Annotated in this window: 51 protein-coding genes (1 of these 51 only partly in view); 14 read left to right on the forward strand and 37 right to left on the reverse strand. The window is 39.4% G+C overall.

All coding sequences use genetic code 11. From position 1 onward, the window contains the following. Positions 1–499: 499 nt before the first annotated feature. Complete coding sequence (gene pbpG, locus CTN07_RS07080; protein ID WP_036765011.1) at positions 500–1402, forward strand: D-alanyl-D-alanine endopeptidase; 903 nt, start codon at positions 500–502, stop codon at positions 1400–1402. Positions 1403–1442: 40 nt separating this feature from the next. Here the strand turns inward: pbpG and CTN07_RS07085 are convergent, their stop codons facing one another. The 4 genes from CTN07_RS07085 to CTN07_RS07100 all read right to left on the reverse strand — a co-directional run bounded on the left by CTN07_RS07085 (position 1443) and on the right by CTN07_RS07100 (position 4494). After that, positions 1443–2438, reverse strand: coding sequence for an alpha/beta hydrolase (locus CTN07_RS07085; RefSeq protein WP_005299527.1), 996 nt, complete (start codon positions 2436–2438; stop codon positions 1443–1445). Positions 2439–2714: 276 nt separating this feature from the next. Then, entirely contained in the window at positions 2715–3071 is a 357-nt protein-coding gene (locus CTN07_RS07090; protein WP_005299529.1) for a phasin family protein, read from the reverse strand. Positions 3072–3111: 40 nt separating this feature from the next. Continuing rightward, positions 3112–3750: a phasin-related domain-containing protein gene (locus tag CTN07_RS07095; RefSeq protein ID WP_005299530.1), complete on the reverse strand. Its 639-nt coding sequence runs from the start codon at positions 3748–3750 to the stop codon at positions 3112–3114. 162 nt (positions 3751–3912) lie between these two features. Further along, on the reverse strand, positions 3913–4494 hold the full coding sequence (locus CTN07_RS07100) for a histidine phosphatase family protein (RefSeq protein ID WP_005299533.1): 582 nt from the start codon (positions 4492–4494) through the stop codon (positions 3913–3915). 195 nt (positions 4495–4689) lie between these two features. On the opposite strand from CTN07_RS07100, the gene CTN07_RS07105 reads away from it, so the two are divergent. Further along, positions 4690–4890 carry a hypothetical protein gene (locus tag CTN07_RS07105; protein ID WP_050787760.1) on the forward strand — a complete coding sequence of 67 codons (201 nt, stop codon included), beginning with the start codon at positions 4690–4692 and terminating at the stop codon, positions 4888–4890. A gap of 57 nt (positions 4891–4947) precedes the next feature. Here CTN07_RS07105 and CTN07_RS07110 read toward each other — a convergent pair whose 3' ends face one another. The 19 genes from CTN07_RS07110 to CTN07_RS07200 all read right to left on the reverse strand — a co-directional run bounded on the left by CTN07_RS07110 (position 4948) and on the right by CTN07_RS07200 (position 30557). Then, the gene (locus CTN07_RS07110; RefSeq protein WP_036763926.1) at positions 4948–5232 is read right to left on the reverse strand and encodes a type VI secretion system PAAR protein; all 285 of its coding nucleotides are present in this window, start codon (positions 5230–5232) and stop codon (positions 4948–4950) included. A gap of 47 nt (positions 5233–5279) precedes the next feature. Then, a complete protein-coding gene (locus CTN07_RS07115; RefSeq protein WP_050787761.1) occupies positions 5280–6707 on the reverse strand; it encodes a type VI secretion system ImpA family N-terminal domain-containing protein in 1428 nt (475 codons plus the stop codon). 47 nt (positions 6708–6754) lie between these two features. Next, positions 6755–10300 (reverse strand): type VI secretion system membrane subunit TssM, encoded by a 3546-nt coding sequence (gene tssM / locus CTN07_RS07120; protein ID WP_005299538.1) that lies wholly within the window; start codon positions 10298–10300, stop codon positions 6755–6757. Positions 10301–10323: 23 nt separating this feature from the next. Then, entirely contained in the window at positions 10324–11772 is a 1449-nt protein-coding gene (gene tssA / locus CTN07_RS07125) for a type VI secretion system protein TssA (RefSeq protein ID WP_005299540.1), read from the reverse strand. A 9-nt stretch (positions 11773–11781) separates the two neighbouring features. Continuing rightward, on the reverse strand, positions 11782–12444 hold the full coding sequence (vasI, locus tag CTN07_RS07130) for a type VI secretion system-associated protein VasI (protein ID WP_005299542.1): 663 nt from the start codon (positions 12442–12444) through the stop codon (positions 11782–11784). Between the two features lie 5 nt (positions 12445–12449). Then, a complete protein-coding gene (locus CTN07_RS07135; RefSeq protein ID WP_005299543.1) occupies positions 12450–13952 on the reverse strand; it encodes a sigma-54 interaction domain-containing protein in 1503 nt (500 codons plus the stop codon). Between the two features lie 5 nt (positions 13953–13957). Next, positions 13958–16564: a type VI secretion system ATPase TssH gene (gene tssH / locus CTN07_RS07140; protein WP_005299546.1), complete on the reverse strand. Its 2607-nt coding sequence runs from the start codon at positions 16562–16564 to the stop codon at positions 13958–13960. A gap of 9 nt (positions 16565–16573) precedes the next feature. After that, a complete protein-coding gene (icmH, locus tag CTN07_RS07145; RefSeq protein WP_005299548.1) occupies positions 16574–17374 on the reverse strand; it encodes a type IVB secretion system protein IcmH/DotU in 801 nt (266 codons plus the stop codon). Between the two features lie 5 nt (positions 17375–17379). Beyond that, the gene (gene tssK, locus CTN07_RS07150; protein ID WP_005299550.1) at positions 17380–18714 is read right to left on the reverse strand and encodes a type VI secretion system baseplate subunit TssK; all 1335 of its coding nucleotides are present in this window, start codon (positions 18712–18714) and stop codon (positions 17380–17382) included. Next, complete coding sequence (gene tssJ / locus CTN07_RS07155; RefSeq protein WP_036765024.1) at positions 18714–19151, reverse strand: type VI secretion system lipoprotein TssJ; 438 nt, start codon at positions 19149–19151, stop codon at positions 18714–18716. Before tssJ ends, tssK begins: the two co-directional genes overlap by 1 nt. A 46-nt stretch (positions 19152–19197) precedes the next feature. Then, positions 19198–20667 carry a type VI secretion system-associated FHA domain protein TagH gene (tagH, locus tag CTN07_RS07160; protein WP_005299551.1) on the reverse strand — a complete coding sequence of 490 codons (1470 nt, stop codon included), beginning with the start codon at positions 20665–20667 and terminating at the stop codon, positions 19198–19200. 12 nt (positions 20668–20679) lie between these two features. Continuing rightward, the gene (gene tssG / locus CTN07_RS07165) at positions 20680–21687 is read right to left on the reverse strand and encodes a type VI secretion system baseplate subunit TssG (protein WP_005299553.1); all 1008 of its coding nucleotides are present in this window, start codon (positions 21685–21687) and stop codon (positions 20680–20682) included. After that, positions 21651–23417 carry a type VI secretion system baseplate subunit TssF gene (gene tssF, locus CTN07_RS07170; RefSeq protein ID WP_005299555.1) on the reverse strand — a complete coding sequence of 589 codons (1767 nt, stop codon included), beginning with the start codon at positions 23415–23417 and terminating at the stop codon, positions 21651–21653. Before tssF ends, tssG begins: the two co-directional genes overlap by 37 nt. A gap of 2 nt (positions 23418–23419) precedes the next feature. Beyond that, positions 23420–23857, reverse strand: coding sequence for a type VI secretion system baseplate subunit TssE (tssE, locus tag CTN07_RS07175; protein WP_036763928.1), 438 nt, complete (start codon positions 23855–23857; stop codon positions 23420–23422). Positions 23858–23861: 4 nt separating this feature from the next. Continuing rightward, the gene (gene tssC / locus CTN07_RS07180; protein WP_036763932.1) at positions 23862–25340 is read right to left on the reverse strand and encodes a type VI secretion system contractile sheath large subunit; all 1479 of its coding nucleotides are present in this window, start codon (positions 25338–25340) and stop codon (positions 23862–23864) included. 53 nt (positions 25341–25393) lie between these two features. Beyond that, on the reverse strand, positions 25394–25891 hold the full coding sequence (gene tssB, locus CTN07_RS07185) for a type VI secretion system contractile sheath small subunit (RefSeq protein WP_005299559.1): 498 nt from the start codon (positions 25889–25891) through the stop codon (positions 25394–25396). Positions 25892–26594: 703 nt separating this feature from the next. Further along, the gene (locus CTN07_RS07190; protein ID WP_036763933.1) at positions 26595–26870 is read right to left on the reverse strand and encodes a polyhydroxyalkanoic acid system family protein; all 276 of its coding nucleotides are present in this window, start codon (positions 26868–26870) and stop codon (positions 26595–26597) included. Between the two features lie 161 nt (positions 26871–27031). Continuing rightward, positions 27032–29077 carry a sensor histidine kinase gene (locus tag CTN07_RS07195; RefSeq protein WP_005299561.1) on the reverse strand — a complete coding sequence of 682 codons (2046 nt, stop codon included), beginning with the start codon at positions 29075–29077 and terminating at the stop codon, positions 27032–27034. Position 29078: 1 nt separating this feature from the next. Further along, positions 29079–30557 (reverse strand): sigma-54-dependent transcriptional regulator, encoded by a 1479-nt coding sequence (locus tag CTN07_RS07200; protein ID WP_005299563.1) that lies wholly within the window; start codon positions 30555–30557, stop codon positions 29079–29081. 342 nt (positions 30558–30899) lie between these two features. Between CTN07_RS07200 and CTN07_RS07205 the strand changes: the two genes are divergently transcribed. From CTN07_RS07205 to CTN07_RS07230, 6 genes are all read left to right on the forward strand, one after another. Next, entirely contained in the window at positions 30900–31673 is a 774-nt protein-coding gene (locus CTN07_RS07205; RefSeq protein ID WP_249030813.1) for an ABC transporter substrate-binding protein, read from the forward strand. Between the two features lie 85 nt (positions 31674–31758). Further along, the gene (locus CTN07_RS07210; protein WP_005299568.1) at positions 31759–32460 is read left to right on the forward strand and encodes an ABC transporter permease; all 702 of its coding nucleotides are present in this window, start codon (positions 31759–31761) and stop codon (positions 32458–32460) included. A gap of 19 nt (positions 32461–32479) precedes the next feature. Continuing rightward, a complete protein-coding gene (locus CTN07_RS07215) occupies positions 32480–33184 on the forward strand; it encodes an ATP-binding cassette domain-containing protein (RefSeq protein WP_036765025.1) in 705 nt (234 codons plus the stop codon). After that, a complete protein-coding gene (gene mobA, locus CTN07_RS07220) occupies positions 33171–33764 on the forward strand; it encodes a molybdenum cofactor guanylyltransferase MobA (RefSeq protein ID WP_005299571.1) in 594 nt (197 codons plus the stop codon). The genes CTN07_RS07215 and mobA overlap by 14 nt, the downstream gene beginning before the upstream one ends. Beyond that, entirely contained in the window at positions 33751–35535 is a 1785-nt protein-coding gene (locus CTN07_RS07225; RefSeq protein ID WP_005299573.1) for a bifunctional molybdopterin-guanine dinucleotide biosynthesis adaptor protein MobB/molybdopterin molybdotransferase MoeA, read from the forward strand. Before mobA ends, CTN07_RS07225 begins: the two co-directional genes overlap by 14 nt. An 881-nt stretch (positions 35536–36416) precedes the next feature. Further along, positions 36417–37136 (forward strand): DUF3581 domain-containing protein, encoded by a 720-nt coding sequence (locus CTN07_RS07230; protein WP_005299574.1) that lies wholly within the window; start codon positions 36417–36419, stop codon positions 37134–37136. 65 nt (positions 37137–37201) lie between these two features. Here CTN07_RS07230 and CTN07_RS07235 read toward each other — a convergent pair whose 3' ends face one another. The 3 genes from CTN07_RS07235 to nagE all read right to left on the reverse strand — a co-directional run bounded on the left by CTN07_RS07235 (position 37202) and on the right by nagE (position 40700). Continuing rightward, a complete protein-coding gene (locus tag CTN07_RS07235; RefSeq protein WP_036763936.1) occupies positions 37202–38512 on the reverse strand; it encodes a sensor histidine kinase in 1311 nt (436 codons plus the stop codon). Further along, positions 38493–39170, reverse strand: coding sequence for a winged helix-turn-helix domain-containing protein (locus tag CTN07_RS07240; protein ID WP_005299578.1), 678 nt, complete (start codon positions 39168–39170; stop codon positions 38493–38495). The genes CTN07_RS07235 and CTN07_RS07240 overlap by 20 nt, the downstream gene beginning before the upstream one ends. A gap of 162 nt (positions 39171–39332) precedes the next feature. After that, complete coding sequence (gene nagE, locus CTN07_RS07245; protein ID WP_036763939.1) at positions 39333–40700, reverse strand: N-acetylglucosamine-specific PTS transporter subunit IIBC; 1368 nt, start codon at positions 40698–40700, stop codon at positions 39333–39335. 395 nt (positions 40701–41095) lie between these two features. On the opposite strand from nagE, the gene CTN07_RS07250 reads away from it, so the two are divergent. Next, positions 41096–41809, forward strand: coding sequence for a phosphatase PAP2 family protein (locus CTN07_RS07250; protein WP_005299581.1), 714 nt, complete (start codon positions 41096–41098; stop codon positions 41807–41809). A 95-nt stretch (positions 41810–41904) separates the two neighbouring features. Here CTN07_RS07250 and CTN07_RS07255 read toward each other — a convergent pair whose 3' ends face one another. Beyond that, positions 41905–42258, reverse strand: coding sequence for a helix-turn-helix domain-containing protein (locus tag CTN07_RS07255; RefSeq protein ID WP_036763941.1), 354 nt, complete (start codon positions 42256–42258; stop codon positions 41905–41907). 726 nt (positions 42259–42984) lie between these two features. On the opposite strand from CTN07_RS07255, the gene CTN07_RS07265 reads away from it, so the two are divergent. After that, positions 42985–43431 (forward strand): DUF411 domain-containing protein, encoded by a 447-nt coding sequence (locus CTN07_RS07265; protein ID WP_005299584.1) that lies wholly within the window; start codon positions 42985–42987, stop codon positions 43429–43431. A 121-nt stretch (positions 43432–43552) separates the two neighbouring features. Here CTN07_RS07265 and CTN07_RS07270 read toward each other — a convergent pair whose 3' ends face one another. Continuing rightward, the gene (locus CTN07_RS07270; protein WP_005299585.1) at positions 43553–44536 is read right to left on the reverse strand and encodes a hypothetical protein; all 984 of its coding nucleotides are present in this window, start codon (positions 44534–44536) and stop codon (positions 43553–43555) included. A 154-nt stretch (positions 44537–44690) separates the two neighbouring features. Between CTN07_RS07270 and CTN07_RS07275 the strand changes: the two genes are divergently transcribed. Together CTN07_RS07275 and CTN07_RS07280 are read left to right on the forward strand one after the other, a co-directional pair. Continuing rightward, positions 44691–45389: a DUF2786 domain-containing protein gene (locus CTN07_RS07275; RefSeq protein WP_005299587.1), complete on the forward strand. Its 699-nt coding sequence runs from the start codon at positions 44691–44693 to the stop codon at positions 45387–45389. A gap of 291 nt (positions 45390–45680) precedes the next feature. Next, complete coding sequence (locus CTN07_RS07280) at positions 45681–46985, forward strand: inosine/guanosine kinase (RefSeq protein WP_005299590.1); 1305 nt, start codon at positions 45681–45683, stop codon at positions 46983–46985. Positions 46986–47160: 175 nt separating this feature from the next. On the opposite strand, the gene CTN07_RS07285 is transcribed toward CTN07_RS07280, so the two are convergent. From CTN07_RS07285 to rsuA, 8 genes are all read right to left on the reverse strand, one after another. After that, on the reverse strand, positions 47161–47706 hold the full coding sequence (locus CTN07_RS07285) for a MepB family protein (protein WP_005299592.1): 546 nt from the start codon (positions 47704–47706) through the stop codon (positions 47161–47163). 110 nt (positions 47707–47816) lie between these two features. Then, on the reverse strand, positions 47817–48314 hold the full coding sequence (locus CTN07_RS07290; RefSeq protein WP_036763945.1) for a DUF6392 family protein: 498 nt from the start codon (positions 48312–48314) through the stop codon (positions 47817–47819). Between the two features lie 104 nt (positions 48315–48418). Then, entirely contained in the window at positions 48419–48964 is a 546-nt protein-coding gene (locus CTN07_RS07295) for a hypothetical protein (protein WP_005299594.1), read from the reverse strand. Between the two features lie 20 nt (positions 48965–48984). Next, entirely contained in the window at positions 48985–49473 is a 489-nt protein-coding gene (locus tag CTN07_RS07300) for a DUF6392 family protein (protein ID WP_050787762.1), read from the reverse strand. After that, entirely contained in the window at positions 49470–50942 is a 1473-nt protein-coding gene (locus CTN07_RS07305; protein ID WP_005299596.1) for an S-type pyocin domain-containing protein, read from the reverse strand. Before CTN07_RS07305 ends, CTN07_RS07300 begins: the two co-directional genes overlap by 4 nt. A 341-nt stretch (positions 50943–51283) precedes the next feature. Continuing rightward, positions 51284–51931 (reverse strand): DUF2913 family protein, encoded by a 648-nt coding sequence (locus CTN07_RS07310; RefSeq protein ID WP_005299597.1) that lies wholly within the window; start codon positions 51929–51931, stop codon positions 51284–51286. An 8-nt stretch (positions 51932–51939) separates the two neighbouring features. Further along, on the reverse strand, positions 51940–53130 hold the full coding sequence (locus CTN07_RS07315) for a Bcr/CflA family multidrug efflux MFS transporter (protein WP_005299598.1): 1191 nt from the start codon (positions 53128–53130) through the stop codon (positions 51940–51942). A gap of 230 nt (positions 53131–53360) precedes the next feature. Then, entirely contained in the window at positions 53361–54059 is a 699-nt protein-coding gene (rsuA, locus tag CTN07_RS07320; RefSeq protein WP_005299599.1) for a 16S rRNA pseudouridine(516) synthase RsuA, read from the reverse strand. 376 nt (positions 54060–54435) lie between these two features. Here rsuA and CTN07_RS07325 point away from each other — a divergent pair, with 376 nt between their 5' ends. Then, on the forward strand, positions 54436–54930 hold the full coding sequence (locus CTN07_RS07325) for a GNAT family N-acetyltransferase (RefSeq protein ID WP_036763948.1): 495 nt from the start codon (positions 54436–54438) through the stop codon (positions 54928–54930). Between the two features lie 83 nt (positions 54931–55013). Here CTN07_RS07325 and CTN07_RS07330 read toward each other — a convergent pair whose 3' ends face one another. Further along, positions 55014–55511: a hypothetical protein gene (locus tag CTN07_RS07330; RefSeq protein WP_036763950.1), complete on the reverse strand. Its 498-nt coding sequence runs from the start codon at positions 55509–55511 to the stop codon at positions 55014–55016. A gap of 452 nt (positions 55512–55963) precedes the next feature. Here CTN07_RS07330 and radD point away from each other — a divergent pair, with 452 nt between their 5' ends. Further along, a protein-coding gene (radD, locus tag CTN07_RS07335; RefSeq protein ID WP_036763952.1) for a DNA repair helicase RadD crosses the window boundary here: on the forward strand, positions 55964–57671 show its 5' portion. The gene runs 35 nt beyond the window's last position; the window shows 1708 of its 1743 coding nt (coding positions 1–1708); its start codon is at positions 55964–55966; the stop codon falls past the right edge of the window.

Consider the following 57671-nt stretch of genomic DNA (forward strand, 5'->3'; position numbering starts at 1 on the left):
AAAATATGAATATAGGCTGTATTGCCCATATATCTAATGCATGATGTATGCCAAATTATGCAATTTATTATATTGCTGATTTATAAGGAAATTAGTTAATGATAGTTCTATTACTTACATCCACTGGGCAAGATCTTGCTCAACAGCGGGCAAGATCTTGCCCAGCGAGCAAAAAGTTGCCCAGGAAAATGCAGATTTTTACAATTTGATTACAAAAAGGATATTCATCACTTTATCTCAAAGTCATCGTAAAGCATTTGAAAGAAAATTTGTTTATTACAGCAATAAGCACCCTTATTTATACTGTTTATAACCACATACATTAACCGCAATTAAATGGTGTTTAATTTATCGATGCAATCAAGTGATTAATTTTAAGGCTAAATATTTTGCTTTTTACATAAACTTGACTTGCTTATTTTGCTAAGAAAAAGAAACAATGCACGCTCATAAATTTGTACTATATTTTATCTTCAATTATTTGTATCAAGGAGCCGTTGTGCGCAGAGCTATCGCCCTAGCCGTTGCACTTGTCAGTTTCAGTTTCTCTGCCACTGCAAGCATTAATACCAGCAAGTTAAAAGCAGATAATCTTCACACTGCCTCAGTCAGTACTTACGTGATGGATTTAAGCGCTGGTCGCACGCTTTATAAAAAAAATTCCAATCTAGTGATGCCTATTGCTTCAATTACTAAGTTAATGACAGCAATGGTAACGCTAGATGCAAAACTGCCTCTTAATGAGAAAATCACGTTTAATAAAGCGGATAAAGAGCGCATGTATAACAACTACACTCGTGTACGTTTAGGTTCAACTCTGAGCCGAGGTGAAACCATTCACATTGCTTTGATGTCGTCAGAGAACTTAGCGGCGGCAGCATTAGCGGGTCACTACCCTGGTGGCTCAAAGGCATTCGTTAAAGCGATGAACGCTAAGGCTAAAGCTCTTGGTATGACACACACTCGTTTTGTCGATAGCTCAGGTCTTGATCCTCGTAACGTATCTACAGCATCAGACGTATCAAAACTGGTTCGCGCGGCTTATAAGTACCCACAGATCCGTAAATACAGTACGACACCTGTACATACCGCTTATTTTGGTAAACCAAATTATAAATTGGGTTACACCAATACCAACGCTCTCGCTCGCGGCAAAAAGTGGACGGTAAACCTAACAAAAACGGGTCATCTAAAAGTGGCTGGTCACTGTTTAGCAATGGTAACAACCATTCAAGGTCGTAAATACTTGATGGTTATGCTTGATACTCAAGGTAAGCTAACCCCAGTTGGTGATGCAGGACGCATTAAGAAATGGCTAGAGACAGGCCATAGTGGTGATATTTCAGCATCAGCTAAAGCATATCAAACACAAAAATATAAACAGCTAACTCATAAAGCTTAATGATTTGCTGTTCTCAATACTAAATTCTAAGGCGCACCACTTAACCGGTGCGCTTTTTTTTATTTTGGGCATTAACACGGGAAGATTTTATATTGTCGCTTTCATCGCCACATTGATTGCTAAGTTTTGCTTTTTGATAACAGTCTTCAATAAAAGCACTGATCACCTGAACGGCTTGTTCCGCTTCTGATAATTGATTAAATAATGGGTAAACATGAGGTACGCCTTTTACCACATCTAATGTTACCTTCCCCCCAGCCTGTTCGATTTTTTCTGCTAATCGAATTGAGTCGTCCATTAAAATTTCTTCTGTCCCAACCGTAATATAAATAGGTGGAAGATCGTGCAACTCAGCGTAAAACGGAGATACTTCAGGATTACATGGGTTCTGAGTTCCAATATAATTATTTCGCATTAGCAATAAGCTACTCAGATCAAAAAAAGGATCATCTTTACTCTTAGTAAAAGCCGATTCCCCAGTTACTGCCATATCAGAAACAGGTGATAACAGAGCCGCCCCTGCTGGCATCACTAGACCTTCATTACGAATCTTAACTAAGGTTGTGAGTGCTAAATTGCCACCAGCCGAATCACCTGCAATAAAAATATGATCGGGGAGATAACCGTTGATAAGGAGTTGGTTATAAACAGCAAAAGCTTCGTTAACCGCCTGGGGATATGGGTACTCAGGAGATAGACTGTAATTGACCATCAACCCTCGCGACTGACTGCCTCGTGCAATTCGACCTAGAAAAGAGGTATGGGTTTTTGGACTGGTAAAGCAGAATCCTCCACCATGAAAATACAGTAAGATACGATTACCGCGGCTGGTTGACATATCAACCCAATCGCAAGACACATCGGCAAATTTTGTTGGTGATATCGTGAGTGATTTTGGCGAACTGAATAATGCACCATAAGAATCAATACTGGCGATCAGTTCCCGCATTTCTTGTGTGGTTTCGCAACGAGCCATTCGTTGTCGCATAATACGGAATAATAGCTTATTGAAGGCTCTTGTACGCCAATTATCCATAATAAACACCTCTCACTGAACTTCACTGCAATAAATGAACCAGCTTGCGTTTAACCTGCCAATATTAAACCAGTATCCAGTTAACTTTATCTATATACTCAAGTGACTTCAAGATGCGATGTTACTTGGGTATATAACAAACAAAAAAGGGATACGTGTTGTACCATTACACGTATCCCAAAGATGGATTTTCATCCATGCTACAAAATAGGGATCATCACTTCTGGCTAATGATTCTCCCTTGCTACAAACTAGGGGACATTAACGCAACAGTACTTAGGCTTCGGTAAGCTTCTCTACTGCTTGTGTTAGCTTGTCAATTTTCTCATCCATACGAGTCAGTTTTTCACGGTCTACGCCACTTAGACGATAGAAGATATCATTCATGCCCGCTTCCATTTCATCTGTCGCTTTCTCTGCGTTTTTACTGATGCAAACTTTAGCTTGAGTTTCAACTTCTTTACCGCGCTCAACTAACTCGTCAAATGCTTGATTTGTTTTTTCATTAAGCTGCTGCGCTTCTTCTAGGCTGCGGCTATATAAACCAAGACCTGCAAGCCAAATATTGCGAGCAACACCTTCACCACTTTCAACCACACTTTTTGCGGCTTTCATTACAGTTTTATCGATCATAATGGTATCTCCCTTTACGAATTAATCGCTATGAAATGGCTTAAGATTTCACAGGCTCTTGGGGTTTATTCTGTTCAGTTTGAGTGACTGCATTCTTCACTTCAGTAACCGTATTTGTCGCGACAACTTCCACTTTTTTAGCAAGCTCTGCTGCTTTTTCTGTCACAGGTTCAACCTTAGGAACGGGTTTGGCTGCAACAACTTCGGTTTTTTCTGTTTTACGACGAGCAATCCCAGCTTTGCGTCCACGAGTTGCAGGTTTCGCACTGGCTTCAGCTTTTGCTTTTCGTCCGGCACGTTTTGGCGCAACTTCTTTTTCTTTCTTAGCCACTAAAGCTTCAATCGATGCAGTAAGTTGATCAATCTTGTCATCCACTTGATCTAAACGATCGTTATCTAAACCAATCAATTTTTGCACGACTTTGTGAACACGCTCTTCCAGTACAACCGATGTTTGACTTTTTGCGGTATGCACACGCTCTTTAGTATGAGACTCAACAGCTTTGCCACGCTCAATCAATTCATCAAATAGGGTTTTACCTTTATCCGATAGCTGATTCACTTCTTCAGAGCTTTTAGCATAGGCGCCAAGACCTGCCAGCCAAATGTTGTGCACCATAGTGTCACGAACGCCCGCTTTATCTTTTTTATCTGGGGTACTTTTAGTAAAAATGGCCATCGTTAAGCCCTCCTTATTCTTATAACAACTCGTACTTGTTATTCATAATATTAAGGAGTGCAATTAGAATGTTCTTACTAAAAGCAATAATTATCGTGCTCTAGATCAACTATTGAATAAAGATTTGAAAGGCATTCCGTCCTTGGAATATATATCAATGGCTTACGCTTGAATTCGCGTTATTTGCTGATGACTTAATAGGAAATAAGCATCTTGAGGAAGGTCTTGTTGCCAAACTTGCGGATAACTCATTTGAGTATATAAACCACGAAGTGTAGCACCGGTTAAACCGTGAGAAACCACAATAATATTATCAGGTACGCTTGAGTCATCGAGAAATGCAGCTAATCGCGTACACACTTGATCAAACGTTTCGGCATTGGGTGCGGTTAAATACCAATCAGGCTTATCCAGTAAAGTAGGATTTTGTTGAACAAGTTGCGGAATTTCTTGCTGTTCCCAATCCCCTAGGTTGTACTCCATCAAACGAGCATCTTGATGAATATCGTTAGGATCCATTCCAAGCTGTTTGGCAACAATAGTCACCGTTTCCATCGCTCGCCCAAGAGGACTGCTGTAAATCACCCAGCCAGATGTATCTTCAATTTCTTTTGCTAACGAACATCCAACCGCAGTAGCTTGCTGCTGACCTTTCTCTGTTAATGCCGAATTACAATGACCTTGTAGACGTTTCTCTGCATTAAATTGTGTTTGCCCATGACGTAATAAATATAACTTTTTCACATTGTCCTCCTCAACAAAGTAAGACTACCTGTCTGTTGAGGCAAGCTCAATATGTAGGACAAATTAAAAGATGAACGTACCCCTTTTCGACGTTTAATTCACCATTTGATAAAACTTAGCCTCACTTCACATAATACCAAGACGGAATATTTTATGGTGAGGATATGAAATTAATTGGCAAAAGGAGAAAGTGTGATGGCTCAATTTCAATTTTTCTATAAGCCAGATACGCTTAGAAAAGAGATAACTTACTTAGATCCTGCAAATGAAGATTTTGCTCAATTAAAAGAACAGCTCCTTAATCGAGGATATGTTGCATCCCCTTATCAGATTCACGCAGAAACAGAATCAGATGCTTTGGTTAAATTTCGTTTAGTTCATAAAGAATATCAATAAAATACAAAAGGCGTCTCCATATCGACAGACGCCTTCCCTTTCATTTATAGCAATTTGTTAGCCTATATTTACTGTTCCGCTTGCTTGTACTTTACCACCACAATCGATCGCATCACCTGAACGAGCAGCAGGTTTACCGTCAATAAAAACAGACCCTGAACCTTGGCTAATTGCACGAGGATGAGGTGGATGCTTTGGCTTGGCATGTGGCGCTAACGCATCACCTTGTCTTGCCGCTGGTTTACCATCAATCATGACAGATGAAGATCCCGCAATAATGGGCGTTGGAGGAAATCCATCGTGATCGGTGCCAATATCTCCTAATTTTGCAGCTTTAGGCATAATACTCTCCTTTTCTGAAATCCATTTTTGTCGTCAATATGATTAATTTATTGTGAGGAACGCAATAAATCTTGGTGCAGCTGTTCCACTTTAAAACTAATAGCTTGCAACTCCTGATTAAGGTTCTGCCACTCAATTTGAGCCTGATTTTTGTCGCCTTGTTTTAGCTGCTCTGTGATATAACTGATACGGCCATAAACGGGCGATAGACCAATAGCATACTCATTGATTCCCTGTGATAACCTCAATGTATTAGCTCGGTTATTGGCATTTATCGACTGTTGTAAATTAGCAATGCGTGAACGAGCGGTATTAAAGCGTCGATACTGTGTTGCAAACAGCTCATCATATTGAGTCTCTATCTGATGATATCTATTTTGGGCTTGTTCCACCGATTCGTCATTAGGATACAAACGCTGAATAATATCAATCAAAGAAAACGCTTCAATTAAATTTCCACCAGCCGGCTGAGTGATAAGAGCATTAGCTTGTTGTAAATACATTGGCACAATTATCGATTTATCTTCTGCAAATTGCTGGGCTGTAAAGTGTGTTTGAAATGCTTTGCCCTGCTCAAGAGTAAGAATACGACCACTACTTTGTGACGTTGTCACTGATTGCGCTAGCAGAGAACGATTTTCAGATACAGTCTGACTATGCGTCGTACTTAATAATTGGAACCATTGAGGAAATAACTGAGCTCCAGTGACTATACCTCCAGCACCTAAGATTAATCCCAAAGCAAAACTCATATAAGATCGTGACGATGTATGCGTCGTACTTTCTTTGTTTGGGCTCTGCGCTGCATGTTGAGCATAATTAGGTTTCACGACAACAGATGACGATGTTTTACTTACTTGATTGTCATTACCTGTGATTTGGTATTTTGTTTTTTGGTTGGTGACGTCCTCATACCTTCCATGATCTTTAAGTGACAAACCATTTTCAAGTCGGTCGATATGTTCAAATACCACATAGCCTATCGCTTCGAGATCTGGAATATGTTCAGGTTGTACCTCCATAAAGATCTCATTTAGCCGCTGACAGGCTCGTTCACATCGATATAAATCTCTTAGCTGAGACTGTGTGGGTTTTAAAGCTCGAAGTTCATTACCGATACGTCCTAACATCCATTGGTAAAGTTCTGCCCGTTTTTGAGCAGGAAAACTGCTATTACGAATAAAGGTATCAACGGCCACAACTTGCAACTCTAGCCCATTGGCTAATCCTGCCAGTCCTTCGTTTTTAATCGCAGCAATAGTGAAATAAATGGTAGCAATAAAATCGAAACCATCTGTGCGCCCTAACTCATCACACAGTTGTTGAACCAATTGCCAATCCACGCTACCTGACAATGGACTGTTGCGTTTATTGATTGCATCACGAATTTTCTGATAGCAGTCTGAATCTCTTAACTCATCTTCGTGAGCAACTAATTTATATTGTTGAAGCTCTGAAAAGTACAACTGAGTCACAATCACATATCCATTAATAAAGGGGAGCTCAAGGCCCCCCATAGTTCTTAGTATAAAGTTCGAGTTAACTTAAAGTTTCTAAATAGTGCTGAAGTAAATGGATTTGCATCAGCTTCGGAAGTTAAGCGATACGTCACCTCACCACCATTAATAGAGAACTGATAGTCAACAGATGTTGAACTTGAGCTGACAACAGCTCCTCTATCTAGCAAACGGAAAAATGCCCAAGGTCCCTGGATCGTAATACCTCGCGGTGACTTATTAACTTTAGATGGAACCAATGACAGCTTAGATATAGCCCCTTCTCTTAAGGTATTTGGCCAAACTAATTCAATAGAACGATGTGGCCCATGGCTGTATTCAACATACTGACCATCAACATTAATCACACTACGGCGTTGATTTGAACTTAATTCAATAGGTTCAAGAGAAAACTCAACATCTAAAATCCCTTTACGGTTAAAGAATGCTTCTTGAATTTTTTTCGCATTCGTAAACTGTTTTAGTACATCACTACGTAAGAACGCATTTTGCTGACCGTTAACACTCATTGAGATATTTTCATCAATAAACATCTTAAGCTGATCATTGTAGAACCGACTCAAAGTACCATCTGGAGCAAAGAAACTTTCAAAGTCTTTAAGTGAAACATCTTTGCTTGCACGAGGATTAAATGGATAACGAGTCGCCAGTTTTGCCTGATATTCTTGGTACACATCATGTTGCCAGCGAACTTCAAGATACTTAATCGCTTCTTGTTTCACCGCATACCAACTCTCATCAGCCAATTTTTCCATCATAGAGTCTAATGGCTTAGGTAAACTTGATGCCATTCTTTGCAAAGTATAGATAGGATCGGAGTTTTTCAGCTCCACTCGTTCCTTCGTTGCTTCAAGTGCAGCTTTACCCATATCAGGTGCATCTTGGATAGCTTTCAAATAACTGTATACCTGTTGCATCGCTGACATTACTTCAGAAATATAAGCGGGTTGCTGATCTTTTTGCGCTAATAAACCATCAATATCAGCAAAAGGTAATGCAATCATCGCGGCGACTTTATATTGGATCGACTCCATTAATGCTAAACGTGCTTTATCATCTTGCGGTAGGTTCGGAAATAGCTGGGTATTCTTTTCTACCGTATTAAGTAGACGATTCATCGGTTGTTGAGGACCCATAAATTGACTAAATACACTGACCGCTTCATTAATATCAGCAAAGTATTTCACATCAACATCATTAATTGCAGAACGCCAAGTATTGGTATAATCAGCTACATAAAGATCACGAATTTTCTGACGCAGTACTTGTTTATCTTCAAGGCTAAATTGAGCAACCGTTGTCTGACCCAATACCCAACTATCCACCAAAGCAAGCTCAGATACCGACTCAGATTGAGGCAAGAAATAGCTATTAAAGCCTTTTTGAGTAAGCAGTTGTGGGATATCTAAAGCTTGGCCATTAGATACTCGTTGTTCAAATACCAAATCAAACACAGGTCCAACTGCAGTTTTAAGATCAAGTGGTGCACCTAATGCTGCATTTGCGCTCTGCTTGAGATTACGATAAACACGTTCTGCGATTGACACCGACCCTAAAGCTTCTTGTGTTTGTTGAATCAAATGATCGTACGGACGCATAACTCGAATAGCGTCTTGATTATCATCTCGGCGCAAACCTTGTAAATCCGTGTGCATCAATGCGTAATTTAAATGCTCCATCAGTTGCTCTTGCGTTTTCACATTATTTGGAAACGCTTGTTGCCAAACTTGAGCAAAATAATTGGTAACGACTTTATCTTGTCGGCCCCCTTTATCTGTCAACATACGAAATACACGTAATGTCTCTAACTCTTCTTCTTCAGAATTTGCTTGTGATAAATCAACAGCCAACTGCTTCATCAATGATGGTAAATAACGAAATTCAAGTAAGCTTAGATAAGTTTCTTCAACTTTTGGACCAATCACATGTCCTTGATATAACCCCATATCAGAGACATATTTGGGTTTATCACGGAAAAATCCAAACTCTAATGTCGCTTCACGAATCGTATTTAACGGCTCTAAAATCTCCTGTTCAGATCGCATGATCTTACTGTCGGAGTATTCTGATTTATATTGATTAACTTGAGCAAGAACCGCATTCTCTTGCTCAACGTTTTTCATGTAATAACGGTGCCAACTACCAATGAGCAAAACAGAAGCGATACTGCATGCAACAACAGACAGCATTAATATTTTCTTCTTCTGTTTAGCTACGCGGAAATTATCAGATGCGATGCCAGCTTCTGGATAAATAATTTCATTAAAAAGACGTTTAACAAAATAGGTTGTCGAATTTTGAGCATGTTGCGCGCTTTGAACCGAGTCAGCCAAACCGTAACGTTGAGATGCCGCATTAACAAAAGCGTTCTCAGGCACACCTTGTTGGTATACCGACATAAAATAAGCACCACGAACTAATGCTGAAGTCGAAAATTGATCGCTTGATAACGCATCAGTGAAAAACGCTTTTAGCACATCATGCATACCCGCTATTTGACGAGTAAAACTATAGATTGCAGAACGCTCTTCTGAATCAACAGCATGACGTAATGCCTGCGGTAATGAGTCGTTTATCCGTTCGATAAATTGGCTATAATCTCGGTCAAACTCAGCTAACCATGAATCAAGATCTGTCACAGAATTCAACGAAAACGTGAAGCCCATTACCTCTTCCCGTTGAGCACGAGTGTATTGACGAAAGAATGGTTCAAATCCATACAATAGATCGAGTTTAGTTAATGCAATATATACTGGCATTCGAGTCGATAACGTTTCCATCAATTCACGCAAACGAGCTCGAAGTAAATTGGCATAAGCTTGACGCTCTGCGACCGTTACTGTTGCCAAATGAGAAAGATCTAGCGTTAAGATAACACCATTAAGAGGACGACGACTGCGAGTTTTCTCCAACCATTTAACAAAGTGGAGCCATAAACGGCGTTCCATTTCACCATCTTTGTCGGCCTCATTTTGACGCTGGGTTAACAATTCACCATCAGGATCAATTAATACAGAATCATCACCAATCCACCAATCAAAAGAAAATGGGTTTTCACTTTTCTTACCTGATGCTCGCATGACAGAAGAAAAGACAAAGTTTTGACCAGAACGATTGATTAAACTGGTTTTTCCTGCATTTTCTAACCCCAGCACTAAGTACCAAGGTAGAGCATATAAATAATTACGTTTATTTAAGCTGTCTTTCATTTCCGTCATAACTTGATTTAGTTCAAGCTCTTGGCGCTCTTCAAGACGTTTGATTGGATCTTCACGCAATTTCTCTTCGCGAGCTTTTGCATCATTAATTTGTTGTAAACGACGCCACTGAAATACTCCCCATACAGTAAAGCAGCAGAGAGAAAAAATAATACTGGTAACGGCTCTTGCCATCGTTGAAGCCAATGGGGTTTTACCATCGATTTCAAGCCAAGGCCCCGCCCACCAGATAGCCACATTTAAAAGAATAAATGTCGCAATAAGCAGAATGGGAACCGATGCTTTAAATGTCGGCGCAATTCGATTAAAAATAGCTCGTATGTAATTCCACATATCCTTTCATTCCTGTGGTAAATCTAAGGGGCAATATGCTGCTCAAGTTGTTCTAACAAAGACGGTTCCCAATCGGTTACCGACATTTCCTTTGCTTGGTGATATAAGGTCTGATACTGTTCTGTCGCCATAGCCTCTAAATGCTGACTTTTCATGATATCGGCAGAAAGCAAACGCCAATAAAAGGCATCTCTTGGCTCACTCGATTGAGAGAGACCGTCATTAAGCATGGCCAAAGCAACAGATAAACCGCCTTCTTGTGCTAACTCTAGTGCCTCTGAACGTTTGCCATGCCAACTTCCAACTGAAGCGACCTTATGATTGTTTGGTAAGGTATTACTGTCTTTTATCCACTGCAGCGCAGGCTCACTAATAAAAGGAATTTTCCCCTTAAATGACAGGGTTGCTAATTGAGGCAATCGGGTAAGAAAACGATTTAGCTCTTCATAAATAGTATTTGCCCACTCGTTTTCACCTAATTGCTTAGCAATGCGATAACTCAAATAATGACCATCTAACCAATACGGTGATACGGTTAAGCATTGTTCAACTTTGCGCCAAAGAGCTAAATCTCCCCCTCGTGCTAGTTGATCTTCATATTCACTCACCCGATCAGATGAGACAGGCATCAGTTGGGTTTCGCCATGTTGATTAGCATCAGGCAAACTATTAATCGAAAACCAAACCGCAAAACGTCTAAGACGAATACTTAGCCCGATCCCATCGCCACCTATATCTGATAGAAAATCCGATACTTTTAACAATGACGTGCGAATCGCCCGATCGTTACTGCCATCGATATCTAATTTTGGAACCGGTGCTGCCGATACCGAGGGCGATGGAGAGTTCCCACTATTGTGATGATTATCGGAAGTCGTCATTTGCTGCTGAGATGCAGTTTGATGCGCAGCATGGTTTGGCGTTTGACTTAGCTGACGACGCACTTTGGCTGCGATGTCATCAACAAGATCCAATGGAAGTTGGTAGTGCGATGCTTGATGCTCTAACTCATCCACTAAAGCTTCTAGCGTTGTTTTTAATTCAGCATCAAATAACGTACCATCTAGCTTTTCTGTGGCGCTTGAAGTGCGTACACAGATTTGATTAAAGAATTTTTTCCTAGGTAATACGCCACGTTTTCCTGCAACGGGGTGACAGGTCTCCCAATATGCCGACATAAAATCCACTAACACAGCAATGGATAAGGTAAAGCGTTCTGGCGTTGGTTGATGCTGTAAACATTGTAATAAAACCGTCAAAAGCTTGATGTCTTTGGTCTTATTACTCAATAAATTAACAACACATGACTCAACCTCATGCCATTGAACATCAGCATGGGAAAGCGATCCTACTTTCATCATCTGACTATCGATAAAATCCAACAAAGGATCGTCAATGATCCGAAGGCCAACCGCATCATCCCCTTCAATCGGATTAACTAATTGTTCTCGGTAAGTTGTCATTGAACTCATAAATTATCCTTACCAACGACACGCTTTGCGCATTGGTTCAATAACGCTGCGTAAATCTGTTGTATCAAATGCTAGGCCATCAACATCCTTCGCATTTGAACGCAAAATAAGTTGAGGAGCTGTTAGCATAGATTTCATTGCTTCAATCGCAGGAATACCACGACCCGAACGCAACAAATAACCGGTGTCATCACTGATCCAATTTTGAGTAACAACAGGAATTCCAGGGATGGATACCGATACTCGACTCTCTTGAATCGGTTCAGGAAAAACCAACTCCACACGGCTTATGTTTTCAATACAACTCAGCATCAAAACAGGTGCTTTTCCTTTGGCAAAATGTTTATTTATCGCAGGAGCGGTTAACCAATAACGCTCACCTTCTGTGACACTGTCACCTTTATTGGCATTAAAACCCACTGCTGTTGTGCGATTTTTTTCACTGTCTATAGCCCACTGCCAAGATTGAGGCATTACGGTACTATTTTTGATTAATGGCACCGTTTTAATTGGCGTAGAGAAAACCCGATCAAAGCACTCTAATCGCGCTAAATTAGCCCCAATAGAACGGCAATGTTGAGCTTGAATCATAACTTCATCAGAATTGACCGATGCTATCGCCGAAATGCTGACATGACTTAATAATCCCACCATCAATACTTGTTTTATCATTTCGCTCAGATCTCCAATTTCTGACACTTATGAGCTAAAGTCCGTTTCGGTAAACCTAGGCTTTCAGCAGCTTTTGCCCTATCTCCCGCAAAAAAGGTTAAGCGATCACAAATGATCTTTCGCTCATACTCTTCAAGGGCCAATTTAAGATCGTCAATCTCTTCAAACGGCAGACTACTCACCAATTTTTCTGAGCTCATATCAGTTTTCGGTAAGGCTTGCTCATTAATAAATTGATTTGAATCGGTATGAACACACGCATACTCAACTAAGGAACGCAGTTGACGCACATTACCCGGATATTCAAATGTTTTAAGCAGCGTCAATGTTTGCGTATCAAAGCCCAGAACATGTCTATTTTCACGCTGGTTATATTGATCAATAAATACTTCTGCTAATTCATCAATATCATTCAGTCGATTGGATAAACTGGGAACGTCTAACGGATACTGATAGAGTCGGTAAAACAAGTCTTGACGAAACAAACCTTGATTGACATTTTTCCTTAAGTTGACATGGGTTGCCGCTACCAAGCGAAATTGCGATCTCAGTTCCTTATGTGAACCAAGAGGCCGGTATTCAAGCGTTTCTAATACCCGTAATAATTTTGCTTGTAGTGCAAGAGGCATCTCCCCCATTTCATCAAGAAACAGAGTGCCACCATCAGCTTGCGCTATCAGACCTTTTCGAGCACTAATGGCCCCCGTAAATGCTCCTTTCTCATAGCCAAATAATTCACTTTCCAGCAAATTTTCAGGGATTGCGGCACAATTTACGGCGACAAAAGCTTTGTCCTTGCGATCGGATAAAGTATGAATGGCTTTCGCAACCAATTCTTTACCAGAGCCGGTTTCTCCTTGTATTAAAACAGTTAAGGAAGACTGCGCAGCAATCGCTATCTGTTCTCGCAAAGATTCCATCACTGGACTAGAGCCAATTAAATGATGAGATAAATCCCTCCGACCTTTATTTGTTTTATTGATCTTTAACTGGGTAATAGATTCATTTAGCTGTAACTCTTGACGATGTTTACTGGCCAATTCACGTAATAAAATCCATTGAGAAATAAATACTTGACTGAATTTAAGCCAATTTTCATCATTAAGAATATTATTAATAATTTGCTTATTACCAATAAGTCCAACAACGGCTTTTACTCTATGTGACTGAAACGGTAGTGGCACAACCAATAATGATTCATCATCGGAAACCTGTTGTGAAAAATATTCAAAATCAGAATTTTGGCGCCAAAAGTGTAGTTTTTTTGAATCAAGCAATATCGGTTTAGCATGGTGCAATGCGTGTGAAAATGGGTGATCAAAGTCATCCACTTCCCATTGCTCAGAGCCGTTATCAGAAATCAGGAAACGGCCGTCATCGCTCGGATAAAAAACCAAACATTGAGCGACAGCCAGTTGTTCGACTGATACGTTTTGGAAGAAAGTGATCAATTCTGAACACTTTCTACACTCAATCATCTCCGCGGTATAAGTTAGCCACTGCTTCATTGCAACTACTCAACTTCCCCAACAAAATCACCATCAACAACCGTCAAACAAATTCGAGTTACTGCTTCTCGATGAGCCAATTTATTTAATAGAGCTAATGAAACTGGAGGCAACATTTGGCCTTCAATAATGGCTTCAAGCATACGAGCACCATTTTCAGAACGAGTTGCTCGGCCAAGAATTTCCTCAATTAAACAAGGCTCGATGACCACTTCAGCTTTATAACGAGATACTAAGAGTTTTTCTAAACGAGATAATTTTCCTCGAACGATTTTCTCTAATACATCATGGTTAAGAGGCAAATAAGGCACAACCTCCATACGAGCTAAAAGGGCTGGTTTAAAGAAAGCGGCTAATTCTGGATATAACTTATCTTCGATTTGATCGGGCTGTTCTGCATAATCAACAATGGTCTGATAACCCAAATTTGACGTTAAGAAAAACACGATATTTTGACAGTCAATCACACGTCCTTCACCATCAGCTAACTCTCCTTTATCAAAAGCTTGATAGAAAAGATTCAGAACTTCAGGATGTGCTTTTTCTACTTCATCGAGTAGAACAATCGAATATGGCATCTTACGAATGGCTTCAGTTAAAACCCCACCTTCGCCAAACCCAACATAGCCGGGAGGTGAACCAATAAGGCGAGAAACCGTATGTTTTTCTTGATACTCCGACATATTAATCGTGGTCAAGAACTGCTGTCCGCCATATAACTGTTCAGCAAGCTGTACAACAGTTTCCGTTTTACCAACACCACTAGGACCAACAAGCAGGAAGGCTCCTTTAGGACGACCAGGACGACGTAAATCCGCGCGAGCAGTTAAAAGATGTCGGTGAATACACTCAATCGCAACATCTTGTCCTTTGATCGCTTGAGATAAAATTTCAGGCAAATGCGTGATCTTAGTAAGTTCATCGGTATTCATTTGATCAACCGGAACGCCAGTCCAGTCAGCGATAACTTCGGCGATCTGGGTTGCATCAACCTCTGGATGGATCAGACGCTGATCGTGAGGGATCTGCTCTAGTTTCTGATAACATTGCTGTAACTGATTTCGCAATGTATCCATTTCATTGCTATCTCCATCCTTTGCTACTTGCTTAAGGAGGGCTTGACGAGTCTTAATTATCTCGCTCACGATCTCTTTTTGCTCTTGCCACGCTAGATGCAGACGATCTTGCTCCGCTCTATCTCTCTCTTCTTCTGCCAGTAAATGATCAAAATGCTCTTGATCGATAGTTTTACCCAGTTTTTGTTGACGAGATAACATCTCAATTTCAAGCTGACGCTGATGACATTGACTATCAATTTCAGAAATTCGACGTGGCGGCGCACTTAAATTAATGGCAATACGAGCACAAGCAGTATCTAAAACATCAATCGCTTTATCGGGTAATTGACGCCCTGAAACATAACGTGCAGAAAGCTCTGCCGCCGCTTTTAGAGCATCATCACTGATCAAAACTTGGTGTGCGGCTTCATACACGCAATGCAAACCACGCAGAATATCTGTTGCTTGAGCTGCGGTTGGTTCGTCCAGTTTTACTAGTTGAAAACGACGTGTTAATGCAGGATCTTTTTCAAAATACTTTTTATATTCTTTCCATGTCGTCGCAGCAACGGTACATACTTCACCTCGTGCTAGTGCTGGTTTTAGTAAGTTTGCCGCATCACCACCACCTTCTTGATTGCCTGCTCCAATTAACGTATGGGCTTCATCAATAAATAAGATGATCGGTGTTGGGGAGTTTTTCACTTCATCTAGAATGGATTTTAAACGTTTTTCAAACTCACCCTTAACAGAAGCTCCTGCCTGCATAAGGCCTAAATCAAGAGACCATAGTTGAACGTCTTTCAAGGCTTGAGGTACTTTACCTTCTACAATACGCAGTGCTAACCCTTCAACAACAGCACTTTTACCCACTCCGGCATCACCGACGACAATGGGATTATTTTTACGGCGTCGACATAAAATATCGATCATCAAATTAATTTCGTCATCTCGACATAAAACTGGATCTAATTTGCCACTACGTGCTTGTTGCGTGAAATCGGTACAAAAGCGCTGTAAACCACTCTCCCCACCGATTAGCGACTTATTAGTCACTTTCTCACGGCTTGTTATAACCGGAGTTTCTGAAGAATTAACTAATAGCTGAGAAAACTGTTTACGAACCGTCTCTCGATTAATATTTTCAAATTGTTTAATTAAGCTAAATGCCAAATAACGGTCAGGACGAAGTAGCGCGGCAAGGAATATGATGCCAGAGCGCAATTCATGACTGTCTAATTCTGTCGATGCTAATAACCAAGCATCTTGTAATAACTCAACTAATAGTGGAGAAAAAGCAGGATAGGTGTCATTACCACTCTCTTTTGGTAATGAATCACCACAAATTAGTTTTATTGCATCATGTTCGAGTCCTGATAGTTTTATCAATTCACGAACATCAGATAATGGGTTATCTAATAATGTAAAAAGCAAATGCTCAAAAGTAACTTCACTATTACCTCGGCTAATACAAAGAGCCGCTGCCTGTTCTAATGCTAATTTAGTTTGAGAATTTAATTTTTCGATAAGTACAGGAAGTTCAATTCGAATCACAACTACATCCTATTGTAATATTTGGTTTAATTGTTCTAATACATCGCCAGATTTATTGTGTAAGGCAATTGAATAACCAATAAAAATAACAACCCAAGTTAAAGCAAATCCTGCAAATACTGTCCAAATTGGAACTTGTTTTGTTAATTTATATTTTGTTGCAACAACATGCTCAGTTGCACTTGTTAATGCTTCAGGGTCTTTATCCGCTAATCGGCGTAAAATCTCATAAAGATTAGCGACAACTTTCTCAAATTCTTCCTTGCCGTTATTCATCACTTTGTATCGGCCTTCAAAACCTAAGGTGAGGCATAAATAGATAAAAGCGAGTAACTCCTGATATCGAGCAGGTTCAGATTCTAATCGAGATAAAATAGAAAAGACTTTTTCGCCACCCCATGTTTCATTATGAAAACGAGTCAACAGAGAACATTCAGCCCACGAGCTATCTGCGCCCCATGGGGTACTCATAACCGCTTCATCAATAAAAGAGCACAGTACGTAGCGATATGCCAAAATAACCGCATGTTCATAGCCGGCCTCAGTTAACTCTACTTCTATCGCTTTTATCTCTTCTACGGATTGGTGGTAAATCTCATCAATATTATCGCAATGACTTAAGTTACGAATTCGTAAACTCATACCGAGCAAAGGCGTCGCGGCATCAATTAGCGCATTGATATTATTCCCGCGTAACTTAAACCAGAAATCTTGATCCTGATTAATATTTTTAACATTATCGAATAGAACGCCATCGAAATAACCTTCTGGCTGTTTCGTTGCTTTTTCTCTATCTAGAGTCTCATCCATGATAATTAACTCCTAATTGCCCAAAATTGCAGCTCAATATCAGGGAAATCACCTGCGACATGGAAAGCAAAACCACTTGAGTTAGTGACCATATTCCATGCTTGGCTACTTTTATCGAGCTGGAAATAAGTGTATCCCGCATGGTATGGCAACTGACGAGGTGCAACAGGTAACGGTGATAATGGAATACCAGGTAACTGCAGCGAAATAAGCTCGCGAATCTTTTCAACCGATGCTACTTTTGTCTGTTGCATAAATAACTTACGTAGCTCTTCAAGCGGCATTCGAGCACGAACGGCCAAAATAAAATCACCTTCCAATATCAGATTTGGATCTTGAATTGGCGCAACCATTAAGCCGTATTTACGTTTGTGTAGTTGAATCGATACAGCTCTTGGTTCAAGCACAATACTGAGTGCTTGTCGGAGCATATTCATGACGGGAACAAATGAGTTATTTGGTCGATCATGATCGTAGCTACTAAATTCAGGTGCCATACGACCTTCATCGGTAAAGGTTGCCAATTCACCACAAATAGAGGTTAAGTCTTCATATAAACGCTCTGGGTGAATCCCTTTTAGATGTGCCATGTGATGAAGTCTAGGTTGCATGGTATTGAGCGCTTGCAGCAACATAAAATCGGCAACATCAGCAACACCACCTTGACTTGGTGAACCGATACGTTGTGCGATATTTCTCGCTCTTTCTCGCATTAAACCAGCCATTTCTCCCATAAAACGTTGTAACTTTGGTACCGCTTTTACATTGAGATGACACGGCATAAACGACTCATCCAACATAACACTGCCATCAGGTCGTTTTTCTAAAATTTTAGCGATTGCAATAGAGGCATAGGCGCTGCGATCTTCTTTTTCTAACATCAGCTTTAATCGAGCTGGACTTACATCGATAACGCTGCTATCACCCTGAAAAGAATGAATATCACGAGCTTCATAACGTTCTGCTTTATAGCGAGTTGCACCAACCGAGTCAGGCCAGCTCACTTCAACAATCGATTCACTACGAAGCGGAATAGCTAAATAAATAACTTGGTTAGCCAGAGAACTATCAACTATATCTAAAGCATCAGGTAAAGTGTCTTCCTGAGGGATATTAAAAACGGTTCCGTCAGGCATAACACCTTTTGCTTTTTCTATAGCAATACGGCCAAAACTTAAATATTCAAGATTTAATACAATCTCTGTTACGCCATATAAATATGGATTGGCAGATTTAACTCTTTCATCGATAAGATACTCTAAATATCTTTGTTGCTGTTGAAAGTGTTGAGGCTTAACAAATAATCCTTCATTCCAAACAACACGGTTTCGAGATGACATTACTCCACCCTTTCCAGTATTACTTCATTATGATTAAGCAGAACGAGTAAATGATATTCTCTGCCTAATGTTTTTACTTTTACGACTTTTTTCCAATCACTCTGTTCAGGATCGGCAAAAAAAGCCATGACACCTATATATCGGGTATCTTCATCCAATTTTATTGGATCAATAAATTTAAATTGACCTGGTAATAAAACATAATCGTAATCATCAACATAATTACTCTTTAATGCTTTTTTATAATCATCTAATAATTGATCATAAGAAGCCGACATAAACATGGAGTCATCTTCTAGTTCAAATACTTTTAATTCGACAGGAGATGCATCGCCATTGTTATTAGGGTTTATCGTATCAGTCGCAACCATACTTAACGTTATCGTACTCGGTTCCGAAGCTGGATCGTATTTCGAGCTACACCCAACCAAGAACATGACCCCAGCAATACATAGATACTGTAATAGCGCCTTTGGATTCACATTACATCTCCTGTTGCTTCTCTCTTAAGCGTTTGTCATAGGCTTGATCGAAAATTTCCCAAAAGAGTTTGTCAAAACCGTGCTGGCGATTGGAAGTCAGCTCTTGATAATAGTTTTGATACATGTGCCACGCCCATGACTCAGGCGACTCATTCAAATGTTGCCCAGGTCGACGATAACGATTGAAACGACGCTGCAGCACCTCTGGCGAAAATGCTTGAAGTATCTGAGCTAACGCTTCCGATATCGCTTGGTGTACGGCTTCATTATGATTTTTTACAGTACGAAGGCTCTCTTCTATCGCTGCAGGTGCAGATAAATGAACTGGGCTTCTTTCGCCATCAAACATCACCTGTACGGTTTGCTCATAGTCCATACCCAGTCTTAATGGATTATCTTCAATCGGCTGAAGATTTTTATTCATTACCCCATAGCGGCTAGAAGCAACTTGTTGATGTAAATCTAAAAGACCACGAATAGCAGATTGTAACGATGCCCCCATTTCTTCAGACAGCAACTGCATTTCAGCAAGATCATCGGGATTGCCCGCTTTGGTCCCTAAACCACGTAATAAGGGGCCCGTTAATAAGTGGTTTCCTTCACTTGAATCGAGCTGAGGGTCTGAGTGATAACTAAAACCTTGACGAACTTCCTCTTCAAGTAGATCTAATGTTTTCTCATCCATTACGCGGTCCTTATAAAATGAATTTTGAGCAGGCGCTATACTGTTATCGCTGCTAGCTAAATACGCTGTTGGTACTGTTTTTTTTGATACTGGTTGTTTTGATGTTGAGTGTGTTGCTACCGGCTCCTTATCATAAGAAGCGGTACGCTGTGATTTTTTTAATGTCATTGCAGATTGAACATCTCGCTCAGTATCTGCTTGAATGGTTTCTTGCGAGCCAAACCACTCTTCGTTATTACTTAAAAGTGGATTATTTATCGCTTTTGATCGTGTATCTTGTTCACCACCAAATAGATCGATACTTTGTGTTATCTCTTGCGCATCAAGAGCCGCCAAAGGATCATCAACCGAGCAAACTTGATCTTGCTCGATCAAATCAAGTTCTTCACCATCAAGTTCAAGTCCATTATTGGCAATAAAAAAGGTTTCAAGACGGCCTTCTTTCTCTTTTGCATCTCCGTGTAACGATACTCGAATGACAAATCTGCCAATATTCAACACATCATTTTCGTTAAGACGTGCTGTTTTATCCCAGCCAACAGCCATTGATTGGTTATTAATAAAAGTTTGATTACAGTTGTCAGTGATACAAAAAGCACCATCTCTAAAGACAATTTGGCAATGGTTTTGCTGTATTTGTCGTTGATTATCCGTCAGAAACCAGCCGTCACTAGAACTCGATCCTATTGTTCCACCGTTACTGTTAAACTCTTTTTTTACCGATATACCTGGGGCTACAAATTGAGTATTAATCACAGTTAATGTAAGTAAATTTTGCTCGGTCATTCTCCATTTCCTTTATTGGCGCACCTGTATCTTTACTTTACAATCGCTATTCTTTGCATCTAAAAACGAAGACCATCCAAGAGAGAGTTGAGAATCTCGCGTTAAGCACATGGACGGAACTTCTTCTTTTTTAAGTTCAAGCTCCAAATCAAATGCCATTTGCTCGCGAAGAACAAATTCAACCAATTTACACAACGGTTGATACTCTTTTCCTGAAGGTAAAAAATCATTAAATCGCTCTCGCGTAAGATCTTTAATTTCAACCACAAACTTGCCAGTGCAATCTTTTACTTTGGCTCCAATGATGGTCGACTCACCTAATCGGCAGTTATTCATCCCTAAGCACATCTGTTGCTCTTGTACAATGTCAACGGTTCGAATTTCCCATTGCCTGATAGCGACGTTTTCTAATTCGAAACAGTGAGCAATAATGCCTGCAACAACTTGGGGCGAGCGACTACGACCAGCTAGAGTTCCTGCGTAAGAGAGCATTTTGCTCCAGTTAATTGGTGTCTCACCTCGTAAGTCACTATCTGACAAACCAACAAGGGCAAATAACTGTGATGAAAATAAGTCACTGGCGTTATCTTGATAACAAACGTAATAACGATATTTACGCCATAACTGGTAAACCAAAGCTAAAAGACGATTATTAAAAAAATCTAAAAAGGCTCGTCTTACACCATTTTCATTTTCGGTAGCGATTTGCTCGAGCAAAAAGCCAGGTAATGGTGATTGTGCCCCATTTAAACCAAGAAAAGCCGTTTCAATACGATAGCTCTCGTCACTCAGTGCTTCTAATTCAGTAATATCGCTAGAAGCAAAACCCAAACTGGCACTGGTGCTAAAAATGAGTCGACAATTACTTTCCCATTCCTCAGAACTAGGATCTTGTTCTGTTAGTTTTAATAGCAACTCAACTAACTGATAAAAATCATAATTCTTAGCTTGGTCGAGCAAAGTATTTAATCTTTTATCTGACCTTAGATCAGCGGTTGTAACCCTGTCTGAGTTCCCCATGTATACCTTTCTTGATTTGCACTATTAACGACGACCAATTCATGAAACGAGTTAATACTGGCGTATAAAGCAAAGAATCGACTTAGTACACTACCAAAAAGATAAAGATCACCTTCTGAGGCAAATGCAACCTGATCGAGCATAATCTCAGACTGTAAGCCTCTCACAGGCAAGCCCTTAATGATCCGTTCAATCGGCTTAGAGTTAATCTCAACAATGCCATCTAAACGCAATTTGGCGACACGCTCTGCTTGTCTATCTACTAACGCTCTAAAATCGTAAGCTCTAATCACTGAACACAACGCATCTTTTGATAATAGAGATAAATAATTGAGTGACAGATTAGAGATAAGAGTCCACAACAAACTACCGTCTAACGTTGGTCTAAGCGGTTGTGTCGGCTCTGTAATATTTTTAAATGAAGCAAACGATGGTGAAGTATTCGTTGCTGCACAAATATCACCAATTCCTAATTCAATGGGTAACTGTCTATTCGTACATGTAAGCTCTAATGAGATCGCTTCACTAATGCCAATACAGTTGGTTTCATCACCACGAACGAATGAGATAAAGTGGTCAAAACCATCGCCTCTAACACTATTTTTTACTCGAGCTCGATAATACAAAGCCTCGCGATGGCGAGAGCGCTCAATTTCATGTTGAAAACTTTCAAAGGCGCTATATACCCTCTTTTGACCTCGGATTCGGCCTTCATGGGCTTCTTGCCAACCTTGCACTTTATCAATACTAAAAATCTCATAATGCGTTGGATATCGACTGGATGGCACCATTCGATATTCAGATCGCTTACCTGTTAGATCAATAGGATCGGCATCATGAGAAAATAGATTGATAATAGGCGTACAAAACAGTGAAAATGACTCTTCTCTCACGCGCACATCAGCAGGTAATGTCTTAGAAAAAACAAATCTAAGTGTAAATTCTTGCCCCATATCCGATGTAATAAACTGAGATAAATTGCACAGTTCACCGAAGAGAAAAGCATCTGAAAATGTTAAGTATTCTTGCAGTATCCGATAGCCTTCATAAACATTCTTAGGAAAAGGTAAAACACCTTCGCCCGTTTCAAATCCCACACTCTTGAAATGATCTTTTGGGATAACAAATTGATGCTCTCCGCATACCAGTTCGATACGAGCTAAATAATGGTTGAGCCATAAATAGAGCATTTGAGCGCTGTATTTTTGGCCACCTAAATAAAATTGAAGATCTTGTAGCCCTATATCAGATAATCCTTGCTCACCAATTACTTCAAGCTGTAAGTCAATAATTGATGCTTCTCTTGTATGGTTTGTTGTAATCCCTATTGGTGCTATCGGATAAATATCCACATCTCTGCAAGTTTTAAAGTGACAAACTGTCTCCATGACCGGAATACTGTCTATTTCCGTCTGAGCAGGAATCTTTTGACCTACACTTAATGCTTTTTCTATTGGTGTAAACTGCGCGATACTTAGACTTGGAATTGGTCGTAAGTAATTGGGCCATAACATATTAATAATAGAGTGGGTCAACTCGGGGAATTCATCTTCAACTTTTTCACGCAACTTTGCAGTGAGAAAAGCAAATCCTTCGAGCAAGCGCTCTACATCAGGATCGGTATTTTTGCCTTGAAGAAAACGAGATAGTTGAGGGTGCACTTCCGTAAAAGCGGCTCCCTGCTCTTTAAGAAAAGCTAACTCATCCCTGAAAAATTTATCTTGTGACACTATCAAACCACTCTATATTTACGGCTCGTATCAAGTAACAAATCAATTTGTACCGAATCATGTAACGCTTTCGAGTTTACTAATGCTCTGATATGAAAACGTAAATTCAAAGGGCTCTCATCATCAGGAGTAAACTGAACATCAATATTCTTTAACCGCGGTTCATAACGCTCTAGGCAACGTCGAATTGCGAGCTTAATCTGCAAAGCCAAATCGTGGCAGCCTAACGTTGCGTCATTAAAATCGATTAATCCAAGCTCAGGCGCACTTAAAGACTCCCCAATACGGCTATTAAGAAGCTGAGAAATATTTCGTTTGATTGAATCAAGCACAAGAGCTGGCTCAGGACCTTGAGTAATAGTTCGATTTGCGCTGTCAGCCTCTAAGCGTTCAAAGAGGCTGACACCATACGCACTATCCTCTAATGCGATATATGACATTGAATTAGTCCTGATCTAAACGACCAACAAGTGACAATTCAAAATTTGCGCCCATATATTTAAAGTGAGGGCGAACAGTCAGTGCAACTTGATACCAACCTGGATCGCCTTCAACATCCAAAACATCAATTTGAGCTGCGCGTAATGGACGACGACTACGAACATCTGCGGGTGGGTTTTCTTGGTCAGCCACAAATTGTTTAATCCAAGCATTCAATTCACGTTCAAGATCTTGACGCTCTTTCCATGAACCAATTTGTTCGCGCTGAAGCACTTTCACATAATGGGCAAGACGGTTAATGATCATCATATAAGGTAACTGAGTACCTAATTTGAAGTTCATTTCAGCTTCTCGACCTTCTTTTGTGTTAGGGAAAACTTTTGGTTGTTGAATAGAGTTGGCTGAGAAAAATGCTGCATTGTCGCTACCCTTACGCATGGTTAGAGCAATAAAGCCTTCTTCTGCAAGTTCGAACTCTTTACGATCAGTCACTAATACTTCGGTTGGGATTTTAGCTTGCAGCTCGCCCATAGATTCAAATAGATGAACCGGAAGATCTTCAACAGCCCCTCCGCTTTGTGGACCAATAATATTTGGACACCAGCGGTATTTAGCAAAACTATCGGTTAGACGAGAAGCTAATGCAAAGGCGGTATTACCCCACAAGTAGCTCTCATGAGATTCACTCACATTTTCACGGTAGTTAAATGTTTTAATTGGGTTTTCTGTTGGATCGTATGGAGTTCTTAATAAAAAGCGAGGAGCTGTTAAAGCAATATAACGAGCATCATCTGACTCACGAAGCTGGCGCCACTTTGTATAACGAGGGCTTTCAAATGTTGCTTTTAAATCTTTAATGTTTGGTAATTGTTCAAATGAATCAATACCAAAAAATTCTGGTGCAACACCTGAGATAAAGGGAGCGTGGGCCATTGCACCAACAGCACCAGCATATTGAAGTAACTTCATATCTGGTGTTGAAGGTGTAAATTGATAATTAGCAACAATCGCAGCTACCGGTTCGCCACCAAACTGACCGTATCCAGCCGAGTATACATGCTTATATAGACCCGATTGAGAGGTCTCCGGTGCAAACTCAAAATCATCCAACAGCTCTTCTTTCGTGACATGCAATAGCTCAATCTTATTATTTTCACGAAAATCGGTGCGGTCCACCAGCATCTTAACACCACGCCATGACGACTCCATTTCTTGGATCGCGGTGTCATGTAAAATTTCATCCATTTGTAAGCTGATTTTATTATCAAGCTCAACCAACATTTGATCGACTAAAGCTTTATTAACTTGATTATCAGCATGTTCACTACCCAATAGGTTTTCTATGAAAGCCGCAACACCCTTTTTGGCAATATCATAGCCATCATCTGCAGGGGTCATTCGAGTCTGCGCCATAATCTCATCAAGGAGACTCACTGACGAAATTTTGTCACTAGAGGTTTGTACGTCTTGTTGTACAGTCATAATTCCGTTCCTGAACTATAGGTAATTAAATTATCAATAAAGATGAATAGTTATTATTTATTAAGATCTTGACTAACAATTTCAAGTTCACTTAATAGTTTACTTCTAGACTCTTCAGAATCCATTAATTCCTGTAAGCGCGTACGGAATGCTGGAATATTTCCTAAGGGACCTTTCAAAGCAACCAATGCTTCTCTTAATTCAATAAGCTTCTTTAATTCAGGAACTTGTTGACCAATAGAATCAGGGGAAAAGTCATCAAGAGACTGTATTGATAAAGTAATTGGTAATTCAGAACCATCGTCTGATAGCTTATTATTAACCGTTGTTGTTATTGATAAATTACTTTCTTTCATTACTGATTCAAAGTTATTTTTATCAATAGAGACTGCTTTACGGTCTTCGATAGCAACATCTTCTACACCACCTTTAAAATCGCTAACAATCAACGCTTTAAGCGGTAATTCAACTGATGATTGGTCATCACCATTATGAGGAACATATTTAATATTAATACGTTCTTTAGGTGCAACACTGCCGTCTTTTGACATTATAACTCTCCGTTTAACTTTATTTCAGTTGCAAGAATCCAGTGATATCAAATAAAAAATATCACTTATAAATCTTAGATTTTTAATCGTTAATTATATCTATAAATACAATTAACAATAAAATTATCATAACTTATATCGGAAAGTTTATATCTTCCCTAGCCTCTAGATAAATATGATTATCCGAAAAAATATTTATTATTTACGAGATAATTTTTGTTATTAATTATTATCTCTTGCTCTTATGTGTCAAACAGAATATACCCATGCAACAAAAATGCAATTAATTTGACCAAAAATTAAGGCACAACACCGCAATTTTTCGCGTTAAAGTCAAAATAATGGCACAAAGGAGAAGTATTTATTGCATATAAATGTAGTAACGCTCTAAAAGTGATAGTTCATATCGGCATATCGAGTGATTCATCTGATTGGCTTTAACATGGAGGAATCAGGAAATTGCCACTTATTCACGAGCAAAAAAAACAACGCAATCAAACGTGATAGAGCAAGTTTGTATGATGATAAAATTGTGCCAATCTCCCCAAAAGAGATGTAGCTTACATAAGGCATAAGTGATTTGTGATTTGTGATTTGTGATTTAGAACAGATTAAAGAAAAGAAACCTGCTAGATACATTAGCGAAAGCTAGCAGGTTATATTGAGATTAATGCGTTATTTTCGGTGCAGGAGATATTACAAATTAAGCAACTAATAGCTTATCTAACTGCTGACAGATTTCAGATTCTATTGCACTAGAGAAAAAACTGGCAGTAAAGCCTAGAGATAACTTGATTGTCAATTTACCATCCATACTTTCTAAATAACCATTAGCTGAGCTGTGTTTTATCATTAAACGGTTATCTTGCCATTGCCAAAGAACACCATATTCATCAACTAACTGCTGTGCAATCAGCTCTGAAACCTGAGTTATATGTTCATGAGAAAACCCATGCTCTCGTTCGATTAAGATGGTCACTGTATCACTATTCCTTTAGTGCTCTTATGTCTGAATACCCAAATGAAAATACCAGACACTACTTACTATTAATTACTGCTTATACCCAGTTATTTGAGTATAAGCAGTATAACAATCCATTGCATATTAATATGTGCTTTACGTCATATCATCTAGCGTAGTTATGGTTTTATTTGTAGCAAAATATCGCCTTCCTGTTCAATCATCGCCTTCTCATGTAAAAAGATGGAAAATGTCGTTCCAACCTCAACTTCAGATTGAACTCGAATTTCGCCCCCTATACTTTCAATAATACCTTGGCTAACAGAGAGCCCGAGGCCAGTACCAGAACGTCGGGTCGTAAAAAACGGATTAAATATTCGAGTTAAGTTTTGCTCTGATATTCCACAACCATGATCCGTAATCTTAATAATTGCACCAATGGTGGTTTTACCCTCAGTCCAATCTTGAGTACTGATCTGTAGTATCCCACTATCATTCATTGCATGAACACCATTCATCTGCAAGTTAACTAAAACTTGAAGTAATTGATGACGGTTAACCTCAACACTGCATTTAGCTTGTAAGTCGGTTTCGATCTTAATATCCAGTTTCTTTGTACCAGAACGTACCAGAGTCAAACTCTCTTCAACAATAGGATTAATATGCTGCCAAATGATCTCATCTTGAACCCCACCCTGACGGCTATATTGCAATAAACTTCGGGTAATATTTCTTATCCGATCAATTTGTTCATGGATCGCTTCAAGCTCATCTTTTATTGGCGCAGTTCCATCTCCAAGTTCAAACTGGATCAGTTCAACATTACCTAAGATCACTGCAATTGGATTGTTAATTTCATGAGCAATACCTGCGGTCAGTTCACCCAATGCAGCCAGCTTTTCACTGTTAACTAATTTATGTCTAGCCTGATTTAACAGCTGAATATGACGCTCTAACTCTTCAGTTTTTTCATGTAAACTGTGCGTTCTTGCATCAACTTTATCTTCAAGCTCAATAGCTGCTTGTTTAATTGCTTCATTCCGTTGGTCAAGTAGGTCCAACATTGAATCAAACTGGCGTCCCAAAATTTGCAGCTCATGATTCTCGCTTAAATCCAGTTTACCAATTCGCTTCTTAAGCCCTAACTGCACAGCTCTCACAACATGGTGAATTTTCTCGATAGGAAGAAAAAGATCTCGAGAACCACGATAAACAATAATGCTCGACAGAAGTAGCACAATACAAATTGCTATCCCCATCTCAATAATATTGGTGAGATAGGTTCTAACCAGTGGCCACTCCAAATAACCGGTATAGAGCATTCCAATCACTTTACCGTCATAATTTCGTAGCGGTTCATAAGCTGAAACATACCAAGCATCATAAACATAAGCTCTATCGACCCAGACTTGACCGTCCTTTAATACATCCAGCTTAACTTGCTCCGATACGGGAGTACCAATAGCTCGTCCCTTTTTCATGCTACTGTCTAAAGGCACATTAGTACTGACTCGTAAATCATCCATAAATAGCGTAACAGTACCTATACTCCCCTTTGGTAAAGTATTAGAGGCATACACTAAATCACGAATTCGATCGACCAATTGCGTACTGTTATTGAGTAACATTCCCCCATCAATAATCCACTGCAATTCGTGTCGATCATTAAAAATAGGAATTAAGCTTCGACTCACTAAACCTCGACGCTCAATCTTGTTTCCTCGCAGCATTGGTATCTGTGCTCGCGCCGGAAGATCAGGGTTTAAACGATATAACTCTTGACTATTGAGCACTTCAAAAAAGGTTTGTTGCTTACCTGCGAGCAGTAATTTTCGATTGGATTTTGGAAACTCAGCTAATTGGGAGGCTGGATGAATAATAACAAAATCTAGATCATAATTTTTGGCTTGAGTTGGTACCCAGCGGGTTAATGATCTCTCATCATGACGTAACCGCTGCTGAAAATCGTATGAATGCGTAAGGGATGTTAATTGCATCCACTGTTCTCGTTGCAACAATTCCATACTATGGTGAGCTACCGCAAGATCGGCCCTAACATTCATCAAGGCACTTTGCCAAGTGTACATTAAGGTCCAATATAACGTGATGCCAATCAGAGCAAGCATAGTTAAAAAGATAGGAACCGATGTTAAGACTAACAATCGGTATCGCACCATAGTTCTAAAGCGATTAAGCCACGTAGCCACAAAGGTTCTTAATTTCATATTAAGCCTTAAGCTCTTCAACTTCGTCAGACCATTCTTTGAATTTTCGCTCTAATGTTTTACGAGCAACCCCTAACTGACGAGCTGCAGCTGATTTGTTACCATCATTAGAGTCAACCACCTGAAGAATATGTGCTTTCTCCACTTCTTTTAACGTCCAGTCGGTTGGGTAACAATACTGTTCTTGTCCATTTTCATGACAGCGACATGGACGTTCATCACCCACATTAGTTACACTGTCACCACTAGTTATACTGTGCTCTTCATTTAGCTTTGAATCTACGTCATGAGATACTGGAAAATCATCATTAAGCTCTCGCCAATAATCTGCTGGTGGTTTACCCAATAAAATACAACGCTCCATTAGGTTGCGTAATTCACGAATATTTCCGGGCCAATCGTAAGCTTGCATGGCAACAATATCTTCATGAGTCCAACTGATTGACTGCATACCAAGGTCTTTTGCCAATTGATGAGTAAAGTGGTGCGCAAGAGCAGGAATATCTTCAATACGCTCTCGAAGTGCAGGTAATTCGATCGTTAACACATTCAAGCGGTAGAACAAATCTCGTCGAAAACGCCCCGCTTCAACCTCTTCTTTTAAATTTCTGTTTGTTGCAGCGACAATTCGGACATCTACTGAAATTTCCCTTTCAGCGCCGACAGGACGAATGGCTTTTTGTTCTAACGCACGTAATAACGAAGACTGCATTGAAAGTGGCATTTCACCAATTTCATCAAGAAAAAGTGTCCCGTTATTAGCCACTCGGAACAAACCTTCTCTCGCTTTTTTAGCTCCAGTAAATGCCCCAGAAACATGACCAAACAGCTCGCTTTCAAGCAGATCAGGGGCGATTGCTCCACAGTTAAGAGGCACAAAAGGACCGGAACGTTTACTCAGTTGATGTAAGGCTCGTGCAACCAATTCCTTACCGGTACCCGACTCCCCTTCAACCAATACCGCGGCTAAAGAAGGGGCTACCTGTGCAATCATTTTCTTCATCCGTTGAGTACTGGCAGCATCACCGATAATTTCTACAGGATAAGAGCGTTCCACATCCCGTTGTAGGGCAAAGTTTTGTCGCTCCATAAGCCGACGTTCAATACAACGACTAACCGATTGCATCATCTGCTCAAGATTAAACGGTTTTAAAATAAAATCAGAAGCACCTGCTCGTAGGGCTTTAATGGCCATTTCAAGATCCGCATAGCCTGTCATAAAAATCACATCACTACGCTTAGTTGTTGGATCAAAAGCCTCATGCCAATCAATCCCTGAACGTCCAGGCAAATTGATATCAACAATTAAGAGATCAAAATGACAGCGTTTGCGAATTTCCTCCGCCTCTTCCACACTTCCAGCCACATCAACCTGAGCAAATTTTTTACTTAATGCTTTTTGAAGAATGGTACGCATACCAGGTTCATCATCTACCACTAATACCGATACCGCTGTCCATGAAGAAGAAAAATCTGTCATAAAAATAATTATCTCAATAAAATTTGATGCGACATTTTGTCCCACCTTTGTTATCTATGTCAAAGTTGTTTCAAAATAATCGTCTTTCAGCGCACAAAACTGAAAACAATATAAATATAAGTTATTGGTTTTATGTTACTTTTCAAAAATAAAAAGTTTAATTGTGAATATGGCATTCAACTTGCTTATAAGCATGCAAATTGCAAAGTCGTCTGATTATTTCTGAAATAACTTTGCAGCCCCATTTTCTAACTTTTGTTTTAACCATTTGACGAAATGTCAGGAAGACCTATGAAACTTTTAAAAACCGCTTTAGTTATCCTTGGTTTCGCTGCCACCTCTATGGCACATGCTGCAGACACCACTAAAGAAAACAAGACTATTCGCCTAGCAACCACAACCAGCACTTATCATTCAGGACTGCTAGATTACCTTCTACCTGAATTTAAAAAAGACACAGGTTACTCTGTTGATGTTCTAGCAGCAGGTACAGGTAAAGCGCTACGTATGGGTGAGAACGGTGATGTGGATCTTGTAATGACCCATGCACCAAAAGCTGAAGCGACATTTGTGGATAAAGGTTTTGGTGTTCTACCGCGTAAACTAATGCATAACGACTTTATCCTAGTAGGCCCAGAAAAAGATCCAGCAAAAATCAAAGGTGATAAAAACATTGTTGATGCGTTAACCAAAATTGCTTCTTACAACGCGACATTTATTTCCCGCGGTGACGATTCTGGTACTAACAAGAAAGAGCTTAACCTATGGGCTCAGGCTAAAATGGAGCCAAACTTTGGTGGTTATAAAGCAGTAGGTCAAGGTATGGGACCAACACTAAATATGGCTTCCGAACTGCAAGCATACACGCTAACAGACCGTGGTACTTGGTTGGCATATCAAAACAAACTTCATCTTGGTATTATGGTGCAAGGTGATAAGCGTCTATTTAACCCATACCAAGTTATTTTGGTAAACCCTAGCCGCTACCCAACAATTAACTACCAAGGTGCGAAAGTATTTAGCGATTGGCTCGTTAATCCTAAAGCGCAAACCATGATTAATGACTATAAGCGCCACGGTGAGCAACTTTTTGTAGCAGACGCTATTACTAAGTAACTGTAAATGGATGCCTTTTCGACAGAATCTACCCAAGGTCGAAAAGGCATTTTGTCTTTATTAACCGGAATAATATCGATTAAGAATGAATATTTGGCAAACCACTCAACAAGCTATCGAACTCCTATTTAGCGGTGATACTGCGCTCTGGGGTATCGTTGGGGTTTCCTTCTCCGTTTCATTACTAGCAATTGGAATTGTTCTAGTACCCTCTTTACTGATCGCTTTTGCTCTGGCTTATGGAAAATTTCCAGGACGTTGGTTAACACTTTCTTTATTTAATACCTTTCAATCAATACCAACGGTTGTTATTGGCTTACTGCTCTATATGCTGCTCTCCCGCTCAGGGCCTTTGGGAGATTGGCAGATGCTATTTACACAAAAGGCGATGATTTTAGGGCAAATTCTTATCTGTTTGCCCATTTTAGTCTCTATGATGCATGCCGCATTCCAAAATAGTGATCGTCGCGCATGGGAAACATCACTAACACTAGGTGCCAGCTATCCGAGAGCTTTTGCCAGTCTAATGTGGGAGTGTCGATTCCCATTACTGGCCGCGGTCATTGCCTCATTTAGTCGAGTGATTACAGAAGTTGGCTGCTCCATGATGGTGGGGGGCAATATTATGAACTCCACTCGAAATATTCCTACCGCTATTGCACTGGAAAGTTCCAAAGGTGCCTTTGCCCAAGGGGTTGCGTTAGGGATGGTTTTATTAATCTTAGCCTTAGTATTAAACTTCTTATTATCTATCTCGCGTGGCAAAGCCCACTTAAGAACCAATTAACCCATAGGAGAACGTGATGATGTCTCAAGTATCTTTACAAGCTCACGATCTTTCTATGCGTTTTAAAGATCGTTTACTGTTTCATGTCCAGCAGCTCAACATCAACCCACAAGATGCAATCTATCTTTCTGGCGATAATGGTGTGGGTAAAACAACTTTGCTTAAGATTCTTGCAGGACTGCAAAAACCGACGACAGGCAAAGTGAATTTACAAAACAGCCGTTTCTTACGACGTTTGTTACGAGGTCACTATGAAGGCGGTGTTATCTACATGCATCAAACACCTTATATGTTTGATGGTACTGTCTTTGATAACGTCTGTTATGGCTTAAAATATGCCATCAAAGATCGACAATTGCGTCGCAACGAAGCTATTAAAGCCTTACGTATGGTTGGGCTTGAAACCTTAGCTGATGAGCATATATCTGTATTATCTGGCGGCGAGCGTCAACGTGTTGCTATGGCCCGTGCATGGGTACTAAAACCAAGCGTTTTACTTATGGATGAATCCAGTGCTAGTCTTGATTCCGAATCCATTTTACGTCAAGTTGTATTAGCCCAAGATTTACTGAACCGAGGCACCAGCTTAGTTATTACAAGCCATCAACAAAATGCACTAACTGCACTATGCCGACGTCACTGGGTAATTAATGACACCAAATTAGTTGAACGAGCTGATCTTCAGCTTGTGACAGAGGACAATAACAATAATGCCTATGCCTGAACAAACTCGTTGGGTAATTTTAGCGGGTGGCAGAGCGAGCCGTATGGGTGGTAACGATAAAGGCCTGATTTCATTATCTGGCCAGCCACTTATTCAACACGTAATTAATACCTTAAAGCCGCAAACCAATAAAATTATCATTAACGCTAATCGAAACCATGATGAATATGCTAAATACGCTCAAGTATTTGGCGATCAAATTCAAGACTTTCCTGGCCCTTTAGGTGGAATGCACGCGGCGCTTCACGCTTTACCAGATGAGTGGATTGGATTTGTTCCTTGCGACTGCCCTCAACTTCCCCATGATCTTATCGCAAGAATGTGTGCTGCTTGTGATCAAGATACTGATATTGCGGTTGCCCATAACGGTGAGCATATTCAACCCGTTGTGACTTTAATCAATCGTCGTATTCTTCCAAAGTTGGAAACATTTTTAGCCAATGGCGACCGTAAAATTATTCTTCTCTATCGCCAATGTAATATGATCACGGTTGATTTTAGTGATCAAGCTGATGCTTTTATTAACTTAAATACCCCAGAAGAACTCAATCATTTTGGAGCCAATCATGAGTCTAATTAACGCTTCATTACCTCTTCTTGGCTTTGCTGCTTTTAGTGGTACAGGTAAAACAACATTACTTGAAGCCATGCTACCAAAATTAGTTGAACAAGGTCTTCGAGTTGCCGTTATTAAACACGCTCACCATAATTTTGATATCGACCAAGAAGGTAAAGATAGCTATCGCTTAAGAAAAGCGGGAGCAAGTCAGATGTTAATTTCATCTCGCTTTCGTCGCGCCTTAGTAACAGAAACACCCGAAGTTGAAGCTGAGCTGCCTCACCTAATCAAGCAACTCGATCAAAGCGTACTGGATCTTATCTTAGTTGAAGGTTTTAAAGCCATTAGCTTCCCTAAGATTGAGTTACATCGAGAAGAGATTGGCAAGCCATGGTTATATCCAGACGATAGCAATATTATTGCAGTTGCTTCTGATTCAAAACCTGAAACAACGCTTCCAACACTCGATATTAACGACCTTGATGCGATCACTTCTTTTGTCGTTAACTATGCCAAAACGCAATATACTCAAAAATCACAAGAAAAATCTTTAGAGTGTGGCGATCTAAATCCTCAAGGGATGCTATCGGTATCTCAAGGTCGCCAAGCAATATTAGATCAAATTGTCCCATCTCAAACCATCATTAATGTTGAACTGAAAGATGCTTTGGGTCAAATTGTCGCACAAGATATTCTCTCTCCGGTTAACGTTCCTCAGCATACCAATTCAGCGATGGACGGTTTTGCTATCCGTAATGACGATCTAGATCGTGATAGCTATCATGTGATTGGCCAAGTGCTAGCAGGCCACAGTTATGATTTGCCACTAGAACAAGGTCAAGCCGTTCGCATCATGACAGGTGCCCCAGTTCCTAAATTCGCTGGTGCAGTTGTTATGCGAGAGCAAGCTGAAGTTAATGGTGAAAATGTCTCATTTAATCGTAATATGGGAGTTATCAAGGCTGGACAAAATGTGCGAATGGCAGGTGAAGATCTTGCATTAGGCCAAGTAGCCATAGCCAAAGGAACTCAAATTACTGCACCAGAACTAGGTATGCTCGCTTCATTAGGTTTTGCCGATGTCGCAATCACTCGCCCTATTCGAGTGGCAATATTCTCAACAGGAGATGAAGTTCAACAGCCTGGCGAAACTCAAAAAACAAACTGCATCTATGATTCTAACCGCTATACCCTATTTGCTTTACTGAAAAAAATCGGGTGTGAAGTGGTGGATATGGGAATTATAGAAGACAGCGAAGAGGCTCTTGAAAAAACACTTCAAGAAGCCAGTGAACAAGCAGACATGATTCTATCATCAGGTGGCGTGTCGGTTGGTGATGCTGATTACATCAAAACGGTTCTTGCTAAATTAGGCCAAATTAATTTCTGGCGTATTAACATGCGTCCAGGTCGCCCTCTTGCATTTGGACAAATTAATCAAATTCCATTTTTTGGGCTACCAGGTAATCCTGTTGCAACAATGATTGCTTTCTTACAATTTGTAGAGCCTGCAATTCGTAAGCTCCAAGGTATCGATAACTGGCAACCAGAGACCATCACGGCGATTGCAGCAGAAAAACTTCGCTCTCGCCCAGGACGAACAGAGTACAGCCGAGGTCATTATTACATTGATGCAAACGGTCGAATTGCCGTTGTTAGCACAGGCTCTCAAGGCTCTGGTATTTTACGTTCAATGAGTGAAGCTAATTGCCTTATTGAAATTGCCCCAGAACAAGACAATGCAGAGATTGGCGATAGTGTAACCATTATTCCACTACTATCTCGCATATAATTTTCCATATTATTCAAAACGCAAAAAGCCGCAAATGCACTCATTTGCGGCTTTTTTATATCTTAATATTTTTTGGCACTCAGCAAACTACCCTCTAGTTTACTGAGTGCCATTTAGTGTAGCGTCCATACCACTTATTTTTATCCTAAGCTTCTACACGTCAGAAGTCGGTTCTTAATTCTGTAATAGACCAAACTTATTCCAGTATGGCGTATTATAGAATCTTATATCTGGTGACTTGGTTGATTTCACAAAGTCTATCTATAATTCTGATAATACATAAATATTCTTATATGTCACTTTAATTAATTCATTTACTTTAAAAATAACGAATCATTTTTGTTTTTCGCTCAATTTACACTCAAAAAATAGCATTACTAAAATAATACTTTAGCCTTGTTATATCGCATTCTTTAGGCGTAAATTGCCAACAAACTTAATTTACTATTTGCTCGAATTATCAACGACATGTAACAACCACAAATAAAACCATTATATATCAATAAGATGTAATAAATTAAGTTCAACACCCAAAGTGAAAAATAATAACTAATATTCACAGATGACCATTTAAGCAAAAATAATTAAATGTTATGCACATGTAATGCATATAAACAAACCAATGTATGCATTCTATTTCCCAAAGAAATAATACATAATTATTCAAATAAGGCTCAATTTAGCCCACATAAATGCAAATATATTCTTTATGTTAAAATCGATTATTGGCCATATTAACTCTAATCAATCAGCATAAAAATGCATATCCACACCCATCTTAAATGTATGATTATTCGCCATTCATCTGGCTAGACCATTTAACGTGAAATAATGTTGTACAATGCAAACAGTTAAGAGACTTAGGTATAAATAAATCAGATATGTTTTTAGATTCATACTATTCAGATCACAACGATGCGTTTTCTTTTACACGCCAACAAGCTAGCCATTTTGCTAAAAAGGTAGCGGGCGATTTCAATCCTATTCATGACGAAGATAACAAACGTTTTTGTGTTCCTGGTGATCTTTTATTTTCTGTATTCTTAGCAAAAGAAGGCCTAAGTCAGAAAATGCGTTTCGAATTTGCTGGAATGATCAGTGATGGCATTGCTTTAACTTTCTATCAAAAATCAGATAACGACATCTCAGTTAAAGACGAAAAATGCAAAGAATATATGCACGTTACTCGTAGTGGATTAACAACTACAGATGAAACCTTGATCGCTCAAATTACTAAGAATTATGTGCAGTTTTCAGGCATGAATTTTCCACATATCATGGTTCCGCTTATGAAATCTAAGGAAATCATGATTAATCCGGCTCGCCCTTTAGTTGTTTATGAGAGTATGGAACTTGATTTTACTCGATTAGATCTTAAAGCCCCTACTGTAGAGCTATTAGATTCAGAAATTGATGCTGATGGCAAACGAGGCAGCGTAACACTCAATTTCTGTTTTAAAGAAGATGGCGAAATTGTAGGTACAGGCAAGAAACGCATGGTTATGAGTGGACTACGCCCATACTGCCAAGATGGTATTGATGATCTTGTCAGCCGCTTTCTTGCAAGAAAAGATGCGTTTTTGACAGAAGTTGCCGCTTAATATAGTAACAGGTTGAACACCCTGTCATTTTAAGAGACAGGGTGTTCAACAAATAGAAAAATAGCTTAAGATGAAAATAGAATTCGAGCTCTCAGACCTGGCTTATTATCGCTAAATACCAGCTCTCCACCATGGCTTTGCACCACAGCATCAACTAAAGAGAGTCCCAAACCATAACCTTGTTTTGTTCGACTTGCATCAGCTCTAAACATAGGTTCTTTAATTCGCAACTTATCTTTACTTGATACCCCCATTCCAGTATCTACAACAACCAGTCCAAAAGGATCTACGACAACGGTAATCGTTCCTTTTTTAGGCGTATACTTAATCGCATTTTCAACCAAGTTGTACACAGCTCTAAATAGCAAACTTGGCTCACCAGATAATTCAAATGAACTGTCTACACGAAAGATCAGCTCTTGCTGTTTTTCTTCTGCTAAAGGGGTTAAAAACTCAACGGCATCTTGAGCAATAACATCAAGATGGGCGATCTCTTTATGAACGTCCTGCTTTCCACTATTTAATCGCGAAATCTCCAACAGTCCATTAAACATATTGAGTAACGTTTCTAGATCGTCATGACAAGCCTCAAGCTCGTTAGTATAAGGTTGAGGATTCGCAGCCAATACCTTTTCTAACCGTAGCTTTATCCGAGCGATCGGTGTACGCAAATCATGAGCCATTCCAACGGAAAGATCTTTTAATGATGATTCGTTTTTTTCAACCTGCTCAATCAGAAAATTTAATTTCTTAGTCAACAGGTTAAATTCATCATCATTGCTGCTTTCTGGTAGTTTTACCCCTTTCTCCCCACTAATTACTCGGCTCATTCCTTGGTTAACACGAGCCAATTTTTTTAATATGGATAAGGAAAAAAGTGTTGCCCCCGCTAACATCAGAATCACAGGAATCGCGATACCTGATAGTAAAATGGGAGTGACTGTATCTCGATAAGATCGTAATAAATTTGGGTTGATGCCAATAATCAGTTTTTCAGTAGCCGATAAGCGAACAACAACTTCGGTACGCTTATTCCCTTCGTGATAATAATCAGCTGAAGTGAGTAGTACTGGATAGTTGATGCTTGTTTTAGAGCCCGATCTTTTTTGTATACGATAGAAAAACGTTTTAGATGCTCGGCTTCGTTCCTCTATTAACCGATATATCTTATTAATGTCTCCAACGCTTACTAATAAACTAAACGTACTGGCTTCACTCGTTAACTCCCTATCCAATTGCTTATGATAGAAGGCTTCTGAGCTAACAAATACTTGATGAATAAATAACATAAAAATCATCGCCACGCAGGCGATGAAGTAAAGTAGGACTTTGTAGGTCGATGAACTTGCCAAATTATCAGTCTTGGCGAAGAACATAACCAGCCCCCCTTACCGTATGAATCAGGCTCACTTCACCTTCAGCATCCAACTTTTTGCGAAGGTTAGCGATATGGACATCAATAATATTGGTCTTAGGATCAAAATGATAATTCCAAACTGATTCAAATAAGCTCATTCGGGAAACGACACTTTCCGCATGACCCATTAAATACTGCAGTAACAAAAACTCTTTCTGCTGCAAGTTAATAACTCGATTTCCACGCCATACGCGATGAGATTTAAGATCAAGTTTAAGGTCAGCATACACATATTCTGTAGCAACTTGAGTTGTTGCATGATGGCGTTTAATTAAAATTTCAGCTCTAGCAATAAGCTCCGCTAAGGCAAATGGCTTAATTAAATAATCATCACTACCCGCTGTGAGTCCTACAACTCGCTCTTCTACACTGTCCATAGCACTTAAAATCATAACTGGAGTGCTATTTTCAGTTGCACGAATAGCCGCAAGAACTTTCAGTCCATCCAGCATAGGAAGCATACGATCGAGAATAATCAAAGAGTATTCACAGCTTGTTGCCATCATTAACCCTTGGTGACCATCGCTCGCCTCATCAACCACATAACCGTGTTCAATCAAGCCCTGAACGACAAAGTCTCGAGTCGTATTGTCATCTTCTATAACTAAAATTTTCATAACGTCACACTTAAACGGATAACAACAGCGTATCCAGAAATTTTGTAAATTATATACAAACAAAAAACGGCCTACAAATATGTAGACCGTTTAACATCAATCAACCAAAGGGGGATTCAGTTAATTGGGATTGCAACTTAACCACAAGATAATTCCAGTGACTTAAAGTGAATTCATCTCAGTTGCAATTTTTTCAGCAAGTGGACCTAAGATAACTTGTAAGTTATTAGAGCCAACATTCACCACACCTTTCGCGCCAAGTTGCTTAAGTTTAGCATCATCGATCACAGAGCGGTCAACGATACCTAAACGTAGTCGCGTAATACATGCTGCAATATCGGTTAAGTTTTCTTTACCACCAAGAGCTTCAAGGTATGCTTTAGCTAATTCAGTATTATTTTCAGCTTTTGCCGGATTTGCGTTTTCTGCTGGTGCATCTTCGCGACCTGGAGTCTTAAGATTAAAGAACTTAATCGCCGCAACAAACAGTACAAAGTAAATAACACCAGTTGCAATACCAAGAGGAATAATCATCCAAGCATTATGAGCTGCTGGAGCGTTAAAGTTTAACATATAGTCAATCAGACCAGATGAGAAACTAAATGCCATATGAATATTCAATGATGAAGCAACAACTAGACTCACACCCATCAAAATAGCGTGGATAAGATATAGTCCAGGAGTTAGGAACATGAACATAAATTCAATTGGTTCAGTAATACCAGTTAAGAATGCTGTTAACGCAACACTCAATAACATACCACCAACAACTTTCTTGTTTTCTTTCTTAGCCGTTACATAAAACGCCAGTGCAGCACTTGGTAAACCAAACATTACAACCGGGAAGAAACCACTTAGGATCTGTCCTGCATTTGGGTCTCCAGCAAAGAAGCGAGAAATTTCACCTGTTGCGCCATGGTAGTCACCAAATACGAACCATACCATGGTATTTAGAATGTGATGCAAACCGATTGGGATCAATAGACGGTTAGCTAAACCATATGCAAACTCACCAGGCTTACCACTTGTTAGAATCCATTGACCTAAGTGGTTGATCATCTCTTGTACTGGCGGCCAAACAAGACTAAAGATATAAGCAATGATAAGTGCAACCAAACCTGTAATGATTGGAACAAAACGCTTACCAGCAAAGAAGCCTAGGAATTCAGGAAGCTTGATGCCATTGAAACGGTTGTATAGGTGGCCTGCACATAGACCAATAATAATACCCCCAGCAACGCCAGGATCCACATCAGCATTTAATGTCTTAAGTGCCGAAGTCATTATGAAATAACCAACACAGGCAGCGATTGCAGCAGCTGCTGAATTGTCTTTAGAAAAACCGCCAGCAACACCCATTGCGAATAATAACGCTAGGTTATCAAATACGGCTTGGCCACCAGCAGCCATAAATGGAATATTAAGTAAATCTGGCTGACCAAATCGAAGTAACATACCAGCCACTGGCAGTACTGCGATTGGGAACATCAAAGCATTACCGAGCTTTTGGAAATAACCTAAAATGTTCATTCCCTCTCCCTTTTGTAACGTCAATTAATAAGCAAGCAAATCTGCTGCTAAAACCTGATGCAACAATAGCCCTCGGTTATTAAACTTTTTTTTGTTTTAAGATTAACTTTTCTTAATAAAACCAAGCATTCGTGACAAAAATCACAATTAATGAAAAGAAATACTTTATTCTGTGAAAGGTGTCACGCCAATATCTTTTTTTATTGGCAAGACATCATCCCTCACACCAATTCATAATCAACACAAATACTTGGCTAGATAAATACAGCCAAACGATGATACCATTTAGCTCTATTGCCATTTCCTAGCATGTTTTATCTTAATTCTGACAATTATTTCACAAGTTCTGCGCTACTATCGCTCGCAGCACTTAACAACGTTGAATTTTACATCTTATGATTTCGTCTTATATTTATAAAAAATATCCGAATATCATTGCATTAGCCTGTTTTTCAGTTGCAATGATTGCCGCTATGTTTATCTTCCCAGCGCCTGAACTGACCTCGCATTTGAGTGATACATTAGGACTAATTTTTACTATTTTGACAGAATCTGCTGGCAAGCCATTTTTTCTGGTCACTATCGCTCTACTCTGCTTTATCCCTATCGTAATGCGCCTTCCTCGTAAGACGATGGTTAAATTGTGGATTCAATTTGCGATTATCTTAGTACTTAGTTTGGTGGCAAAAACAGCACTAAAGCATTTTACCGCGGTACCTAGACCCTTTACTCATGAGTTGCAACAACTACACGTTATTGATCAGCCACAAGATTTTTATCAATTAAGTAAAGAAGATAAAGCACTAACCGTTGCTAAAGTTGATGATCAAGTCTCTCATTGGCGTACTGATTTATGGAAAAAGAAAGAGTCATATTCTTTCCCATCAGGTCATACCATCTTTGTTGCAGTATGCGTTATGTTTTGGGGTGGATTCTTTATTCGTCGCCGTAAATATGTACCTGCAGCAATCATCATTACTTGGGCAACGGGTGTAGGTTTAAGTCGTTTATGGTTAGGCATGCATTGGCCAGCAGATCTATTAGGCTCAATGAGTGCAGCAGCAATACTGTATCTATTTGTGCCTGAATGGGATGAGACTGAATCTTAACTCTTTCGAAAGATTTATCATTTTCTAGATTTAAAAAAACCCCGTGGATGTATCAACACCACGGGGTTTTTATTGTTCAATATAAAAGCTTATTACTATGCTTTAATGTTGTGCTCATATTCAATGACCACTTGGTTACCGCTGAATGTAACATTCTGGACTGTACCATCAAGGGTAATTGTATTTTTTAGCATCACACTTCCAGGCATACCAGCAACGGCTTTTTGACGTAGTGATGGTAGCGTTAATACAGGGTCAACACCTAAGCGATTGCAAAAATCGTTTACAAAACCCGATTCAATCGTCTTGCTACCTCGTAAAATATCAGAAAACTCCAATTGAGTTAGACCCAGTTTTTTTGCCATTTCAATTTGCGTAATACGCATTTTAGCTTTATGACTCATCCATGTATCATGTAAAACTTGTCGATCTTGTTCTGTATATTGCATTGTTTATCCTAGCGCTTCTTATTCCGCCCATAACTATTGGGCTATGTAATAACACTATTAAACCTGAGCCCCTCTAAGAGATTGTCATCCTTGTGTAAGCGTTTATATCCTTTATCCCTAATAGTTCAAGAATTCTGCATGCGGTTTAAATCAGAAACACGCTGTAACAAATAGGGCAAATATCCCAATTGCTTTCTCTAGCTTTTCCTTCCTCAATACCGATATAATCGGACCATTCTCTATTTTCAGATTAGGCTTAAAATTGACCCGTCGATTGATTATCTTCTTAATCGCGAGCATATTTTTGACATCACTTTCAAGTGTTGCAATGCCTAACACCCGTCTTTCAGCTGATAGTAATACGGTCCATTCTTCTGTCTCGTGTCAACCTATTACATCGCAGCCAATTTCAGATCCTTGCTGTAATTCATTACATAAAATGACCCTGTCTGATTGTAGCGATAATAGCAGTATGTCAACTTCATCCAGTTGTTGTGATCATGACTCTTGTTCTATGAAAATAGGGAAAGTGTCATATTCTGGGCTACTCCCGATGCCCTATTCAATTGCTAAAATGCGCTCGGAAAGACCGGAACATAGTCGACATCGTTATTACTCTCATCAATATGAGCCATTATTAAGACCTCCATTAAATTAATGCGTTAACACCAATTTATCGCTCAACGTTAATACATTATTTATTTGATACAAATTTAGGTTCATATTATGAAAATTAAAACTCTTCTTATGGCATCACTACTTGCTCTTTCTACTCAAACTATGGCTGAAACCATTAAAGGTACGAACTATCAATCACCTTATTGTGGCTGCTGTAAAGAGTGGGTAAAACATATGAAAGATAATGGTTTTGATCTAGATATTGTCTACGAAGAAAACTTAACACCAGTAAAAATTAAATTAGGTTTACAGCCACAACTAGCATCATGCCATACCGCAGAAATTGAAGGCTACACTTTTGAAGGGCATATTCCAGCATCAGATATCAAACGTTTTCTAGATAAGAAGCCTAAGCGAATGATCGGTCTTGCTGTACCAGGAATGCCGATGGGATCTCCTGGTATGGAGTACGGCGATAAGAAAGATGCCTATGATGTTGTTGCTTTTGATAAAAATGGAAAAACCATGGTTTGGTCTCGTCAAAACCAAGAGTAAATGCTAAACCAACAGCGTTGTAAGTAATGCTGTAAACAGACCTGTAAAACTAAGCCCTAATACGATATGTCTCGATTAGGGCTTTCTCTATTGACGACTCAGAAAAACTTAAAAACCAGCCTTAACACAAACCTTGAATTTGAAGAAATACCTCACGATTGGGATCGTCCTGTTGCGCCCAGAGTGGATCCTCTTCTCTCTTCTCAAAATAGATTTGTAGCGCATTAAAATACGTAAATGCAGTTAACTCACTATCTTGATTGAAATAACTAAAAAAGAGTTCTTCATTGCTGGCAAGTTCAGATAATGTCGTAATTCCCCGTTCTAGAGCCCATTTAATAGGGATCGTTGGAATAAGCGTTCGGTACAACATCAACTCTTTTAGCACATTAAGCTTAATGACATGTACTACCTGATTTTTTTCATCCGCGTTATAAGAGTGCTGATTTGCCGCCTCTTCTGCAAGTAGCATCTTTAAACTGTCTAGGCTAGCTTGCCGCTCTTGTGCTGAATACCCATAAGTTGTTTTACAAAATCTCAAGGCATACGATAATTTATCGCGCCCGACTAACTCAACCACATCGGCTAACCATGTTTCAGGAATCGCATAAGCTTGAGCTAATTGAGTAACAGCATGATGTAAACTGGTGTAAATCACCCCATCAAACTCAACTTGATAAACCGTGGTTAACTTGGGTAAAGGAATACCATCAATAACGAGATCCCAACCAGAATAGTTCACTCTTTCTTTGGCTATTTGGTACATCATCCAGGCACTTTCACGAAATCCTTCCAGCGCTTTACCTTCAAATTCACAATCACGAAGCTCATCTTCAGTCCAATTAAGTCCTATTTGAAGATGCTTTTGGTATTTTTGATGTAGCTTTTCTTTGATCTTATCACGCAATAAATCAAGGCTACTGACTTTGAGATCTTTTGCCAAACCGAAACATTCATGACAGCTAGGCAACATAATTGGGTGCTTTTGCCCATCATAGTTTGGTGTCGCCATAAAGCTAACATGTTCATAAAATGGCTCACCGCAAAACCAGCAGCAGTGACGACATTCAAAAGGTACTTCAATGTAATGTGTACAGTCAGACATAACTGAATCTTTATTTTCAACAATAACCTAAGCACAGTACAAAGAGAGCTGAATAAAAACAAGTCACCATAACCAGATTATGGCTTTTACTTGCTAGAAGATAGGATTCAGAGGTAAAATATGCGCCCTCTTTTTTGTTATCGAGTGTGATTGAATGTCTGATAAAAAGCGAAAGGCGCTACAGAAAATAGCCAAATGCTTAGAGCTAGGTAATTCAGCCAATGTTAACGAGGCTGCGCAAGCCATACGTATGGCTCACCGCTTAATGCTGAAATATGGTCTTGAAAAAGATGATATCGAGTTTATTAAGATGGGAAAAACGAAATCAGCAACCTTATTACCAACAGATATCAGTCAATCGATTCTTAAAATTATCCGCGGAATCAACCGTCGATTTGGTGTTGAATGTGTTTTAACCAACTACAAGGGGTTAAAACAGGCCGAGTTTATTGGTATGGCAGAGCGTGCGATTTTTGCAGCATTTGCTTTTGATGTAGTCTATCGCGAGATGAACCAACAAACAGGGCAATTTCGCAATAGTTTTCAAGGTACAGGCACCAGTTCTTCTGAAGTAAATCGTCGAGTTGGTTCATTTTTAGCCGGATGGATTGAAGGGGCTCTTGAGAAGCTACCGACTCTCACAACCGATGATGATCACGATAAGAGAATGACCAATTATATCGATCGCGAATTTGAAAACTTAGACCGAGAAACCTTTAAACAACAGCTACAAGAAGCGATGAAAGCGCTGACTGATGATTATGAAAAAGGTATGAAGAAAGGACGTTCCATTTCTGTTAATCGTCCTGTTGGTGGTGCAAGTGCTCGTGAAGAATTAAAACGCCTACAATAAAAACATTCTATTCTTACCATTTGGAAAGAGCTAGCCCATCAAGCTAGCTTTTTTAGCATTTAACTCAGCAAAAAATAACGTTCTTTGCTGAGTTTTATCTCTTCATTGATTAATAAAACACCATATAAGACACAGGTTTTATTACGTATAAACAACATAATTCACATGACTGTGTTCAAAAAAAAAGCAAAAGATAAAAAAAGACAAACTAATTTTAATATAATGGGAGTTATCTCTCAGATTTATGGTAGACTATAGGAAAATTCCCTAATTCCTGTAGCCTTTACACACATGAAATTCCCTGGTCAACGTAAGTCAAAGCATTACTTTCCTGTCAATGCCCGAGATCCATTAGTTGCTCAAATTCAGCAAGAGAATCCTCTAGCACGGACTCATCTTGTTGGGGTTGGTCAAACCATTGTTGATATTGAAGCACGCGTTGATGACGACTTTTTACAGCGTCACGCACTGAGTAAAGGCCACTCATTAGTGCTTGATGAAGATAAAGCGGAATTGCTTTATAAAGAGCTGAAAGAGCGTAACCTAATCAGCCATGAATACCCTGGCGATACAATTGGTAATACGCTTCATAACTACTCTGTTTTAGCAGATGATAAATCAATTCTGCTAGGTGTTATGAGTAAAGATCTAAAAATCGGCTCATACGCATACCGCTATCTTTGTAACACCTCTTGCCGTATGGATTTAGACTACCTACAGCCTGTAGACGGTCCTATCGGTCGCTGCTATACCCTAATTTCTGAAGATGGCGAACGCACCTTTGCGATTAATGAAGGTGATATGAATCAGCTTCGTCCTGATAACATCCCAGAAAAAGCCTTTAAGAAAGCCTCTGCACTGGTTCTCTCTTCTTACTTGGTTCGTGGTAAACCAAACGATCCAATGAAAGACTCTGCTCTTAAAGCCATTGAATATGCGAAAAAATATGATGTGCCAGTTGTTTTAACACTGGGTACTAAGTATGTGATTGAAGATCGCCGCGAATGGTGGATTGATTTCCTAAAAGAGCATGTAACTTGTGTTGCAATGAATGAAGAAGAAGGTGAGGCACTAACTGGTGAGAAAGATCCACTTCTTGCAGCAGATAAGGCACTTGAATGGGTTGATCTTGTTCTTTGTACCGCAGGCCCTGTTGGTCTATATATGGCTGGCTACACTGATGACGAATTGAAGCGTGAATCATCATTGCCATTGCTACCAGGCAAGATCCCTGAATTCAATAAATATGAATTTAGCCGTCCAATGAAAAAAGCGGACTGTGAAAATCCTATTCGTGTTTACTCTCATATCGCACCTTACCTTGGTGGCCCAGTTGAGATTAAGAACACTAATGGCGCCGGTGATGCTGCACTTTCTGCCCTACTGCATGATATGTCTGCGAACCGCTACCATAAATTCAATGTTCCAAACTCTGCAAAGCACAATGGTAACTTCTTAAGCTACTCATCATTCTCTCAAATTTGCCAGTATTCAAACCGTGCAAGTTATGAAGTACTGATTCAGCACGCCCCTCGCCTTTCAAGAGGACTACCAGAGCGTGAAGATTGCTTAGAAGAAGCATACTGGGAACGTTAAGTTATTCGAGAAGAGCTCCTATTATGGGGCTCTTTTTTATTTGCTTTTGTTTTCACTTCATGAATTCTTGAATAAGATCTAGCCCAAATTAGCTCCTCCCTTAGCTAGAAGAACATTAGATATCTTACTAAAATAACTTAACTGAATAATGTCAAAATAGACTGAATTTTTCACTTTACCCGATTAGTTGCTTAGCTTTTGATTGAATAACTTCGAAATCTAGATTGAGATTTATAAACTCGCTAATCTGCCATTGTTGGGTACTAATTGCTTGTTTAGCTGTTAGTTTAATCCAAGGGGCATAGACACGAATAGCTCTCTTCCCTTCCCGCCCATTGTGACTAAATATATTTTTATTCGTCAATAGTTCATTTTGAAAAACAAAAAATCCTTTATTATCGGACTCAAAACTAGCGATAAACACTAATTCAATACCATCATAGGTATTAAAAGGAATTATTTCCGATTTGTTTGTTTCCCTCTTCCATAACGTAACAAATTGCCCTACTTTTGTTGGAGTAGTTTTCCCCTGCCTAAATAAACACTTCAGTCCGTTAAATGTAAACTTTACAGCCCCATACTCTCCACTTTCTTGCTCCCTTTCTACATTAGTTATGCCATCAGGGCTAAGAGGGATTAATACTTTGTCTATTAGCTCTAAAAATGAGACTGGTGTTTCACCAAATTTTGGATTCTCAAACCAGTTATATTCAGAATGCATCTTTCTCCCTTTTGCATATGGCTTATTATAAATTTGGTTGAACGATAAATGCTGCATGCTTTCAGCTGATTTTTAAAAGGATGAGCATACTTATCCCATTATGGTCTTAATTATAGGCTTAGTTTCCTAATTCCCCCCCAAGAGACATCTTTGGTATACAAGAAAGTTAATGCTCTAACATCCATTTGTTCTTCTGTGTAATAAACCAATAATGATAGTTCACCAAAGAATTCTCGGTCTAATCGATAATGCGCAACACATCCGATAACATCTCCCATAAATACTATTGGTGGCTTGTATTCGAATGGTTGTCCGATTGTTTGTTCAATATAGTTACGTGTCATATGTGCTTTAAATGGGCTGGGTAGTTCATTTGGAAAATGATATTTAGGTTTATCTGAATCAAGAAGTGTTAATTCGATAGTAATTAGTTTTTTTGTTGATCTATCAAAAGCAAGATAAACACCTTCTCGGATCATATTCAGCACAAGTTCATCATCGCCTGAAAATCTTGGTTTAGGTTTCTTATTTTCAGCAAGTAAACCAGCTGCAATAATTTCGCTTGGTGTTTTTCCTATCATTTTTATCATTTGCGATATATTAATCATTAAGTACCATCCATTTTATCTATTTGATAATGCGTCCCATATCTAGTTCTTCCCTCAAAATTCCTATAAAAAGTCACTTCTAACTAGCCGTTGGTTGTGCTGAATCACGCTATTTGCTCTTCTATAAACTCAACCCAATCGGCTGTAATTGCTAGTTCTTTTTGCTCTTCTTTTGATAGATTTTGCCAATAAGGAAGCCATAACCAGTTGAACCAGAAATCAAGATTTCCTTGTAAGCTTCCGTACTCTAGTGGCGATATATCAGGGAACGAGTGCTCAGGTTTAGGTGGATGAAAATTGGAATTGATTATGCCGCTAACGAGATCTGTTTGGTCTGTTATGAGATGCACAATATGGCCATTAAAGTCTGAAAACACATTGAGTTTTAAAATAACTTGTTTACTTGAGAAGTCTTGAGGCTCTTTTGTGTCGTTTAAAGTAATCCTTATTCCTGCATGTCTCTGAATTAATTGAACCAATAGATCGGTTGATTCCGTATCGATAAGGAAGAGCAAGTTATATGCTTGCTCATTCATTTCTTTTGACTGTGTTACTTTGGGATAGGTGTTGTTATAGATACTTAGATCTAAAGCCTTTGAATGATTACTATGTGTGATACCTTGCATCAGTTTTCTTAAAAAGGTAAACATATTTATCCCATCGTATAGGCTTAGTTTCCTAATTCACCCCAAGAAACATCGTGAGTCTTGAGAATAGTAATCGACCTTATATGATTTTGATCTTCAGCATAATATAGTAAAAGGGATAACTCGCCGAATGTATTACGATCTAAGCGGTAATGTTCAACTCCTCCCCAAATTTTACCCATAAACTCAACAGGTTTTTTCGTCTCGTAAGGAGATCCTAGTTCTTGGTAGATGTACTCTTTAGTCATTATGGATAATAATGGTTTTGGCAGCTCATTAGGAAATTTATACTTAGGTTTATCTATATCTAACAAGGTTAAATTAATTCTTATTAATTGCTTTGTTGCCCTATCAAACGCAAGAAAGACACCCTCTCGGATCATGTCAAGCACAAGCTCATCATCACCTGAAAACCTTGGTTTAGGTTTTTTATTTTCAGCAAGTAAACCAGCAGCAATAATTTCGCTTGGTGTTTTTCCTATCATTCTTATTATTTGCGATATATCAATCATTGGTACCATCCATTTTCTTTATTTAGTTGGTGCATTTTATTTCTTGCATTTTCAAGCTCAGATTCATTGAAACCTTCTTCTAACATCCAAGGTTTTATTGCATCAAAATTATTATCTACTGCTTGTCGTAAATTGTTTGCATCTTTAGCTATCTGAGTTGGAGTGTTTCTTCCGCCATAGGTTTCACTATATTTTTGGTGCACTTTAGCTGGTATGATTACGGTTGCTACAAAGTTCATTTGCTTTTTTATTTGTTGATCATCAGCAAATCCTGCTAATTTCCTTTGCAAATATGTTGAAGCTGCTCTTTGTGACGGCATATGATCTGCATGGGTTCCATTACGAGGCCGTCCTTTGAAGTTTCCGTATAGATCAACTTCTAACATCTTAACGGGCGGTTTGCTATAGACAATATAAAGTGGCGGTAATCCAGTTTCTTCTGGAAAAATCAGAATATAGTCATTTAAATCTACGTCGCTGATTGGGGTGACATAGGTATTAGCAAACTCTTCACCTTGATCTTTTTCTGGGTGAATATAAATTGTATGTAAATCAATATCAGGAATTGGGTTGGTGAGGATCTTTGTTCCTGCTATTTCTGTTGTAGTTGGTACCCATTCGATCCGAATTCCTGGTTCAAGATCTACAACAAATTTGTCTCCAATATGCTCAACGGTTCTATTTGGTATTACTGCATTATCAACATGATAACCATGAATATTGCCATCAGTATCAAATCCAAATCGTACCCGAGTTTCTACGCCTGATTTCGCTTTAACTTCTTCTTGTCCGTATAAGGTACCATCGCCTAATTGGGTTGGCGATAGTGCTAATAGAACACCACTTCTGCCAATAACTTGCATCGAGAATCCAGCAATATCAGCAAGCGCAACACCAGAGATACGACTTAGTGCTGTTGCTCCTAATCCTGTGCTGGCAACGGCATCCATAGAGCCTGCTGCATAAACTCCCATTGAACCGATAGATGATGCTGGTTCTCTGAGTTGTCCAACATCAATACTTCCCCAGGGCGCTTTGGGAGATTTTGCAAATACTTTGTTGGTTTGTGTTTGAATGGGAGATGAAAACGACTGACTATAAGTGGTAGTTAAGCCTCCCGTATTAATACTTACGCTATTACCTATACTAATTCCGTTTCCCATACTTAATGGGGTTGCGGTAGAGGTCCCTAAAGATACATTATGGTTACTGGCTATTAAGTAACAATTACCACAACCGGTATCAACAAAATCACCAACTCGCGCAACGTTGGTTCCATTAATATTCGCAGCTCGTGATGATTGTTGAACTATAGGCCCTTGCCCTCTGCAGCTTTTACTTCCACATAAACATGTCGCGGTATCACCTAATAAAGCTTGGGATAGTCCATTGATTTTTACATGGCCACTACCAGTGATAACACTACCACCTGTAGATGTTTTGCATCCAACTGTAATTATGTCGCCCATGTGTAGCCTTATCTATAAGTGTCTATTCTATCAACAAGTTATATCTGAACTGGTAGTTTATTATGCTTTTGGGGACTATAAAATCAGAAGCGATTCCAAGTATCAATGGATGTTTGTTTATGAGTATCTGTTCTGCAAATTTTAGCTGTCACTGTATTTATTTAATCTGTGCTATCGATTCTCATACCAGCATAGATTTCGACTAATTCCGTAGAGGACTTTCATCTCCTAGAACAACGCCATGCACGATCACCAGATACAAAAATGGCTTCACGTAATGGAAGCCATTGTATTTATCTCAAACTGTATTTCTCTCAATATAAAAGGAGGAATATACCAAACTAGACAGTTGGTAATTCAGGCAATTGAGGTCCATTATTTGCTGGATAAACGATATATTCACCGTGGTATTTTACCAGTGATTTATAATCAGTTACTTTAAATAGCAGTAGTCCATGCTTATATGCCATATCAACTAATTGTTTTACATCACCACGAACATAAAGAGATATCGGCCTAATCAGCTCACCTGACTCCGATAGCGCTTGTTGATACTGTTTCACACACACAACCAGTGAAGCTTGACCATCAGTCTTATGCGTCACTTTACGGTTCACTTCGTATTCCGTTGTTACCAACCATCCAGTATCTGATAAATCTTGATACAAAGCATGAATCGTATCATTGGAAATATTTGTACTATTTCCCTCTGCATCAGTTAACTTACCGTAAGTAGATGCAATATGTTCAAATGAAGTAGTCAGCTGAGCATTCTTACCCATTGTGCGCGACTGTTGCTGCCAGCTAAGTAAAACTTTCGCAACACAAGTATCAAAACGCTGTTGCTTTATTGCCTTCGTTACCCAGTTGCTTAAGTAGAGAGTCTCGCTCACTGGGTTTTTAGGTGTTTTGCCCGCCTCTTGCGACTCACGAAGCTCTGACAGACCTGTTGTTACTACGGTGTAGATTTCATTATAAAAACGCGTCATCGTTTTCCTTACGCATCTCTAGATAATAGCCAGTAAAAACCAGCAGAAAGAAAAGCACAACTTGCCATGGTCATCGCCATCGGCCAAGCTGTTGCATCTGGCATCATGGCAACAATTCCCCCCACCAGCGAACCCGTACCAAAACGTAGAGTTCCTGCCAGTGAAGAAGCAGTACCGGCCATATGAGGATAACGGCCAAGTAAGCATGCCATGGTGTTACTACCAATAATAGAAATAGTACCTACGAAGATCATGACAGGGATCACTGTGCCCCACAAGCCTAGATTAAGTAACTGACCAACAATTAAGCCAATTCCTGCTAACAGTTGGACTATCAGACCAAAACGTAGCATCCAATGAGAGCCCTTCTTCTTTACCATTCGGCCATTGATACTCGTCATAACAATTAGGCAGATAATATTTAAGCCAAAGTAGTAACCAAAAGCTTCTGGACTGATACCATATAAATCAATGTAGACAAACGAGCCAACGGTCAAAAAGGTAAACATACCAGCAAAAGAAAACCCACTAGTTAACACCAGACCAACAGCTATAGGATTGGTCATTAACTTTATATAGTTACGTAAGGTTCCTGCCAGATTAAAAGGTAACCGTTTCTCTTCAGGCAGCGTTTCTTTAATTTTGAATGAAATAGCAATAATGACTAATGTTGCAAAAATCGCTAAAAACCAGAAAACAGAACGCCAACCAAACCAAACAGAAAAGTAGCCGCCAATCATTGGTGCTGCCAATGGTGCAACTGTCATAACAAGAGTAATAAACGACATAGTTCGCGCAAACTCTTCACGCTCAAACATATCACGAACTAATGCCTGAATAATCACAGCCGCAGCAGCACCTGCAAAACCTTGTGCTACACGAATCCAAGTCAACTCAGTAATATTACTGCTCGTTGCCCCTAATACGGTTGCAATCAAAAAACAGATGGTTCCAATAATTAATATCGGTTTTCGACCAAAACTGTCAGCCAAAGGCCCATGCAGTAACTGACCAACAGCGAAACCTGCGGTATAGGCAGTCAAAGTGGTTTGAACAAAACTTGGTGATACCGCAAAATCTTTCGCAATACTTGGCATTGCAGGCAGATACATATCGATGGCAAGTGGAGTAAGAGCTGAAATTGCTCCCAATAAAAGAATAAACTGAAATGTCAGCTTTTGGGGTTGGTTTGAGGTCATTGGCCAGCATTCTATTTTGAGACGGAAGAGGACAATGATTGTACGACAATTCCCAGTCAATTACCTGTTCAAAATGAGAAAATTGACATTTCTTTACCTAAGAAAGCAGGATATCTCGAACGATAGGTTACTATTTTTTACTCTTAGTAGCAGAAACGATAATGTAAACGTTAACTTATAATAAAAAAGGTATAAACCAATGTAATTTATACCTTTTATGTCAATCGTGATTATTTTTTAAAAACAGAAGCAATCTCATCTTCTGTTAGTGGTCGATATTCACCAGGTTCAAGGTCATCATCAAGCTCAATCGCCCCAACTCGCTCACGGTGCAATAATTCAACTTTATTACCCATAGCTGCGAACATACGCTTCACTTGGTGATATTTACCTTCAGTAATCGTTAGCAGCGCCACTTTCTCTTCTAAGATTTCAAGTTTAGCAGGTAATGTTAGCTCTTTCTCACCACGTAACTGAACCCCTTCTTCAAACGCTTGAATATAGGATTCTTCAATAGGATCTGCAGTCTCTACGTAGTAGGTTTTTTCACACACATGACGAGGAGACGTAATACGATGAGACCATTGACCATCATCGGTAACAAGGACCAGACCTGTAGTATCACCGTCTAGGCGTCCTGCTACATGCATACGCTCTGGTGCAACTTCATCAAATAAGATAAAAACAGTAGGATTAAAATCATCGACATGAGAACAAACATAACCCGATGGCTTGTTTAACATGTAATAACGGGGCCCCTGAAGCGATAATGTACGACCGCTGAATTCAACATCGCAATCATCAGTCACTTTAAGTGCGCCGTTCTTAACGATCTCACCGTTTACTTCAACTAATTTATCTTTCAGAATCTTACCAGCCTCTTTGCGGGTAATACCTAGGGTTGTACAGAGGAATTTATCAAGCCTCATTGTTTGGCTCCGTTTATTACAATAGCCGACCATTATAGAAAGTGAGCATTTTTCTTGCATTAAAAACTTACAGAAAATCTCATTCCAAAGAGGTTTTGTCGGTAAATTCAACCAAATGTAAAATATCAATGTTTGTTATGTAATTTTTTGTTCTTTTTTGCAGAAGTCGAACTAAGCTCAAAAAGCTGAATAATTTTGGATATTGATAGTCATCATTAGATAGGAAGCGCTTATAATGCCAAGATATAAAACAAACTATACTCTTAAACCACATCAAAAAGCTGAAGCATAACTACCTATTATTTCAGTGTGTTTTTGGGAATAGGCGTTTTCGGAAAGTCATCAGACTGTGATTCCTAACCATGAAGGTAAACATATGAACATTTCCCTTATTGCTCCGACAATGTCTTCTGTAGACATGTTCATTAATCTTATCGAAGAACTTTTTGCCTATGAAGCCTTGCCTCAGAAGGCTGAGCAAATTGTTAAAGCCGTCAATCAACTCATATCGAAGCCTGATCTAGGCCAAGCATGGTTAATTGAAATTAATCAAGATGGGCAATCGATCATAGCAGGTCACATTATCATGAGTTATAGCTTTAGTATTGAACATGGTGGCCGTATTGGAATTATCGATCAATTCTATCTCAAGCCTGAATGGCGCAAGCAAGGTATTGGTACTCAGTTAATTCCTATGCTTGAGCAACATGCAGCGCAAAATGATATCCATGCACTATCACTTGAAGTCAATATTGGTAATGGTGGTGCTCGTACTTTTTATGAACGTCACGACTTCATGCTTCGTCGTCAGTTCTGCATGATGACAAAAAATGTAAAAACGGAAGAAGTGCCATTAACGATCGCTAGCTAGTCAGACCTAACTAATCAAGCAGTTAAACCATAAAGCTCTAGCTCACAAACCCAGCTAGAGCTTTCATGTTCATCCAACGTCTTCTATTTAGTTAAGACTCTTTGACAAGAAACCCCTTCGGTATCAACAAAAACCAATTCTTTATCATTAAGTCGTAATATTTCGGACTCAAACTTTTCATCTTGATCAAATTGCTTTTGCAAACTAGCACGCTGCTCTTCTGCTGCAAGCGAATTAGAGTTTGTTGAAACCGTATATTGAGGAATATCCAGTGTCAGTGTTTTCCCCGTTACTTTCCAAGTACCCTTACCTGCAGCCATAAACATTAAAGGCTGATCTTCGCTATTTACAGAAGACAACTTATAGACAATATTGGCATTTCCATCTTTGCTATAAGAGTTGGTTGATGTCACCTGCAGATCAATCGAGTTATAAGGTGCTGCATATTTACATTGCCATGTTCCAATAAGAGCTTGGTCATCAATCCCTTTTGTTGTGGGTGATGTACTTTGTGTGTCACAACCACTAAGCATTGCAGCAGACGAAGCCGCAACCATTAATAAAAGCCATTTTTTCATCATTTCAATTCCTTAATCAACTTTTCTATACCCAAGTGACTTCAAGATGCAGGATTCAGAGCGTTGTCACTGATTCAAGTTCAAGACAAACAATGCAGTGTAATAGCTCGCTATTTCCAAATTGTTTGACGATGAAATTGGGTCTGTGACACGCTCCCAAAGGGCGAGTTAATTTGCTTCACATACTGCGTTAACGATTTTTAATTTAGAGCCACTAGATCTTCAAATCGTTGCCTTGCCTGTAAACCAAATTATTCTCGCTGAACCTCGCATCTTGAGGTTACTTGGGTATATACCTTAACTAACTCTTACATACCATAAAGCGATACAACATAAATTTATGCAATTACTGTCACAATCTTGGTAGTACAAGCATCTCTTATCGTGTGACTATTGCGGGTTCTACTGGATATATATACACTGTCGCAGTCGTAATATTAAAAAGCCGTATCCTCATGTACACTCTTCGCCCTTATCAACAAGACAGCGTTAATGCCACAATCCACTATTTTCGCAAACACAACACACCTGCCGTATTGGTTCTACCAACTGGAGCGGGTAAAAGTTTAGTTGTTGCTGAATTGGCTCGTATTGCAAGAGGACGAGTACTGGTTCTTACCCATGTTAAAGAATTAGTAGAACAAAACCATGCAAAATACGAAAGTTATGATCTTAAAGCTGCTATCTTTTCTGCAGGATTGGGGCGAAAAGAAACCGATCAACAAGTGGTTTTTGCTTCTGTTCAATCCATGGCTAACGGTTTAGATAAGTTTACGAAGCAATTTTCTCTGCTAGTTATAGATGAATGCCACCGTGTACCTGACGATGAAAATAGCGCTTATCGCAAAGTCATTAAACATGTCCAAGAGGTAAACCCAAACATTAAGATCCTTGGGTTAACAGCCACACCATATCGATTGGGAATGGGTTGGATTTATAAATACCATACCCGCGGCCAAGTTAAGACCGAACAAGAGCGCTTCTTTCGTGATTGTATTTTTGAGCTGCCTATCCGTTATCTGCTGGATGAAGGTTTCTTAACCGAACCAAAAATGATGGATATGGCCGTTATTGGCTATGACTTTTCGTCTATTACTCCATCTGCGACTGGACACTATCAGACCGCAGACTTAGATGATGTAATTGAAAAATCTGCCCGAGCAACCCCAATCATTATTGAGCAGGTCATTGACTATGCCAAAGATCGAAAAGGAGTGATGATCTTTGCCTCTACCGTGACTCACGCTCAAGAAATTATGGGCTATCTTGCCGCAGAAAATGCTGCTTTAGTGGTTGGTGATACACCGATTGAAGAGCGCGATCGCATTATTAACGATTTCAAAGATCAGAAAATAAAGTATCTGGTTAACGTATCAGTATTAACAACAGGCTTTGATGCCCCCCATGTCGATTTAATTGCCATTCTGCGCCCTACCGAATCAATCAGTTTATATCAACAAATTGTAGGGCGTGGTTTACGTCTATCTGAAGGAAAAAAAGATTGTTTGGTTCTTGAATACGCAGGTAACTGTTATGACCTGTATCAACCAGAAGTTGGCGATCCCAAACCCAATTCAGACAGTGAAGTTATTATGGTTCCCTGCCCAGCTTGTGGATTTAACAATAGCTTCTGGGGCAAGCTTGATCCTGCAGGATTCTTAATTGAGCACTATGGTAGACGTTGTCAGGGATACTTTGAAGATGATGAAACAGGAGAGCGTGAAGAGTGTGGCTATCGTTTCCGTGCTAAATACTGTGAGGAATGCGGCGCAGATAATGATATTGCGGCGCGTCGATGCCATCTTTGTAACGCCGTTATGGTTGATCCCGACAAAAAGCTGCGAGAAGCCTTAAAGCTAAAAGATGCCATGATCATGAAAATAAATGATATGCGTTTGGAAGCGGGAAAAAATCAATATGGAAAGCCGCAGCTTAAAGTGATTTACGAAAGTGACGAAGGCAGTGAAATTAGTGAAGTGTGGACCTTGTCGAATAAAACTCAAAAGCAAGAGTTTCTAAAAAAATTCATTAATCCCCATCTGGTTGATCGCCATCGCCCATTTTTGGATACCGCACCGACTAAAGTTGCCAATAACGAACATCGCTTGCGCCCGCCTGAAATTATTATTGCTAGAAAATCAGGACGTTTTTGGGCTATTCGAG

This window comes from Photobacterium damselae (genome assembly GCF_003026815.1).
GTDB lineage: Bacteria > Pseudomonadota > Gammaproteobacteria > Enterobacterales > Vibrionaceae > Photobacterium > Photobacterium damselae.

What these genes read in the sequence shown, in the direction of transcription:
- CTN07_RS07085 (WP_005299527.1), bottom strand. Translation starts at nt 2,438, where the DNA reads ATGGATAATTGGCGTACAAGAGCCTTCAATAAGCTATTATTCCGTATT.
- CTN07_RS07090 (WP_005299529.1), bottom strand. Translation starts at nt 3,071, where the DNA reads ATGATCGATAAAACTGTAATGAAAGCCGCAAAAAGTGTGGTTGAAAGT.
- CTN07_RS07095 (WP_005299530.1), bottom strand. Translation starts at nt 3,750, where the DNA reads ATGGCCATTTTTACTAAAAGTACCCCAGATAAAAAAGATAAAGCGGGC.
- CTN07_RS07105 (WP_050787760.1), top strand. Translation starts at nt 4,690, where the DNA reads ATGGCTCAATTTCAATTTTTCTATAAGCCAGATACGCTTAGAAAAGAG.
- CTN07_RS07110 (WP_036763926.1), bottom strand. Translation starts at nt 5,232, where the DNA reads ATGCCTAAAGCTGCAAAATTAGGAGATATTGGCACCGATCACGATGGA.
- tssM (WP_005299538.1), bottom strand. Translation starts at nt 10,300, where the DNA reads ATGTGGAATTACATACGAGCTATTTTTAATCGAATTGCGCCGACATTT.
- tssA (WP_005299540.1), bottom strand. Translation starts at nt 11,772, where the DNA reads ATGAGTTCAATGACAACTTACCGAGAACAATTAGTTAATCCGATTGAA.
- vasI (WP_005299542.1), bottom strand. Translation starts at nt 12,444, where the DNA reads ATGATAAAACAAGTATTGATGGTGGGATTATTAAGTCATGTCAGCATT.
- CTN07_RS07135 (WP_005299543.1), bottom strand. Translation starts at nt 13,952, where the DNA reads ATGAAGCAGTGGCTAACTTATACCGCGGAGATGATTGAGTGTAGAAAG.
- icmH (WP_005299548.1), bottom strand. Translation starts at nt 17,374, where the DNA reads ATGGATGAGACTCTAGATAGAGAAAAAGCAACGAAACAGCCAGAAGGT.
- tssK (WP_005299550.1), bottom strand. Translation starts at nt 18,714, where the DNA reads ATGTCATCTCGAAACCGTGTTGTTTGGAATGAAGGATTATTTGTTAAG.
- tssJ (WP_036765024.1), bottom strand. Translation starts at nt 19,151, where the DNA reads ATGTTCTTGGTTGGGTGTAGCTCGAAATACGATCCAGCTTCGGAACCG.
- tagH (WP_005299551.1), bottom strand. Translation starts at nt 20,667, where the DNA reads ATGACCGAGCAAAATTTACTTACATTAACTGTGATTAATACTCAATTT.
- tssG (WP_005299553.1), bottom strand. Translation starts at nt 21,687, where the DNA reads ATGGGGAACTCAGACAGGGTTACAACCGCTGATCTAAGGTCAGATAAA.
- tssE (WP_036763928.1), bottom strand. Translation starts at nt 23,857, where the DNA reads ATGTCATATATCGCATTAGAGGATAGTGCGTATGGTGTCAGCCTCTTT.
- tssC (WP_036763932.1), bottom strand. Translation starts at nt 25,340, where the DNA reads ATGACTGTACAACAAGACGTACAAACCTCTAGTGACAAAATTTCGTCA.
- tssB (WP_005299559.1), bottom strand. Translation starts at nt 25,891, where the DNA reads ATGTCAAAAGACGGCAGTGTTGCACCTAAAGAACGTATTAATATTAAA.
- CTN07_RS07195 (WP_005299561.1), bottom strand. Translation starts at nt 29,077, where the DNA reads ATGAAATTAAGAACCTTTGTGGCTACGTGGCTTAATCGCTTTAGAACT.
- CTN07_RS07200 (WP_005299563.1), bottom strand. Translation starts at nt 30,557, where the DNA reads ATGACAGATTTTTCTTCTTCATGGACAGCGGTATCGGTATTAGTGGTA.
- CTN07_RS07205 (WP_249030813.1), top strand. Translation starts at nt 30,900, where the DNA reads ATGGCACATGCTGCAGACACCACTAAAGAAAACAAGACTATTCGCCTA.
- CTN07_RS07210 (WP_005299568.1), top strand. Translation starts at nt 31,759, where the DNA reads ATGAATATTTGGCAAACCACTCAACAAGCTATCGAACTCCTATTTAGC.
- CTN07_RS07215 (WP_036765025.1), top strand. Translation starts at nt 32,480, where the DNA reads ATGTCTCAAGTATCTTTACAAGCTCACGATCTTTCTATGCGTTTTAAA.
- mobA (WP_005299571.1), top strand. Translation starts at nt 33,171, where the DNA reads ATGCCTATGCCTGAACAAACTCGTTGGGTAATTTTAGCGGGTGGCAGA.
- CTN07_RS07225 (WP_005299573.1), top strand. Translation starts at nt 33,751, where the DNA reads ATGAGTCTAATTAACGCTTCATTACCTCTTCTTGGCTTTGCTGCTTTT.
- CTN07_RS07230 (WP_005299574.1), top strand. Translation starts at nt 36,417, where the DNA reads ATGTTTTTAGATTCATACTATTCAGATCACAACGATGCGTTTTCTTTT.
- CTN07_RS07235 (WP_036763936.1), bottom strand. Translation starts at nt 38,512, where the DNA reads ATGTTCTTCGCCAAGACTGATAATTTGGCAAGTTCATCGACCTACAAA.
- CTN07_RS07240 (WP_005299578.1), bottom strand. Translation starts at nt 39,170, where the DNA reads ATGAAAATTTTAGTTATAGAAGATGACAATACGACTCGAGACTTTGTC.
- nagE (WP_036763939.1), bottom strand. Translation starts at nt 40,700, where the DNA reads ATGAACATTTTAGGTTATTTCCAAAAGCTCGGTAATGCTTTGATGTTC.
- CTN07_RS07250 (WP_005299581.1), top strand. Translation starts at nt 41,096, where the DNA reads ATGATTTCGTCTTATATTTATAAAAAATATCCGAATATCATTGCATTA.
- CTN07_RS07255 (WP_036763941.1), bottom strand. Translation starts at nt 42,258, where the DNA reads ATGCAATATACAGAACAAGATCGACAAGTTTTACATGATACATGGATG.
- CTN07_RS07265 (WP_005299584.1), top strand. Translation starts at nt 42,985, where the DNA reads ATGAAAATTAAAACTCTTCTTATGGCATCACTACTTGCTCTTTCTACT.
- CTN07_RS07270 (WP_005299585.1), bottom strand. Translation starts at nt 44,536, where the DNA reads ATGTCTGACTGTACACATTACATTGAAGTACCTTTTGAATGTCGTCAC.
- CTN07_RS07275 (WP_005299587.1), top strand. Translation starts at nt 44,691, where the DNA reads ATGTCTGATAAAAAGCGAAAGGCGCTACAGAAAATAGCCAAATGCTTA.
- CTN07_RS07280 (WP_005299590.1), top strand. Translation starts at nt 45,681, where the DNA reads ATGAAATTCCCTGGTCAACGTAAGTCAAAGCATTACTTTCCTGTCAAT.
- CTN07_RS07285 (WP_005299592.1), bottom strand. Translation starts at nt 47,706, where the DNA reads ATGCATTCTGAATATAACTGGTTTGAGAATCCAAAATTTGGTGAAACA.
- CTN07_RS07290 (WP_036763945.1), bottom strand. Translation starts at nt 48,314, where the DNA reads ATGATTAATATATCGCAAATGATAAAAATGATAGGAAAAACACCAAGC.
- CTN07_RS07295 (WP_005299594.1), bottom strand. Translation starts at nt 48,964, where the DNA reads ATGTTTACCTTTTTAAGAAAACTGATGCAAGGTATCACACATAGTAAT.
- CTN07_RS07300 (WP_050787762.1), bottom strand. Translation starts at nt 49,473, where the DNA reads ATGATTGATATATCGCAAATAATAAGAATGATAGGAAAAACACCAAGC.
- CTN07_RS07305 (WP_005299596.1), bottom strand. Translation starts at nt 50,942, where the DNA reads ATGGGCGACATAATTACAGTTGGATGCAAAACATCTACAGGTGGTAGT.
- CTN07_RS07310 (WP_005299597.1), bottom strand. Translation starts at nt 51,931, where the DNA reads ATGACGCGTTTTTATAATGAAATCTACACCGTAGTAACAACAGGTCTG.
- CTN07_RS07315 (WP_005299598.1), bottom strand. Translation starts at nt 53,130, where the DNA reads ATGACCTCAAACCAACCCCAAAAGCTGACATTTCAGTTTATTCTTTTA.
- rsuA (WP_005299599.1), bottom strand. Translation starts at nt 54,059, where the DNA reads ATGAGGCTTGATAAATTCCTCTGTACAACCCTAGGTATTACCCGCAAA.
- CTN07_RS07325 (WP_036763948.1), top strand. Translation starts at nt 54,436, where the DNA reads ATGAACATTTCCCTTATTGCTCCGACAATGTCTTCTGTAGACATGTTC.
- CTN07_RS07330 (WP_036763950.1), bottom strand. Translation starts at nt 55,511, where the DNA reads ATGATGAAAAAATGGCTTTTATTAATGGTTGCGGCTTCGTCTGCTGCA.